Source organism: Tabrizicola thermarum (genome assembly GCF_003574395.1).
In the GTDB taxonomy this organism is placed as follows: Bacteria; Pseudomonadota; Alphaproteobacteria; order Rhodobacterales; family Rhodobacteraceae; genus Tabrizicola; species Tabrizicola thermarum.
Window position 1 is genome coordinate 54,164 of record NZ_QMJY01000080.1, and the last position, 55,689, is coordinate 109,852.

Here is a 55,689-nt window from a genome sequence, read left to right on the forward strand (position 1 = left end):
TTGCAGGATGGCGTCATAGGCCTTCACGGCGGCGGGTTTCTCGATCTTGGACAGGATCGCGGCGCGGCCCTTGGCAAGGCTGCGCGCCTCGATCACATCCTCGGGACGCTGCACGAAGGACAGGGCGAGCCAGTCCACGCCCAGTTCGCAGACGAATTCGAGGTCGGAACGGTCCTTTTCGGACAGGGCGGCGAGCGGCAGGACCACGTCGGGCACGTTCACGCCCTTGCGGTTGGAGATGGTGCCGCCGACCTCGACGGTGCAATCGGCGAAGTCCTTGCCGCAGGCGTTCACGCGCAGGCGGATCTTGCCGTCGTTGACCAGAAGCGTCGCGCCGGGTTCCAGCGCGGCGAAGATCTCCGGGTGCGGCAGGTTCACGCGATGCGCGTCGCCGGGCGTGGTGGAGAGGTCCATGCGGAAGGCGGCGCCTTCGATCAGCTCTTCCTGGCCATTGGCAAAGACGCCGACGCGCAGTTTCGGCCCCTGGAGGTCGGCGAGGATGCCGATCGGGCGGCCGAGGTCCTTTTCGACCTGGCGGATGATCTCGTGCCGCTTCCTGATGTCCTCGTGGGCGCCGTGGCTCATGTTCAGGCGGAACACGTCGGCCCCGGCCTCGAACAGCGCGCGGATCATCTCGTAGGTCGAGGAAGCGGGGCCGAGCGTGGCCACAATCTTCACGTTGCGGTGACGGCGCATCGCCATCCTCCTGCTGATAAATTCCGGTTCATGTGGGCCGCGTGCCTTATGGCGCAATCGGCTGCGCCCCGCAACGCCTTACCGACGCCCTTCGCTGCGTTTCAGTTGCTCATCGCTGGCCTTGCGCGAAGAACGACCGTAAGGGAGGGATGAGCACCGCGCGAGGATGACCTTGGCCTTTCAGATCGACGGAGAACATCGCCCCGGGCGCTGGCTGGTGACCTGCGACCATGCCTCGAACCGGGTGCCGGATTGGGTGAACGGCGGCGATCTGGGGATACCGGCGGCGGAGATGGCCCGCCACATCGCCTGGGATGTGGGTGCGGCGGGCGTGGCGCGGGAGCTGGGCCGCCTGCTGGACAGCCCGGTGATCCTGTCGGACTTCAGCCGCCTGGTGATCGATCCGAACCGGGGCGAGGACGACCCGACGCTGGTGATGAAGCTGTATGACGGGACGATCATCCCGGCGAACCGGCACATCACGGCGGCGGGCGTGGAAGAGCGGCTGGACCGGCTTTATCGCCCCTATCACGCGGCTTATGCGCGTCTGGCGGCGAAGCGACCGGACCGGGTGATCGTGGCGGTGCATTCCTTTACCCCCTGTCTGCGCGGGCGCGCGCCCCGGCCCTGGCATGTGGGGGTGCTGTATTCGCATCTGGACGAGCGGCTTTCGAAACCGCTGATCGCGCGGCTGAAGGCCGAGACCGACCTGTGCATCGGCGACAACGAGCCATACTCGGGCCACCTGCCGGGCGATGCGATCGACCGTCATGCCTTGCGTCTGGGGCGGCACAACACTCTTATAGAGATCAGGAACGATCTGATCGGGACGGCCGAGCAGCAGGCCCATTGGGCGGGGCGGCTGGCGGGGATCCTGACCGAAGTGCTGGAGGGTCTGTAGATGGACGACGCGACGCGGACGGAACTGGAGGCGGCGGCCTTTCGCGCGCTGGTGCATCACCTGATGGTCAAGCGGCCCGATGTGCAGAACATCGACCTGATGAACCTGGGCGGCTTCTGCCGCAACTGCCTGAGCCGCTGGTATCAGGAGGCGGCGAACGCACGCGGAATCGAGATGACGAAGGACGAGGCGCGGGAAGTGGTCTACGGGATGCCCTATGCCGACTGGGTCGCGCAGCACCAGACCGAGGCCGATGCGGGCAAGAAGGCGGCTTTCGACAAGGCCTTCGAGCAGAATGTGGGCAGGAAAGACTGATCCGAAGGATGTGATCCGCAGTTCGGCGTTTTTCCGCTATTTTCGCGGGATGCTGCTGCCGGTCCGTCACGACTATTCCCGCGCCGAGCGTCTGAGCGATGCCGTCGTCCACCTTCTGGGCATCGGCGCGGCGCTGGTTGCAGTTCCGGTCCTGATCGCCCTGGCGGTGATCCTGCGCGGCGATGCGGCGGCGGTCGCCTCGACCGTGATCTACGGGCTGGCGCTTGTGGCGACGCTGGTCTTTTCGGCGCTGTTCCACCTGAGCCGGCAGCCGAGGCTGCGGCGCATCTTCCGCAGCCTGGACCATACCGCCACGCTCTGTCTGATCGCGGGGACCTACACGCCCTTCGTCCTGCTGTCGGGGGCCGAGGTGAAGGGATTGCTGGTCGCGCTTTGGGTCGCTGCCCTGCTGGGAGCCGCCCTGCGCGCCCTGGCGCCCGACCGGCTGAGGCTGGCGGCTGTCGCGCTTTCGCTGGCCATGGGCTGGGCGGCGCTGTTCGGCGGGGGCGAGCTTCTGGCCGCGCTTTCGACCCCGGTGCTGGTTCTGATCACGCTGGGCGGGGTGCTGTATTCGGTGGGCGTGGCCTTCTGCCTGTGGCATCGGCTGCCGTTCCACTACACGATCTGGCATCTCTGCGTGCTTGCGGCGAGCGCGGTGTTCTATGCCGCCGTGACCCTGCAACTAGTGCAATCGGCGGCAGACCTGCCGTAGGTCCGGGCCCCGCGGTCAAACCCGCCAGTCACATCAGCGGAAATGCAACAGACGGGGTCCCAAGCCTCTCATGGGGAAGGATTTTTTGTGGACCTGAGGCGCGCGCCCGGCTATCGTCCGGTCAAACGGGGCGCTCAGACCCCGCGATCGAGGCAGTAATGGCGTTTCCTGAGCGGTTTTCGAACCTGCCGGACTATGCGTTTCCGCGTCTGCGGGGGCTTCTGGACGCGCATCCTCCGGGGGGCGAGCCCATCGCCATGACCATCGGCGAGCCGCGCCATGCGATGCCGGAGTTCGTCGGGCCGATCCTTGCGGCGAACCTGTCGGGCTTCGGTGTCTATCCGCCGAACGACGGCACGCCCGAGCTGCTGGCGGCGATCCGTGGCTGGATCGGACGGCGCTATGGGGTGGATATGGCCGAGGACCGGCTGATGGTGCTGAACGGCACGCGGGAAGGGTTGTTCAACGCGGCCATCGCACTGTGCCCGGAAGCGAAGAACGGCCAGAGGCCGGTCGTCCTGATGCCGAACCCGTTCTATCAGGTCTATGCCGTGGCCGCTCTGACCGTGGGGGCCGACCCGGTCTATGTGCCCGCCACCGCCGCCACCGGGTTTCTGCCGGACTATGGCGGCCTGCCGAAGGATGTGCTGGACCGCGTGGCGCTGGCCTATATCTGTTCGCCCGCGAACCCTCAGGGCGCGGTGGCGTCGCGGGACTATCTGGCGGACCTGCTGACCCTGGCCGAAAAGCACGATTTCCGGGTGCTGGCCGACGAGTGCTATTCGGAAATCTGGCGCGAGACGCCGCCGCCCGGCCTGTTGCAGGTCGCCGAGGCTCAGGGCGCGGACCCCGAGCGGGTGGCGGTGTTCCATTCGCTGTCGAAACGGTCGAACCTGCCCGGCCTGCGGTCGGGTTTCGTGGCCGCAGGGCCGGAGTGCATGAACCGCATCCGCAAGCTGCGGTCCTTTGCGGGCGCCCCGCTGCCCCTGCCCTTGCAGCGCGTGGCCGAGGCGGCCTGGGCGGACGAAGCGCATGTCGAGGCAAGCCGCGCGCTGTATCAGGCGAAGTTCCGCGATGCGGATGCGATCTTCGCCGGGGTGCAAGGCTATCAGGCACCGGAGGGCGGGTTCTTCCTGTGGCTGCCGGTCGAGGATGGCGAGCAGGCGGCGCTGAAGCTGTGGCGCGAGACGGGGGTGCGGGTTCTGCCCGGCGCTTACCTCTCGCGCGAGGTCGGGGGCGAGAACCCCGGCAAGGGTTATATCCGGGTGGCCCTTGTGGCCCCTCAGGAAGAAACGCAGCGCGGGCTGACAGGCTTGCGCGACTGCATCTATGGGTGAGTGAGGGACGAATGGCTTCGTATCAGGCACGGCAGCGCGATCCGCTTCTGGACCAGGGCACGCAGGCGATGCTGGAACGCCGGGGGCGCGAGCTTCTGGGGCTGATCCTCCTGCTGGTGGGCCTGGGGTTCACGCTGATGCTGTGGAGCTATTCGCCCGAGGATCCGGGCTGGATGGTGGCGACCGAGGAACCGGCGCAGAACCTGCTGGGCCGGTTCGGGGCGGCCATGGCCTCGACGCTGATCATCCTGATCGGCAAGGGGGCCTGGACGATCCCGATGATCTTCACGGCCTGGGGCGTGCGCTTCATGATCCATCGCGGCGGCGAGCGGGCGATCGGCCGGGTGGTCTTTGCGGTGATCGCGGTGGCCTTTGCGGCGGTCCATTGCGCGACGCTGGTTCCGGGGCATGACTGGACGCATACCTTCGGGCTGGGCGGCTTGTTCGGGGACACGGTGACCGGGTCGCTGCTGGGCATCCTGCCGGGATCGGCCGGATTCGGGCTGAAGGTCCTGTCGCTGCTGACCTTTGTCGGTCTGGCCGCGATGATGCTGTTCGTGTGCGGCTTTGACCTGGACGAGTTGAAGGCGATCCAGCGCTTCCTGCTTCTGGGGTCGGTCATGGCCTATGCGACGCTGCGCCAGGGGCTGGGTGCCGGAGCGCGCGGGGCGCTGCAGGGCGCGGCCGCCTTGCAGGACCGGGCGCGGAGCCGGGCCGAAGCGCGCGCTGCCGTGCATCGCCATGAGCCGCCGGTCGCCTTGCGCGGGGATCCGGCCGCGACGCGGCGCGGTGTTCCGCCGGTGACGGCGGATATGGCGCCCAAGCCGCTGCGGGCGAACAGCGCGCGGGCGGTGCCGGGGTCGCTGCGGCCCGAGCCGCGTCACGCCGAGCCGCGTCATGCCGAAGCAGACCCTGCCCCGGTGAAGGAGAAGCCGGGTCTCCTTGAACGTCTGCGCCGCAAGGCCCAGCCCGAGCCGGAGCCGGAGCTGATCGAGCGCGAGCCCTCCTGGAACCCCGCCATGCCGCAGGACGAGCGGATCAAGGCGCGGATTTCCGACGTGATCCGCAGCCGGGTGATGCGCAGCCCCGATTTCCCGGTGGCCCCGCCGCCGTTGCCGCCTGCGGCCCGGATCGAGCCTCCGGTGATGCGGCCGAAGGGTCCGGTGGTGCTGATGGCCGACACCCGCCCCCTGCCCCGTTCGGTCCCGCCGGTGGCGGCTGCGGCGGCTGCGGCGCATGGGGCGCAGGACCGGGCCTCGGGCGAGGACCTGCCGAAGAATGTCTTTGCCGAGGACGATGCCTGGGACCGCCTGCCCGAGGACTATGCCCCCGAGGACAGGGATCCGATGGACGGACTGGATGAGCTGGAGGACGAACTGCCTCCACCCCGTCCGATGGCCTATGCCCAGGATCGCAAGGCGGTGGTGCAACATGCGGTGAAGAAGCCCGCTCCGTCGCGGCAGGCGATGGCGGAGAGCCAGCCAGCACTGCGGTTCGACGATGCGGCGCAGGCCTATGAACTGCCGCCGCTGAGCCTGCTGTCGGCCCCGAGCAAGGTGCAGGGGATGCAGCTTTCGGACGAGGCGCTGGAAGAAAACGCACGGATGCTGGAATCGGTGCTGGACGACTATGGCGTGAAGGGCGAGATCACTGCGGTGCGCCCGGGGCCGGTCGTGACGATGTATGAGCTGGAGCCTGCTCCGGGCCTGAAGGCAAGCCGCGTCATCGGGCTGGCAGACGACATCGCGCGGTCCATGTCGGCGCTGTCGGCGCGTGTCTCGACGGTGCCGGGGCGCAGCGTGATCGGGATCGAACTGCCGAACGCCCACCGCGAGAAGGTGGTCCTGCGCGAGATCCTGTCGTCGCGCGACTTCGGCGACAGCCAGATGCGGCTGCCGCTGGCACTGGGCAAGGACATCGGCGGCGAACCGGTGGTGGCGAACCTGGCCAAGATGCCTCACCTTCTGATCGCCGGGACCACCGGGTCGGGGAAATCGGTGGCGATCAACACGATGATCCTGTCGCTTCTCTACAAGCTGACGCCCGAGGAATGCCGGCTGATCATGATCGACCCGAAGATGCTGGAACTGTCGGTCTATGACGGCATCCCGCATCTGCTGTCCCCCGTCGTCACGGACCCGAAGAAGGCGGTCGTCGCCCTGAAATGGGTCGTGGGCGAGATGGAGGAACGTTACCGCAAGATGTCCAAGATGGGCGTGCGCAACATCGAGGGCTACAACGGCCGGGTGCGCGAGGCACTTGCCAAGGGCGAGATGTTCAAGCGCACGATCCAGACCGGGTTCGACGAGGAAACCGGCGATCCGGTCTTCGAGACGGAAGAATTCGCGCCGCAGCCCTTCCCCTATATCGTCGTCATCGTGGACGAGATGGCCGACCTGATGATGGTGGCGGGCAAGGAGATCGAGGCCTGCATCCAGCGTCTGGCGCAGATGGCGCGGGCCTCCGGTATCCACCTCATCATGGCGACGCAGCGGCCTTCGGTCGATGTCATCACCGGCACGATCAAGGCGAACTTCCCGACGCGGATTTCCTTCCAGGTCACGTCGAAGATCGACAGCCGCACGATCCTTGGCGAACAGGGGGCGGAGCAGCTGCTGGGCGCGGGCGACATGCTTTACATGGGTAACGGGGCGAAGATCACCCGTATCCACGGGCCGTTCGTCAGCGACGAGGAAGTGGAAGAGATCGTCAACCACCTGAAGAGCTTCGGCCCGCCGGTCTACATGTCGGGCGTGGTCGAAGGGCCGGAGGACGAGGTGGCCTCGGACATCGACATGGTGCTGGGCCTCGGCTCGGGCGAGGCATCGGACGACGCGCTGTATGATCAGGCCGTGGCGATCGTGGCGCGGGACCGGAAGTGTTCCACCAGCTACATCCAGCGGAAACTGGGCATCGGCTACAACAAGGCCGCGCGTCTGGTCGAGCAGATGGAGGATCAGGGCGTGGTCACCCGCGCCAACCACGTCGGCAAGCGCGAGATTCTGGTCGAAGAACGGTAAAACTTTGACCGGACCCTACGCCAACCCCGGCAAAACCCGCCGGGGTTGAGGTATTTGTGGCATTTCAGACATCAATTCGCCTCAATCCCGCCCGAATCGCACCACAACCTGAAGTTGTATAAACGGCCTGATCTTCGCCGGGGAAACCGCTTCGCTCCCGAGGGTCACGTCAAGCTTCTTGTGGGGAAGGGGGCTTGTTGAAACATCATGGCATTCGATACGTCTGAAACGCTGGCCCAGACAGAATTCGGAGACGAGCTGCTGCCGGGCACGACGCTTTTCCATGGCACCTACCGGATTACCCGCTTCATCAATTCGGGCGGCTTCGGGATCACCTATCTTGCGACCGACAGTCTGGGTCGGGATGTGGTGGTCAAGGAGTGCTTTTCGTCGACCTTCTGCCGCCGGTCGCAGACCCGGGTCCGGGCAAGATCCTCGGGCACGCGCGACCATATGGGGAAGATCGTCAAGAGTTTTTTGAACGAGGCGCGAAGCCTGGCCAGGTTGAAGCATCCCAACATCGTCGGCGTCCATCAGGTCTTCGAGGAGAACGACACCGCCTATATGGCGATGGACTATATCCGCGGCCATGACCTGCTGGAAATCATCGAGGAAAACCGCACCGAGCTGACGCCGGACATGATCGTGCGCATGACGGGCAAGCTGATCTCGGCGGTGGGCTATATCCACGACAATCAGCTGCTGCATTGCGACATCTCGCCGGACAACATCTTTGTCACGCCTGCGGGCGAGCCGATCCTCATCGACTTTGGTGCTGCGCGGCGGACGGCGGCGGGGGCGGTCGAGAAATACTCGGGCCTCAGCGTGGTGAAGGACGGCTACTCGCCGCACGAGCTGTATACGGTGGGCGGCAACAGCGGGCGGTGGAGCGACATCTACGCGCTGGCGGCGTCGCTGTATCATGCGATTGCGGGCGTGGCACCGCCGAACTGCCAGAGCCGGCTGGCGGCGATGGCGGAAAAGCGGCCCGACCCGTGCAAACCCCTGGCGGGATCGGTCGTGGGCTATCCGGCGGGGTTCCTCGAGACGATCGACCGGGCGATGGCCGTGATGCCTGCCGCGCGGTTCCAGACGGCGGGCGACTGGTTGAAGGCGCTGCCGCAGGCCGAAAGCCGGGCGGATCGCAAGGTCGTGCTGGTGCGGCGGGTGGTGCCTGCGCCGGTCGAGGGTGCGGCAAAGACCCAGGTCAAGGCGATGGCGCTGGCCGAGGGTCAGCCGATCGCGGTGACAAGGCCGGTCGCGGCACCTCCTGCCCCGCAACCTCTGTTGCGACCCCGGCGACCGACAACCCGGGTAGCGGCGGTCGATCTGTCCGGGCTGCGGCGGATCAGCGGGTTCAGCGGCGGGTGCCTGGTGGACAGTCTTTCAGGCCAGGTTCTGGCGCGCGAGGTCGGGACGGGCGATGTCGAGGCGACCATCCGCTCGACGCTGGCGATTGCGCGGGCCAATCTGCAAGCGGTGGCAGAGCTTGGCGCGCATCAGGACGTCGAGGACATCCAGATCGCCCTGGGGCAGCGGTTTCATCTTCTGCGCCCCCTGGACGGCGACCCGCGCTATCTGGTCTGCGTCACGCTGGAGCGGGAAGCCGCGAACCTGGGGCTGGCGCGCATCCAGTTGCGTCGGGTGGCGCAGTCGATCCGGCTCTGACCCCCGGGGCCTTCGCCATCGGCCCTGCGCCTTGCGCGGGGTGACGGCTGGTCTGCGGCATCAGGTCTGGGCGTTGTCGGAGGGGACAGGGCTGGCCTCTGCCGAGGGGATCGGCGCCGGGGTTCCTTGGCATGACAATCAGGCCGCCCGGCGAGCGGAGGGGCGCTCAGTAGTCCAGCTGGCCCTTCCTGGACGCCTGAATGACGGTGTCGATGACCTGCGCCAGAAGGACGCTGCCGACCAGCGAAAACAGCGCAAGCTCGATGTAGGTGATCCGCAGCGATTGTCCGACGATGATGACCAGAGGATGCGACAGATACAGCAAGAGCGACACCCGCGCGCACCAGTCCGAAAGCGGCGTGGCGGGCATGTGGTTCGACAGGAAGAGAAGCGCAAGCCCGGTGCCGACAAGGATCGTGATGTTGTCCGGCGAGGGCTGGCCAAGAAACAGGATCAGCGTGCCGAGAAACAGCGTGGTGACTGCAAGTCTCCAACCCCAGGAGAAATAGGCGATCCCGACCAGGACGGGGATCGTTCCAAACACCCACTGGCCGAAGGGGACGGTCTGAGGGTACCCGTTCAGGACGATCAGCGTTGCCACCAGAAGGGCCGCCCCAAGCGAGGCCAGCGGATGCCGAAGCCAGGGCGACACCAGAGCCGCCAGAAAGGCGAAAGGCAGAAGCCACAGGTGGATCCATGTGCCGGACAGGATCATGGTCCAGCGCCACCACTCGAACGGGGGCAATTGGCTTTTGAGCGCGAGCGCGGTGTGCAGCATGGCAAAGACCAGCGACCAGGTCAGAAACGGCAGCAACAGCCGCTTGGCCTGGACCAGCACGCCGGAGTTCGACGGCATCGCCAGCAGGACAAGGTAGAACGGCAGCGCGGTATAGGCCACCCGGAACCCCGGCGCCTGCGTGTCGAACCAGACAAGACCGAGCGCGGCCAGAAACCGTCCGTAGTCGATCAGTCCGTTCCGCCCCGTGTCCACGTCCGCCTTCCCCCAGGCATGGCCCCCCAAGGCTGCAGTCTGCGGGCAAAAGGCCCGGCGATCCAGTTTTTTGGCCGCCGATTCAGGCTATTCTTGCGATTTCTGGTGCCCTGGGGTGCCTTCGACCCCTGAACTGTCCGCGTCGCCTTAGGCGGGTTGCAATGCCTTGTCGGTCTGGGGTTGTGCCGACCGTCTTGCGCGCAAGTAGCGGGAGTATCCAAGGTCAGCCGTGGCGATCTCGGTCTTGCGGCCCGACAGGATGTCCGCCAGCACACGGCCCGACCCTGCCGCCATCGTCCAACCCAGGGTGCCGTGTCCGGTGTTCAGATAGAGGTTCGCAATCGGCGACCGGCCCACGATCGGCGTCCCGTCGGGCGTCATCGGACGCAGGCCGCTCCAGAAGCTGGCCCGGCCTTGGTCGCCCGCTCCGCCGAACAGGTCCTCGACCGAATGGGTCAGCGTCGCCTGGCGCCTGGGCGAAAGGCTGTGGTCGAAACCGGCGATCTCGGCCATGCCGCCGACCCGGATACGGTCGCCCAGCCGGGTGATCGCGATCTTGAAGGTTTCGTCCATCACCGTCGACACCGGCGCGCGGGCTTCGTCCACGACAGGAACGGTGATCGAATAGCCCTTGACCGGATAGACCGGCAGCTTGATCCCGAATTCCTTCACCAGACCGGGGGAGTAGGACCCAAGCGCCACGACAAAGGCATCTGCCGTGACCCGGCCATGCGAGGTATGGACCGCGCTGATGCGGTCGCCCTCGGCCTCAAGCCGGTCGATGCTGACGCCATAGCGGAAGGTGACCCCCTGCGCTTCGGCCAGACGCGCCAGGTTCCGGGTGAACTTGAAGCAGTCGCCCGTCTCGTCACCCGGCAGTCGCAGCCCCCCGGCGATCTTGCTGCGCGCGGCTGCCAGACCGGGTTCGACGGCAACGCAGGCATCGGCATCCAGCACCTCGAACGGCACGCCATCCGCTTTCAGGACGGCGATATCCTTTTCCGCCGCCGCAACCTGCTTTTCGGTGCGGAACAGCTGCAACGTGCCCTGCGTCCGTTCATCGTAGGAAATCCCGGTATCGGCCCGCAGCTGGATCAGGCAATCGCGGGAGTATTCCGCCAGCCGGACCATGCGCGACTTGTTCACCGCATAGGCCTCGGCGGTGCAGTTCATCAGCATCCGCGCCATCCAGCTGATCTTGGCCCAGTCGGGTCTGGGCTGCACGATCAGGGGCGCATGTTCCATGAACAGCCACTTCAGCGCCTTCACCGGAATGCCAGGGGCCGCCCAGGGCGAGGCATAGCCGGGGCTGATCTCGCCCGCGTTGGCGAACGAGGTCTCCAGCGCCGGCGCGGGCTGGCGGTCGATGACCGTCACCTCGTGCCCGGCTTGCGCCAGATACCAGGCAGAGGTGACACCGATCACACCTGCGCCAAGAACCACGACCTTCATGCCCGCCTCCGTCGCCACCATGTTTGGATGAAGATATCGCGGCCTCTGCGGGATTTTCTGGTGAAATCAGCGCAATGAAGGATAATGAGTGAAATATCCTTCTGGTAATGCGCCTTTTTATCGAATCTTCTGTTGCAACCCCCCGACCCGGCGCACGAAACCGTCGTCACACCCGATCACGGCCATGGCAATTCCCGGCGAGCCGCCGCCGACCGGGGGTGCAAGCCACGATTGCAGCAGCTATATGGGGGGAATGAACCGTCGTCTTGCCCTTCTGGCCCCGCTCGCCTTCCTGCTTCCGCTTCCGGCCATGGCCGAGAAGATTCCGCTTCGCACGATCTCTGACTACCTGAACAGCCTGACCACGGTCGAAGCCGACTTCACCCAGGTGAACTCCGACGGCACGATCTCGACCGGGAAGATCTTCATCAAGCGCCCCGGTCGCGTCCGGTTCGAATACGCGCCGCCGGACCGCAGCCTGGTCATTGCCGGGGGCCAGCAGGTCGCGATCTTCGATGCGAAGTCGAACCAGCCGCCCGAGCAGTATCCGCTGAAACGCACGCCCTTGAACCTTATCCTGGCCGCGAACGTCGACCTTGCGCGCGCGAAGATGGTCGTCGGTCACACCGAGGACGGAACCTCGACCCGGGTTCGGGCGCAGGACCCCGAGCACCCCGAGTATGGCTCGATCGAACTGGTGTTCACCGCCAACCCGGTAGAGCTGCGGCAATGGGTCATCACGGACGACCTTGGAGCGCAGACGACCGTGATCCTGGGCGAGATGAAGAAGGGCGTGCAGTTGGGCGCACGGCTTTTCGACATCAGCGCCGAAACCTCGGCGCGCCGCAACTGACCCGCTGCACCGCGACTTAGCGGCAGTAGGCCAGTTGATCGCGATACATCGCCGACCGCGATCCCACCCGTGCGGCCACTTCGACCAGCCAGGGCTTGTTCAGGTAGGACTGGTTGGCGTATCCGGTGCGGCCCTCGTGATAGGCAAGATACTGCGCCTCGGCGTTGTCCCTGGAAATCCCCAGTGTGCGGGCGGATTCGTCCATGTACCAGCCCATGAAATCGGTCGCGTCCCCGATGTCGTCGCGCCTGGCCCGACGGTTTCCGGCGCTGTTCTGGTACTCCTCCCAGGTTGAATTCAGCGCCTGGCTGTAGCCGTAGGCCGTGCTTTGCCGCCCCATCGGGATCACGCCCAGCGCAAAGGTGTGCGGCGTCCGCGCATTGCCGACGAATTTCGACTCCTGGTAGATCGTGGCCATCTGGACGTGGATCGGGATGCCCCAGCGGCGCTCGGTCCGCTCCATCGCCCGCCGGTATTGCGGGCGCTCGCGCAGGATCGCGCATGCATCGTCCAACTGCCTCGGCGCCGAGTAGTTGCCACCTCCCCCGCAAGAGGCAAGGCAAAGGACCACCAGCGACGCACGGAGAAACCTGCTCATTTGCCCCTCGTGCACTTTTCTTTTGCTGCGAGTTTAGACTATTCGCTGCCGGGATGAAATGGGGAAGGCCCGGCGAGCACATCAGAAACGCGCGAGGAGACGGGAGGTTAGCAGACTGTCGGGGCATCGCCCACAGACTGTTTCCCTGCCGACGGCGCGGCAAAGTGGACAGTATGTGCGCAAGGGCGTAAAGAAATTCCGGGGGACTGACGTCGATGCAGACCACGCACGCCAAGTACCATATCGGTCAGGTGCTTCGTCATCGAAAGCACCCCTTTCGTGGTGTCGTCTTCGACGTGGACGCGATGTTTTCCAACACCGAGGAATGGTACGACAACATCCCCGAAGACAGCCGCCCCTCGAAGGACCAGCCGTTCTATCACCTGCTCGCCGAAAACGGCCAAAGCTACTATGTGGCCTATGTGTCCGAGCAGAACCTTGTGCCCGACGAAACCGGCGAGCCTGTCGATCACCCCGATCTTGGCGACCTGTTCGGCGATTTCGAGGACGGGCGCTATCCGTTGACCTTCCAGCTCAACTGACGCTTACCAGTTGTTCATGCTTTGCCCCGTATCTTGCTGCAACGGCAAGAAAGGGAATGCGCCATGCAACTGCAGACTCAGACAAGACCCAAGGTGATTTCGGTCGTGGTGATGGAAGACCGGATCGACGCCGCAACGGCCATCCAGTTCAAGGAAAAGATGCGTGACGTCACCCGCGACGGCCCGGCCCGTGTGGTACTGGACATGGCGCGGGTCCAGTTTCTCGACTCCTCCGGGCTTGGGGCCATTGTGGCGGTGAAAAAGCTTCTGGGGCCGGATCGGGTGCTGGAACTGTCCGGTCTTACGCCGACTGTCGAAAAGGTGTTTCGCCTGACCCGGATGGACAGTGTCTTCACGATTCACCCCTCGCTTGAGGTCGCCGTTGCCCAAGCTGCAAGTGCCTGACCAGGATCCTCGAACGCCCGGGCTCAGCCTGACGATTCAGGCCGATCCGGTCTCCGTCCGGGGGGCGCTGAAACGGCTGCTGTCGTCTCCGCCGCTCTCTGACCTTGCTGGCACGGATCGCGGCCTGGCCGAGGTTGTTCTTGCCGAGGTGCTGAACAACGTGGCCGAGCATGCCTATGGCGGAACCGGGGGCAGGGTAGAAGTCCGGCTCATGAAGGAACATGGCCTCTTGCGGTGCCTTGTCGTTGATGAAGGTCGTCCGATGCCCGGGGGTCAAATGCCAACAGGCCGGCTTCCCGGCGGGCCCGACCTCGCCCTCGACGACCTGCCGGAGGGTGGGTTCGGCTGGCATCTGATCCGGTCGCTGAGCATGGACCTGACCTATGCCCGCGTCGATGGCAAGAACCGGCTTTCCTTCGCCCTTGTCGCCACAGGGGAGAGCTTGGGCACCCTTTCCCCGCACGACCGCAGTTCCGGTTTCGGGTCCGGCTGACGTCTCGCTTGCCGGGCCGCCTTCGGCAGATCGGTGGGCCATGCGGTGCCGGACACGGGTCGATAAGTTTCAATTCTGCGCATTTGCCACAGTGCGATCACGATGGCGTGACGCTTGCGGCGCGGTCCCGGGGCAAACCCGACCAGCGGCAAAAGCCGCACCCTGGCGCCCGAACCAACGTCCACCTCTCACCGGGCGCCAGGGGTTCTTGCCCCTTGGCTTCCCGCCTTGCCGGCCGTAGCTTGCACGGCAGTTGCTGGATCAGCCGGACACCATCCGGTCGTTCACCGCAACAAGTTGAAGGCAAGGAAAGGCGTGGAGATGGGGCGTTCGGATATCGGGGCCGTTCACACTGCACCGGGCGGCGGGTCGCGCGATCTTCACTTGCCCGGCCGCTCTGCTGTCTATGCCGCGAACGGCCTCTGCGCGACATCGCATCCGATTGCGGCCCAGGTCGCCATCGAAATCCTGAAATCCGGCGGCAATGCCGTCGACGCGGCAATTGCCGGGGCGGTCGTGCTTGGTATTGCAGAGCCACAGATGACCGGGATCGGTGGCGACTGCTTTGCCCTGATAAAGCCGCCCGGCTCGGAAGAGATCATCGCGCTGAACGGCTCGGGGCGCGCTCCGAAGGGCCTGAACGCCGCCGACCTGCGGGCGCGCGGTCTGACGGCGGTGCCGATCCGGGGGATCGAAGCCGTCACCCTGCCCGGAGCGATCGATGCCTTCTGTCGCCTCAACACCGACTATGGGCTGAAGTCGCTCGCCGAAGTGCTGGCCCCGGCCATCCGCTATGCCGAGGAAGGCATCCCCGTCGCGCCGCGGGTGGCGTTCGACTGGGCCGAAGACCTGCCCTGCCTGCAGGGTGCTGCGCGCGACTTCTACTCCTTCGGCGGCAAGGCCCCGACCGTCGGGCAGATCTTCCGCGCACCCGGACAGGCCGAAGTCCTGCGCCGCATCGCGCGGGAAGGCCGGGCCGGATTCTACGAGGGCGAGGTGGCCGCGGACATGATCGCCTCGCTGCGCGCCCTGGGCGGGACACACAGTCTGGACGACCTTGCCGCCACCGCCTGCGACTACACTGTCCCGGTCTCGGGCCCCTACCAGGGGATTGACCTGGTCGAACACCCGCCCAACGGCCAGGGTGCCACCGCCATCCTGCTTCTGAACATCCTCCGGCACTTCGACCTTGCCGCGATGGACCCGTTCGGCGCCCAACGCGCCCATATCGAAGCCGAGGCGACAAAGCTCGCCTACGATGCCCGCAACCGCTTCATCGCCGACCCGGACCACACGACCCGGCTGGACCACATGCTCGCGCCCGAAACGGCTGCGAAACTGGCCGCCCTGATCGACCCCAACCGCGCCATGCCAGCCGCCGCGCCCCTGACCGAGGCGGTGCATCGCGACACGATCTACATCACCGTGGTCGACCGCGACCGGATGGCGGTGTCGCTGATCTACTCGGTCTTCTGGGGCTTCGGCTCCGGCTTCGCCTCGTCGAAGTTCGGCATCAACTTCCAGAACCGGGGCGCCGGCTTTACCCTGACCGAGGGCCACCCGAACGAGGCCGGGCCGGGCAAGCGCCCGATGCACACGATCATTCCCGGAATGATCCGGCAGAACGGTCGCGTCCTCATGCCCTTCGGCGTGATGGGCGGGGCCTATCAGCCCTGCGGTCATGCGCGGTTCGTCAGCAACCTCGTCGATTACGGCATGGACCTTCAGGCCGCGATCGACGCCCCGCGCTGTTTTTCGGGACCCGACGGGATGGAGGTCGAACGCGGCTACTCCGACCGGGTCCGCGCCGACCTGGCCGCGATGGGCCACCATGTGACCATCCCCGACACACCCCTTGGCGGAGCGCAGGCGATCCGCATCGACGGCGACGTGCTGGTCGGCGCCTCGGACCCCAGAAAGGACGGGTGCGCCCTTGGCTACTGACATCGACCGCTCCGCCATCACCGCCGCCATCCGGTCGCTGACCCATGGCGAAACCGACACCGTGGCGCTGATGGCCACTGTCGTCTGCGAGATCCACCACGCGCATCCCTTCGCCGACTGGACCGGCTTCTACCGCGTCACTGCCCCGGAACTCCTGAAGATCGGCCCGTATCAGGGTGGCCATGGCTGCCTGGTGATCCCGTTCTCCCGTGGCGTCTGCGGCGCCGCCGCCCGCACCGGCCAGGTCCAGAACGTCCCCGACGTGGACGCTTTCCCCGGTCACATCGCCTGCTCATCCGCGACGAGATCCGAACTGGTCCTCCCGGTCTGGAACGGCAAGGGAAAGCTGCTCGGCGTCCTCGACCTTGACAGCAACACTCCCGCCGCTTTCACGAAGGCCGACGAAGACTGGCTTGTCCCCCTTCTCTCGGAAGTCTTCCGCGACGCGATCTGACCAATTCGACTGGAATTGTGCTTGCTCTTTTCTCAAATACTCCACGGGAGGTCCGGAGGGTGTGAAACCCTCCGGGGCCGGCCCGAGGCGCAACGACAGGACAGATGATGACCGAAATCACCCTTCTCGACGGTGGCATGGGCCAGGAACTCATTGCCCGCGCGGGCAGCGATCCCGGCCCCCTCTGGGCGACGCGGGTGATGATCGACCACCCCGGTCTGGTCCGCGCGATTCACGAAGACTACTTCGCCGCCGGGGCCAGCCTGGCCACGACCAACACCTACAACATCCTGCATGATCGCCTTGTCCCGCATGGGCTCGACGCGCTCTACCATGCGCTCCATCTCCGGGCCCTGGCCGAGGCGCATGAGGCCCGCGCTACCGCAGGCCGGGGGCTGATCGCCGGGTCGATGGGCCCGCTGGGCGAAAGCTACCGCCCCGACCTGACCCCGCCGGTCGAGGTTTCGGCGGCACTCTATGCCGAAAAGGCCCGGATCATGGCGCCTCATGTCGACGTGATCCTGATCGAGACGATCTCCTCGCTGGACCTTGCCCGAGGCGCCCTGCGCGGCGCCCGAACCACCGACCGCCCGGTCTGGCTGTCGGTCTCGGTCCAGGACCGCGACGGTAGCAGACTTCGCTCTGGCGAGCCTGTCGCGGCGCTCGCCGAGGTGCTCGCCGAAACTCCCGCCGATGCCGTCCTTGCCAACTGCTCGATGCCCGAGGCGATGTCGGCGGCACTGGAGGCCCTGAGGCCCCTCGGCCTCCCTTTCGGCGCCTATGCCAACGGGTTTTCCGAAATCACGCCGCACACTCACGGCACCAGCGCCGCGGAATACTGCGCCCGTCATGACCTTACACCCGAGCGTTATACCGACTTTGCGCTGCACTGGGTCACGCAGGGTGCGACGTTGATCGGGGGCTGTTGCGAAGTCGGCCCAGCCCATATCCGTCATCTGCATGACCGCCTCCTTGCTGAAGGCCACAGGATTGCATAAGCCCTCGCTGATCCCGGATTTCGCCTACGACCCGCCGGATGTGCCGCTTGACATCCTGCACGAGGACGCAGCGATCCTTGTCGTGAACAAGCCAGCGGGCCTTCTGACTGTCCCCGGCAAGCTGGCGAACCGGCAGGATTGCCTGATCTCCCGCCTGCAAGCGGCCCGCTGGGATGCGCTGACGGTGCACCGGCTGGATTGCGACACCTCCGGGGTCATCATCTTTGCCCGCACGAAGCAGGCGCAGGGTTTTCTGGGGCAGGAATTCGAACAGCGCCGCGCGCTGAAGACCTATGTCGCCCGGCTGATGGGCCGTCTGGAGCCGGACAGCGGCACTGTAGACCTGCCACTGGGCAGCGACTGGGACTATCGGCCACGGCAGAAGGTCGATCCCGTCCACGGTCGCCCGGCCGTCACCGACTGGCAGGTGATAGATCGGACGGACCGCGAAACCCGCGTCCGCCTGACCCCGCATACCGGGCGCAGCCACCAGCTTCGCGTTCACATGCTGTCGCTGGGCCACCCGATCCTTGGCGACCAGATCTATGCCCCGGAAACCCTGTCCGACCATTCCCGCCTGATGCTGCACGCCGAGACCCTGTCGCTGCACCATCCCGCGACCGGGCAACGGGTGACATTCTCTGCGCCCACCCCTTTCTGAGCTTTGACCTTCCGTCACAGGTTTGATGCTTGACTGCCGCAGACTGCGTGCGAAACCCGTGTCGCGGCCATCCTGATGCTGATCTTTCCGGGTCAGATCGGGTCGCTGTCAGCCGCCGCGCCTTCATGTCTGGCTCTGGGCATTGTCGAAGGCATCCAGCTTTGCGCGGTCTGGCTGACCTCTGCCGCCCCTAGTTCCTGTCCCAAAGCGCCAGAAGGATCCCCGTGACGCAGAAATACAGCCCGAAGATCCCAAAGGCCGAGACGAGATAAAGCTGGAAAAAGAACAGCGGCCCGCCCAACAGGGACGAGATCAGCGCAATGGCCATGCTTCCCAGGGCCAGAATGCCGCCCGCAAGGGCAGCCAGCAGGACCGAGCCGACAAGCTCGCGCCAGTTGCGGCAGAACAAGAGCGTCAGGAGCCCGTGGGTCAGGACCAGCAGCACCAGGTTGGTCGCAAAGATCGGCGCGAGGGTCGGCTTGCCGGTCTCGATCCGGACCGGATCAAGCAGCGTGACCAGCAGGCAGAAGACGATCAGGAACAGGTGCACGATGATCGCCGGAAATTGCACCGCGTTGCGGAAGCGCGGGAACAGGGCCAGCAGAATCGCCAGCTGGCCGACCGGAAGAGCCAGTTTCAGCAGGGTCGGGTCGATCCGCCCGTCCGGCGCAACCGTATCGGCGGCAGAAAGCGCGTTGCTCAGGTCGGCCAACGTCCCCGACAGCGACAAGGCGACGCCCCCCAGCGCCACGGCACCCAGAAGCAGGGCGAGGACCTGCCACAGAGCCCCTGGTCGGTCAGGCACCTGCGAACCCGCCGCCAAAGTGCCTGACCTATGACGCATGTCGTGTCCATCTGTGGTCAGGATCGGCAGGCGCGTGTCCACATCGCGCACCAGGCGCCAGCACAGGATGAAAGCCAGCGCCACAAGACATTCGTAGACGACAACGGCGATCAGGATGTTCAGCACCGGTGCCGCCCCTCAAGAACTGCTACGAAACCGCTGGGTCTTGTCCCATTGCGTGGTGATGCCAAGCAGCTTGTCCTTCAACAGTTGCAGGACTCCGACGTTACAGGCCAACAGGCTGGTAAAGGACGACACGAACAGGAAGGGCACCGCAGAAAAGGCCCGACGCTGTCCATCGGAAACGCATCCTGCCGCGATCTGGTAGAAGGGCGCGAAATTGCCGATGCCGGTAAACAGGGTCAGTGACATTGTCATGATCGACAGGCTCGCCCAGGTCTCGCCCAGCTGCGCGGGCATCGCCAGGGCGATGACCAGGTTCAACAGCACCAGGCTGGGCACCGTGTAGACCAGCAGCACCAAAGCCGCGTCAAGCCGGGCCATCAGGGGCTGGCGCGTCGCCCCCAGCGTCGCAAGGAAATAGCGGCCAAGGCAGTCGTTGTGTCCGATCGCCCAGCGCTTGACCTGGCGATAGCGGACCTGCCAGGTCTCGGGGCTTTCCTCATAGCATTCGGCATCCGCCACATAGGCCACCTTCATGCCCGCGATGAACAGGCGATAGGTCAGGTCGGTGTCCTCGGCCAGCGAGACGGTGTTCCAGCCGCCCACAGCCTCCAGCGCGGACCGCCGCACCGCACCCGTCGTACCGCCGAACTGCGGCAAGAGCGACATCCGGTGCCGCACCTCCTGGTCGACGACATAGCCTCCGCGCCGCTCCAGATCCAGAAGTTTGGTCAGCATGTTGGCGTTGGCGTTGTACGGCACGACCCGACCCATTGTCGCGCCCACCAGCGGATCGGCGAAGGGCGCGACCAGGCGCCGGATGATGTGCGGAGGAGGAAGGTAATCGGCGTCGAAGAAGACCAGGACTTCGGACGTCGAGCTGTTGATCGCATCCAGAAGCGCCGCCGGTTTGCCCGGCGCGGCATCTTGGGGCCGGTGGATGACCCGGACACAGGGGTGGCGGGCGGCAAAGTCATCCGCGATGGCCCCTGTCCCATCCCGCGATCGGTCGTCGATCACGATGATTTCGTATCTGTCAGCCGGGTAGTCCATCCGCGTCAGGCAGTCGAGGCAACCACGGATCACCCGCTCTTCGTTGTGGGCCGGAACGATCACCGTCACCCTTGGCAGCTCTGCGTCGGGAACCGGCCGAGACTCGGCCCCGCGCCGTCCGAAATGGAACAGCAGGGTCACTGCCACCTGACGGAGCAGAACCAGCAAGGCAAGAAAGGTCGTCGTGACGTTCCAGGCAACCAGAAAGACGATTGCCGCTGCCGTCATAGGCCGAATTTGATGCCGATGGATGCGCCAGTCAGATCGTACAGATCGGTGTTGACGAATTCACCCCGCAGGATGACCTCGGCGTTGTCCGAGAGCCGATAGGACAGGAAGGGCTTGAACGCGGTGTAATCGTTGTTCACCGGCGCAAGCGGGGTAAGGTCGTAGGAGATCTGGCCAAAACCGATTTCCGCCCCGATGTTCAGCCCCCCTTTCGTGATCAGCGTCGCCACAGCTGCGACGTCATAGCCGGTGTCAGCTGCCCCGCTGGGCTCGGTCACCGCCGCACGAAGCTGGGCCACGATGTAGGATCCATTGGACATTTCAGGGAAATACCTGACCACCTCGCCACGCAGACTGGTCGCGCTGATGTCGCCTTCGTATTTCACCCGGCTGATCTCGAAGTCGAGGATCGTGCTGGGACCCGAGTTGTAGCGATAGCCCAACGCATATTTCCAGTCCGGCGCTGCGCCGAGATCCGAGTTGGAATGTTCGATCGAAAAGCGCAGGCGGCCCGGACCGGCAGAGACTTCTGCGCCGATACCGACCGAGGTCACGTTCTCTTCGCGGTCCTGTGCGCTGATATCCAGCAGGATCGCGGTGCCCGAGCTCATGACAAAGCGCGAATTCAGCCCGATGTAGTCGCGGTCGGAATAGCCGTTGGTCACATCGATCGTGCCGTAGGTCAGCTGGACAAATCCCTTGTCCTGGGCGCTGGCGGCAAATCCGATGGGCAGCAATGCGCCAACCAGAAGGGCTTGCCTGATGGATGTGCTCATCTTCTTCTCCCGACGGAAGCGTATCTGTTGCCGCCAACCGATAGCCCATTCGCGTTTCGCGAGAAAGCCATATCGCGCAAGGCGACTGCTGCCATGGGGCACATATGGCTTTCCTGCACCAAGTCGCCCAACTAAGGCAAGCGTTGGAAATCCTTGACGCTTTTGCCGCTTGAAAAGAGACTGGGGCCAATGGGTTAAAGGGCCGTCAAAACCAGCAAGGCATCCCGGCAGGAAAGCGTCCTTTGCCTGGCAGCATTCACCTTGGGCGTGTGCTCATCGGTCGTTCAGACCAGCAGGCCGCCATCGCTGTCATCGCCGGCCTCTTCCAGAAGGCGGTCGAAATCGGGGATCGTGACGTGCCGGTTGCCTTCCAGGCTGATGACGCCGTCGCGCTTCAGCGCGCTGATCTGGCGGCTGACGGTTTCCAGGGTCAGTCCCAGATAGTCGGCCATTTCCTCGCGGGTCAGCGGCAAATCGACCGTCAGCGCCCCCGAGGACCGGCGCAGGTGCAAGGCCGCATCGCGGCGCGCGATGATCGAGATCAGCGAGGCAATCTTCTCGCGTGCAGTCTTGCGCCCAAGCAGCAGCATCCATTCCCGCGCCGCGTCCAGTTCGTCCAGCGTCATCTCAAGCAATCGCTGGGCCACATGCGGGGTCGTCGCCATCATCTCTTCGAAGGGCTTCTTGCGAAAGCAGCACATGACAAGGTCGGTTGTCGCCGTCACGTCGAAAGCCGCCGTGGACCGCCCCGGACGACCGACGAAATCCGACGGCAGCAGAAGACCCACCATCTGGCGCCGCCCGTCCTCCATCGTCTGCGTCAGCGTGGCGATCCCGCTGACCACGGAACCGACGAATTCCATACGGTCCCCCGACCAGATGATGGTCTGACCGGCCTGAAAGCTGCGGTAGTACTTGATCTGCTCCAGCCGGGCCAGCTCATCGGACTCGCAGCGCGCGCAGACCGCGCGGTGGCGAATCGGGCACTCTCCGCATTGAACGTGGATGGAATGCTCAATCACTCTGGCCGCCTTACGTTGATCTGCATCAAGGAGCCCTCTCCCTCGCGCTTCTAGCATAGTCGGATGAGCCACGACCCGCAACTCGCCCGCCTCGGTCTGTTCGACGCTCGTGTACCGCGGTACACGTCCTACCCGACGGCGCCTCATTTCGGGCCAGAGGTGGGACCAGGCACATTCGTCAACTGGATCGAGGCGATCCCGGACAATAGCGAAATCTCGCTGTATATCCACGTCCCCTTCTGCCGCCGCCTGTGCTGGTTCTGCGCCTGTCGCACGCAAGGCACCACCTCGGACGAGCCGGTGCGCGCCTATGTGGAAACCCTGAAAGCCGAGCTTGCGCTTTTGCGCGCCCACTTGCCACGGGGCGTTTCGCTCAGCCGGTTGCATTGGGGCGGTGGCACGCCGACGCTTCTGTCGGGCGATCTTATCCGCGACCTGTCCGATACGGTCTTTTCGGTGGCCCCGATGGCAGCCGGAGGCGAGTTTTCGGTCGAGATCGACCCGAACGAAATCGACGATTCCCGGCTTGACGCGCTTGCCGCTGCCGGAATGAATCGGGCCTCGATCGGTGTGCAGGATTTCGATCCGTTGATCCAGAAGGCCATCGGGCGGGAACAGGGCTATGAACTGACCCGCGACGTGGCGTCCCGGATCCGCGACCGCGGCGTCGCCAGCCTGAACGCCGACATCCTGTATGGCCTCCCGTTCCAGACCGGACCGCGTATCGCCGATTCGGTGCAGAAGCTTCTGACCCTCTCGCCCGACCGAGTCGCGCTGTACGGCTACGCCCATGTCCCGTGGATGAGCAGACGCCAGCAGATGATCCCGTCGGACGCGATGCCAACCCCGGAGGAACGGCTGTCCCTGTTCGAAACCGCGCGGCAGCTGTTCCTTTGGGATGGCTATGTCGAGGTTGGCATCGACCATTTCGCCCGCCCCGAAGACGGCATGGCGCGCGCACTTCAGACCGGCACCCTGCGCCGGAATTTCCAGGGCTACACCGACGATCCCGCCCCCGTCCTGATCGGGCTGGGCGCCTCGTCGATCAGCCGGTTCCCGCAAGGCTTTGCGCAGAATGCCTCGGGCACGGCAGAGCATACCAAGGCCATCCGCGCCGGTTCCTTCTCGACCCACAAGGGCCATGTCTTCCGGGGCGAGGACCTGCTGCGCGCCAGGATCATCGAGGCGCTGATGTGCGACTTCCGGGTGTCGCGCAGCGAGCTTTTGCAGCGGTTCGACGTCAGCCCCGACCGGATCGAAACCCTGTTCCAGGCCGCCGTGGCCGAGTTCGGCGACATGGTCCGGGTGACCGAGGATGGCCTGCGCATCCCCGACCGCGCCCGCCCCCTGACGCGGATGATCGCGCGCGCCTTCGATGCCTACGACCATTCCAAGGCCAAGCACTCGTCGGCGGTGTAGCACGCCGCTTCGGCCAGCGATCTGCGCCGCTCAGCTTCGTGCAAGCCGGGTCAGGAGGTCCACCTGTCTGGGCAGGCAGACCGACCGCAGGTCATACTTCGCGCGCGCCATCCGCCGGGCGGCTTCTCTCATCCCGTCATGGGCCTCGGGTCGCGCCAGCGCGTCGGTCAGCGCTGCGGACCAGGCCGAGACATCGAAGAACGGGACCAGACGTCCGTTGACGCCGTCCGTTATCATTTCCGCTACCGGCGGGGTGTCCGAACCCACGACCAGCGTCCCGGCGGCCAGGGCCTCGACCATCGACCAGGACAACACGAAGGGATAGGTCAGATAGGCGTGGACGCGGGCCACATGCATCAGGTCGACCAGACGATCATAGGGCAGCCGCCCGGTGAAATGGACGCGCGACAGGTCCAGCCGATCCCTCACCTCGTTCAGGATGACGTCCTTCCACGACCCGCCTTCCCGGGGCGCCTGTCCATAGCTGACCTCGTTGCCTCCCACGATCACGACCTGCGCTTCGGGCCTGGCCGCCAGAACATCCGGCAAGGCGCGCATGAAGACATGATAGCCGCGATAGGGCTCCAGGTTGCGGTTGACGAAGGTCAGAACCTCGTCCCCCCGCCGCAGGATCCGGCCGTTCGGCAGCACGAAGCTGGCCAGAGGGTTCGGGGCAAGCCGGTCGCAATCGACCCCGTCGAAGATCACCTCAAGCAGTCTGCGCAGCGCCGGGGGGTGCGTGCCGGCCTGCCACTCGGTCGGGCAGACCCCGCCATCGGAGTGGACCAGGGCCTGCGCCATGTAGGCAGAGCGGGACTGGGCGATCATCACCTGATCAAAGCCCCGAGCCTGAAACTCGGGGTCAAAGCCGGTATCTGCTCCCAGACCCCGATAGTAGAACTCGGCAAAGACCAGAAGTTTCGCCTCGGGCCAGACCTCTTTCAGAAACAGCGTCTCGCCCCAGCCCGAATGGCCGTAGATCACGTCCGGCACATAGCCTTCCTGGCGCAGTTTCCGCGCAAAGCGGGCCACCACGACGCCCCGGTCGCTCATCACCGTGAAGTTGCGGCCCAGCCGCGTGGCCTTGGGGTCCACCTCCTGCGGTTTGTAGCTGTAACGCAGGGTGGGGATGTCCGTGGTCTTGTCGTTGGTCGCGTCGGTGAGTGCCCGCACATCGTGCCCGCGGCGCTGCATCTCGGGCGCCAGGTGCAGGAACTGGGCCGGAAAGTTCTGGTGGACGAAAAGCAGCTTCAAGCATCAGGCTCCGAAGGCGGCGGCCATCAGGGCTTTGGTATAGGGGGTTTTCGGATTGGTAAACACGGCTTCGCAGTCGCCGGATTCGACCACATCGCCCGACTGCATCACCATGACCTTGTGTGCCATGGCTCGGATCACCCGCAAGTCGTGGCTGATGAAGATGTAGGCGAGGCCCCATTTCCGCTGCAACTCGCGCAGGAGATCGGCGATCTGGACCTGAACCGTCATGTCCAGGGCACTGGTCGGTTCGTCCAGCACCACCAGTTTCGGCCGCAGGATCATTGCCCGGGCAATGGCGATGCGCTGGCGCTGGCCACCGCTGAATTCGTGCGGGTAGCGCTGCATCGTGGCCGGGTCGAGACCGACCTCGGCCATGATCCCCGCGACCATCTCGGTGCGGTTGTGGCCGGGATCGACGCCGTGGACACCCAGACCCTCGGCAATGATCTCCTCCACCGTCATCCGGGGAGAGAGGCTTCCGTAGGGGTCCTGGAACACCACCTGCATCTCGCGACGCAGACTGCGCAACTCGGCGCGGCCCAGGCTTTGCAGGTCGCGGCCCAGGAAGGTGACTGTCCCGGTCGAAGGAATCAGCCGCAGGATCGCCAGAGCCAGCGTGGTCTTGCCCGAACCGCTTTCGCCGACGATCCCCAACGTCTCGCCCGCGCGGACTGACAGGGTCGCGTCGTTCACTGCCTTCACATGGCCCACGGTCTTGCGCAGAAGGCCCTTCTGGATCGGGAACCAGATGCGCAGCGCATCGGTCCGCACCACCTCGGCGGCCCCTGCCGGCACCGGAGGCGGGCCGCCCTTCTGCTCGGCGGCCAGCAGCTTTTGCGTGTAGGGATGCTGCGGATTGGCGAAGATCTCGGCCGTGCTGCCCTGTTCGACGATCTCGCCGCCCTGCATCACGCAAACCCGGTCGGCGATGCGGCGGACGATGCCCAGGTCATGGGTGATGAACAGAAGGCTCAGCCCCTCGGCCCGTTTCAGGTCGGCCAGAAGGTCAAGGATCTGCGCCTGGATCGTCACGTCCAGCGCCGTGGTGGGCTCGTCGGCCACCAGAAGCTCCGGCCCGTTGGCCAAGGCCATCGCGATCATCACCCGCTGCCGCTGCCCGCCCGACAGCTGGTGCGGATAGGCACCAAGGCGGCTTTCCGCGTCGCGGATGCCGACCTTGCCCAGCAACTCGACGATCCGGGCGCGGGCCTTGTCGCCGGACAGGCCCTGGTGCAGGGCAAGGCTTTCGGCCAGCTGCTTTTCGATGGTGTGCAAGGGGTTCAGGCTCGTCATCGGCTCCTGGAAGATGAAGCTGATGTCGTTGCCCCGCACCTTGCGCAACTCGCGTTCGCTGGCGCCGACCATCTGCGTGCCGTTGTAGGTGACCGATCCCGCAACTTCGGCATTGTCGGACAACAGGCCCACCGTGGACAGCGCCGTGACCGACTTGCCCGAGCCGCTTTCCCCGACCAGCGCCACCGTCTCGCCCTTGTCGACGGTAAACGACACGCCCCGCACCGCCTCGATCCGGCGCCCCTCCTGGCGGAAGGTGACACTCAGGTCCCTGACCTCAAGCACGCTCATCTGAAGGTCTTCCGCGGGTCGAAGGCATCGCGGACGCCCTCGAAGATGAAGACCAGAAGCGACAGCATGATCGCGAAGGTGAAGAAGGCGATGAAGGCCAGATGCGGGGCCTGGAGGTTCTGCTGCGCCTGCCGGGTCAACTGGCCCAGCGAGGGCAGATCCGCGGGCAGGCCGAAGCCGAGGTAATCCAGGCTTGCCAGCGTCCCGATCGCCCCGGTGACGGCAAAGGGCAGCAGCGTCAGCGTCGCAACCATGGCATTGGGCAGAACGTGGCGGAACATGATCTGCCAATCGGCCACGCCCAGCGCCCTGGCGGCGCGGACATATTCGAAGTTCCGCGCCCGCAGGAACTCGGCCCGGACGACACCGACAAGCCCGGTCCAGCCGAACAGCACCATGAGAAACACCAGAAGCCAGAAGCTTTTCGACCAGACTGCGGTCAGGATGATGATCACGTAAAGCGTGGGAACCGAGGACCACAGCTCGATGAAGCGCTGGAAGAGAAGGTCGGTCAGACCGCCGAAATAGCCCTGCACCGCGCCCGCCGCGATGCCGATGACCGAGCTGAGCAGCGTCACGATCAGCGCGAAGGTGACCGACAGCCGGAAGCCGTAGATGATCCGCGCCAGCACGTCGCGGCTGGTGTCGTCGGTCCCCAGCCAGTTCATCGCCGAGGGCTTGCCCGGCGCGACCCCTCCGGTATCGACGATGGTGTTGTAGCTGAAGGGGATCAGCGGCCAGAGCATCCAGCCTTTCTGCACCGGCTGTCCCGAGGCCGTGCCCGAGGCGTTGACCTCGGCCTTGATGCCCTCGGGGTCGTCCCAGCAGTCCTGCGACCCGCCCGACACGATCAGGCATTGCACTTCGGGCGTGGTGTAGTCTGCCTCGGTGCGCAGGTCGCCCCCGAAGGCCACCTCGGGGTAGAACTTGAAGACCGGGGTGTAATAGCTGCCCTGATACTGCACCAGGATCGGCCGGTCATTGGCGATCAGTTCCGCAAACAGCGAGATGCCGTAAAGGACCAGAAAGATCCACAGCGACCAATAAGCCCGCCGGTTCGCCTTGAAGTTCCGCCAGCGCCGCTGATTTAGGGCCGAAAGCGCCATCATCCGCGCCTTTCGAAGTCGATGCGGGGATCGACGAAGACATACATGAGGTCGGAAAGGATACCGACGACCAGGCCGATCAGCCCGAAGGCGAACAGCGTGCCGAAGATCACCGGATAGTCACGCTCCACCGCCGAGCGGAAACCAAGCTGGCCCAGCCCGTCCAGCGAGAAGATCACCTCGATCAGCAGGCTCGACCCGAAGAACACCGCCAGAAACAACCCCGGAAACCCGGCGATCACGATCAGCATCGCGTTGCGGAACACATGGCCGTAGAGCACGCGGCTTTCCGAAAGGCCCTTTGCCCGCGCGGTCAGGACGTACTGCTTCTTGATCTCGTCCAGAAAGCTGTTCTTTGTCAGCAGAGTCAGGACGGCAAAGGACGAGATCAGCTGCGCCGTCACCGGCAGGGTGATGTGCCAGAGGTAGTCGACGATCTTCCCCCACAGTGACAGCTCGGCCCAGTTGTCGCTGGTCAGCCCGCGCAGCGGGAACCACTGGTAATAGCTTCCCCCCGCAAATACCACCATCAGCAGGATCGCGAACAGGAACCCGGGGATCGCATAGGCCGCGATGATGATGCCGCTTGTCCAGGTGTCAAAGCTCGACCCGTCGTGAACCGCCTTGCGGATGCCCAGCGGGATCGACACCAGATAGGCGATCAGCGTGGACCAGAGCCCCAGCGTGATCGACACCGGCATCTTCTCGATGACCAGATCGACGACCGAGATCGACCGGAAATAGCTCTCACCGAAGTCGAGGGTCAGATAGTTGCCCATCATGATGAAAAACCGCTCGACCGCCGGGATCTGCTCTTTCCGGCATTCCGGTGCGGTGACCGACGGCTTGCCGGTATAGCCCTCATCGCAGACGATCCGGGCAAAGCCGAACTGGACTTCCAGCTTGGCGATGAACTCGGGCGGCAGGCCACGGGCGCCGACATAGCCGTCGTCCTCCTGAACCCCGCCCCCCTCGCTGCCGCCAAGATTCTGGATGGAATCGCCCTCGCCCTCCAGCCGCGCGATGACCTGCTGAACCGGCCCGCCGGGGACGAACTGGGTCAGCGCGAAGTTGATGACCATCACGCCGAACAGCGTGGGGATCACCAGCAGCAACCGGCGGAGGATGTAGGCGCCCAAAATCCCTGCCCGTTCTTCGTTACTTCAACACGCCCTTGGCCTTCAGCGCGTCGGCTTTTTCGGCGTTGTACCACCAGATCGACAGTTCGCCCAGCCCATAGGGGGGCAGGGTCTCGGGATGTTCGTACATGTTGTAGTAGGCGACCCAGTTGTCCTTCTTGTAGTAGCGCGGCACGATCACCCATTGCGACCGCAGGACGCGGTCCAGCGCCTTGATCGTGGTATGCAGCGCCTCGCGGCTGTCCGCTGCCTCGACCAGGTCCAGGATCCTGTCCACCGCCGGGTCGGCATAGCCCATCCGGTTGCGGCTGGAATTGTCCTTGGAAACCGAGCCCCAGGCCTGTTTCAGCACCCCGCCCGGCTCTAGCCCGCCATTGACCACCGTGGTCGGCAGCGCATCGAAGTCGAAGTTCGGCGGGCTGGCACGTTCCTGCAGCTGGGGGTCGTCGATGATCTCGAAACTGGCATCCACGCCCAGGGCGCGCAGGTTCTCGACATAGGCGTTCATCACCGGCAGCAGATCGGTGCGCGAATGGACCATCGCCATCCTCAGCGTCTTGCCGTCCTTGCGGCGCAGGCCATCGCTGCCGACGGTCCAGCCCGCCTCGTCCAGCAGGGCCGAGGCCGCGCGCAGGTTCTTGCGGTCCAGCGCCCGATCTTCCGACGACACCGAGGCCATCTTGGCCTCGTCCGTCAGGATGCTTGCGGGCAAGAGCCCCTCATCCACCAGCGGTTTCAAGATGGCGACTTCGCCCGGCGTCGGCACCCCGGTCGCGGCCATTTCAGAGTTCTCCCAGATCGAATTGATCCGGGCCAGAAGCCCGTAGAACAGCGCCTTGTTCGACCATTCGAAGTTGAACACAGCCCCAGCGCCTGACGCACTCGCGGGTCCTGGAACTGCGGGCGACGCAGGTTGAAGATGATCGACTGCCCGCCCGCGATGTTGCCCGACGGGATCACGGCCTTGACCACATCCCCCGCCGCGACCGCGGGGAAGTCGTAGCCCGTCGCCCAACGCTTGGAATCGCCTTCCGGCCGGAAGGTATAGACGCCAGCCTTGAACGCCTCCATCGCGGCATTGTCATCGCCGAAATACTCGATGCGGATGCGGTCGAAATTGTTCTGGCCGACGTTCAGCGGATGCTTTTCGCCCCAGTAATCAGGATCGCGCTTGTAGATGACCTGCTGGCCGGGCTTGAAACTTTCCAGAACGTAGGGCCCGGTGCCCAGGAAAGGCTCCAGACTGGATTTCTCCAGGTCCCGGTTGTTCTCCTCGTAGTCCTTCTTGGAAAAGATCGGCTCGCTTCCGGCCTGCGCGGGCATGTCGCGGAACGGCGTCCCCGGTGCGAAGGTGAACTTGATCCGGTAGGGGTCAAGCACCTCGACCGACTGGAACTTGCCCCCGGCCACGGCGCGATATTCCGGGATGCCCTTTTCCATGAACAGGTTGTGGCTGAACAGCACATCCTCGGCCGTCATCGGCGAGCCGTCGGAAAACTTGACGTCCTTGCGCAGATTGAAGATCACCCAGGACCGGTCCTCGGGGTATTCCATCGTCTCGCACAGAAGGCAGTAGGCCGCACTGACGTCGTCCAAGGTGCCGCTCAGGATGGATTCGTAGAAGATCGAGGACAGCGCGGCCGAAGTTCCGGCAATCGCATAGGGATTGAACGAATCGAACGACCCCGGCGCCCACTGGCTCATCTCGCCCCCCTTGGGCGCGTCAGGATTGACGTAAGGCAGGTGGGTGAAGTCGGCAGGCAGCGCCAGGTCGCCGAAGGTGGAGATCCCGTGCGACTTTATCACCGTCTCGGCGCGGGCCGGAACCGCAAGAGCCGCCAGCGCAAGCATCAGAGACCCCGCCGCGACAAGTGGTCCCAACCCGGACTTCGCCGCCATCGCCCCTGCTGCACTCTGCTTGCCTGATCGCATCCGTCAGCCTCCCCTGCGTTCCGTCGGACTTATTCATTTATGCTAAATCAGGCTTTGTCGAGCCAACAAGCCGCGATTGCACCGCTCGATTTCGTGAGCGCAAAGCAGAAAGCCGCCCCGAAGGACGGCTTTGCTTTGCGATCGTGCATTCTGTCAGGGGTTGGCTGCCAGATAGGCGATGACATTGGCCCGGTCTTCCGGCTTGGGCAGGCCGGCAAAGGCCATCTTGGTGCCCGGGATCGCTTTCTTCGGGTTCTCCAAGAAGGCGAAGATGGCCTCGGGCGTCCAGGGCTCGGCCGATTTGGCTGCCATGGCTTCGGAATAGGCGAAGCCCGGCACGGCGCCATGGTTGCGGCCGACGACACCGTTCAGATGCGGGCCGACGCCGTTCGACCCGTCCAGCTTGTGGCAGGACCCGCATTTCTTGAAGACGGCCTCACCGGCAGCCGCATCGCCCGCAGCCAGCAGCGCCGCGACATCGACCGTCTCGCCTTCGCCCTCGGCAGGCGCGGCCTCTTCCCCGGTGTCGATGGTGTAGGCCTGGGTCAGCTCACCCTCGGCATGTTCGCCGCCGTGACCCTTGCCGCCAACGGTGTAAAGCCCGTCACCCGCCCAGTTGACCAGCATCAGGACCAGAAGCGAGCCGCAGACCGCGCCCACCGCCTTGGTCATCGTCATCGTGTCGAACATGGGTGTCACCTATTCCGGGGTCTCGTTCGGGGGGTATCTATCCGCTTCCCCCATCCGGTTTCAAGGTGTAGACGCGCGACCAAACGCCCCGTGGGGCCACATTTCGACAGGGGGTCGGTCTCAGATGGTCGGTCGCATCGCGTTTCAGGGTGAACTCGGCGCCTATTCGCATCAGGCCTGCCAGCAATCCCGCCCGGATTTCGAACCCGTCCCCAGCACCACCTTCGAAGAGGTCGTGGACAAGGTTGCCCGTGGCGAGGTCGATCTCGGCATGCTGGCAGTCGAGAATTCGACCTATGGCCGGGTCGCCGATGTCCATTCCCTTCTGCCGCGCTCGGGCCTGCACATCATCGACGAAGCCTTCGTCCGCGTGCATGTGAACCTTCTTGGCGTGCCGGGTGCAAGGCTCGAGGAGGTGCAGGAAGCCCATGGCCATGTGGTCATCCTGCCGCAATGCGCGGGCTTCCTGAAAAAGCACGGCATCCGGGGCAAGGTCAGCTCCGACAACGCCCGCGCCGCCCGCGAAGTGGCCGAGGCCGGGGACAAGACCAGGGCCGCACTGGCCAGCGAGCTTGCCGCCTCGATCTACGGGCTTGATGTGCTGGCCCGGCATATCGAGGATCAGGCCAACAACACCACGCGCTTTCTGGTGATGTCGCGCACCCCCGATCTGACCCGGCGCGGCACGGGCAGGATGATTACCACCTTCACCTTCCGCGTCCGCAACATCCCGGCTGCGCTTTACAAGGCATTGGGCGGCTTTGCGACCAACGGCGTCAACATGACCAAGCTGGAAAGCTACATGGTCGGCGGCACCTTCACCGCGACCGAGTTCTACGCCGACATCGAGGGCCACCCCGACGACCCCAACGTCGCACTGGCGCTGGAGGAGCTGCGCTATTTCACCTCGGAACACCGGATCCTTGGCGTCTACCCCGCCGACCGCGAGCGTGGCTGACCCTCAGACCTGCCGGTCGTAACGGTCCTTGATCCGCGCGCCCAGCCGGACCAGTCCCTTCTCGAACCGGGCCTGCACCCGGCCCTTGGCCAGCCGCATCGTGTTGATGAACAGCCGCGCGGCCAGTGTCTTCGGCTTGACCTCCAGATCCACCCGCAACCGGCTGCGGCGCGGCGACAGGACCATCACCTCCAGCCAGGTCGTCCCCTCGATCGTCGGGCTGTCCAGACCCAGCACAAGCCGCTGATCCGGCGTCAGGTCCCCGATCCGCACCTGAACCTTGCGCGGTTTGCCGCGGAAATGGCCCCGAATCCGCCATTCCGCCCCCACGCCCATGGCCGGAGTTCCCGCCGGACGTTCGACTTCCACTCCGTTGCGGATCGCCTCGCGTTCCCAGGCGGGATGGTCGATCAGGGTTGCGAAGACTGCGGCCGCTGGCACTTCCAGATCGGTCTTGGCCGTCAGTTTCATCTGCGCTCCACTGGAAATGCCCCGGTCCGGTCATCCGCATATCAGGAAGATCGGGTCAATCAAGCCGATCCGCAAGCCAGTTGCGCAGAATGAAGTTCGCAATCGCGCCCTTGCGGCTGGGCCGGATTGCCGGATGCCGCCCGGCAAAGACCTGCACAAGCTCTTCCCGGCTGACCCACAACGCCGCGTCCAGCTCTTCGGGATCGACGCGGATCTCGCTTGTGGTGGCTTCGGTCCGCGTGCCGATCATCAGCGAGGCGGGGAACGGCCAGGGCTGGCTGGCCAGATAACCAACCGGCCCGCACAGCACGCCCGTTTCCTCCTGCACCTCGCGGCGCACGGCCGCCTCGATGGTTTCTCCCGGCTCGACAAAGCCTGCCAGCAGGGAAAACATCCCTTCGGGCCAGCCGGGACTGCGGCCCAAAAGCACCGAATTGCCCCGTGTCACCAGCATGATGACCACCGGGTCGGTCCGCGGGAAATGCTGCGCGCCACAGGCCGGGCAGAGCCTTTGCCAGCCGGCCTGCGCCATGTCCGACCTTGCACCGCAGGTCGAACAGAACCCGTGGCTCTTGTGCCACTGGACCAGGGCCTTTGCCGTGACCACCAGTTCGGCCTCGCGCGCGCTCAGCCCGGTCATCAGGCCGCGCAGTTCGGCAAAGCCCGCGTCAGGGTCCATCGCCGGGTGGCGCTGCACCGTCTGGTCGAAGAAACCCGCCTCGGGCGCCTCCGCCCCGGCCTCGGGGGACCAGTCCGACAGATCGACGGCAAAGCAGGGCGTTCCCGCATCCATACCCAGAAAGATCGGCGGCCCGGCCAGCGCCAGCACCGGGTGGCCGGCAGGAACCCAGGCCAGACGGTCACCACGGACCAGAGGCTTGCCGCGCCAGATCGGCACCACCCTGCCCCGGCGCAGCGCATCTTCCAATGCCACCGCATCCCGCCGCAGGGCCGCATGTCTGTCCAGACCGGACCCTCCGAATGTCACCGTTTCCGCAATGCGCATCTGACCTGGTTTCCCCGGCTGTCCGATCCTTTCGCGACAGCCTGGCTTCCATCTCTCCGGCCGCAAGGGAAAGCAAGCGGCGATCGCTCAACCTCCGCGCGAATAACGACAATTTGCCACAACATTGACACAACCAATACGGTAGATGGATCGCGCAAGGCGTGTGTTGATGGCAGGGTGTGGCTTCCGAGTGACCGGGTTGCAGCAAAGAAACTGGAAGGTTCATGTTCCAAGTTCCCTTCGTATCGGTCGCTCCGTCTTCTGGCAGGCTCTCGCCAGAGATTGACCAGAAGTCACCGGAAACGCCGCCGGATGCCGGACTGCTGCGACACCTCGCTCCGCGCGCCTCGCTGCGGCTGATCGCAACCAGCGACCTTCACGCCAGCCTGATGCCCTACGACTATTGCGCCAACCGGCCGAACTCCGGCATGGGCCTGAGTGCGGTGTCGCAGCAGATCGCCGAGGCACGGGGCGAAGCGCAGAACTGCCTTCTGTTCGACAACGGCGACTTCCTGCAAGGCAGCCCGATCGCCGACTTTGCCGCCAGTGCACGGCGCCGCCGGGCGCATCCGGTCATCACGGCCTTCAACACCCTGGGCTATGATGCCGTCACCCTTGGCAATCACGAATTCGACTACGGCCTTCGCTTTCTGGCGCAGGTGCTGAAAGGCGCGCGGTTTCCGGTGGTGTCCGCCAATGTCGCCACCCGGCTTGGCAAGAGCCCCGCGCGCGACGATACGCTGGTGCCGCCCTTTGCGATCCTGCGCCGTCAGATCATCGACCGTTCGGGCAAGGCACATCTGATCCGCGTGGGCGTGATCGGCTTTGCCCCGCCCCAGATCGCGGAATGGGACCGCGACACCCCCGGCGGAGGGGTCCTCACCCGCGACATCCTCGCCTCGGCCCGCGCCTGGCTGCCTCGTCTGCGCGCCCGGGGCGCCGACATCATCGTTGCCCTGGCCCACAGCGGAATCGGCGCGGTGGACCCGGAGTACGGGACGGAAAATGCCGCCACCGCCCTTGCCGCCCTGCCCGAGATCGACGCCGTTGTCGCAGGCCACAGCCACCAGGTTTTCCCGGGGCCCGACATTCCGGCCTCGGCCGCCATCGACCCCGTGGCAGGACGGCTGGCTGGCAAACCGGCGGTGATGCCGGGCCATTCGGCCAGCCACCTCGGGATCATCGACCTTGAACTGGAACGCTGCACCTCGGGCTCGCGCCGCTGGCGCGTTGTCGGCGGCTCGACCCGCGTTGGCCTGCGCAGCGCGGCACCGGCCCCCGCGACGCCCGCGCTGCATCAGGCGCTCGCCCCTGACCACCGTGCCGTTCTGGCCTGGTCCCGACGGCATCTGGGGGAAACCAGGGTTCCGCTGCATACGCATTTCGCAACCGTCGCCCCGTCCGCGGCGCTGGATCTGATCGCCGAGGCGAAGGTCGATCACGTCCGCCGGGCCCTGTCCGAAACGATCTGGCATCAGGTCCCGCTTCTGTCGTCCGCCACCCCGTTCCGCAGCGGCGGGCGCGGCGGTCCGCTGAACTACACCGACATCGAGGCCGGGCCCCTGCGGATGCGCAACCTGTCGGACCTCTACCCCTTCCCCAACACGATCGTCACCCTTCTGCTCAGCGGAGCACAGATCGCCAGCTGGCTCGAACGTGCCGCAACCGTCTTCAACCGGATCGAGCCCGGCGACAGCCATGTCCCGCTGTTCGACGCGACGGTCCCCGGCTTTGTCTTCGAGACCATTCCCCAGCTCAGCTATGCGATCGACCTCAGCCAGCCCGCCCGGTTCGACGCCCAGGGTCGGCTGGTCAACCCCCAGGCACGGCGGATCGTCGGCCTGTCCCACGACGGCCGGCCGGTCCGGGACGAAGATCGCTTCCTGCTGGTGACCAACACGCACCGGGCGGGGCGGGCGCGTCTGCAGGACCCGGGGGCCGACCTGAAGGTCGTGTTCACTGACGGGGCCAGGGTGCAATCGGTGATCGCCGCCTACCTGCAGCGGCAGGGGTCGATCGCAGGCGACGTCCGGCGCAACTGGCACTTCCTGCCGATGCCCGGCACCAGCGCGACCATCGCCACCGGCGAACGGTCGGCCGCCCATCTTGGCGACATCGCCTCCTTCCGTCCCATGGCACTGGGGCAGGGCTGCGACGGCTTTGCCCACTACCGGCTGCACCTCTGATCGGCTATGGCTCCGCCATCTGCGCGCCCCGGAGGCCCCTTCCCGTGACGATGACCTACGACGCCATTCTCTTCGACCTCGACGGCACGCTGATCGACACCGAAAGCATCGCCCTGACCACTGGCATGGCCGCCTTCGCCGCACACGGCCATGCGGTCGATCACGCCTTCATGCATGCGCTGGTCGGCAAGGACGAACCGACCGCCGCCCGCATCATCCGCGCGGCCCTGCCCGGCATCGACCTTGCCGCAGTGAACCGGCACTGGCGCAGGGGCTTCGAGGAGGGGGTGAATGCGGGGCTCGACCTGAAACCCGGCGCGCGCGACCTCTTGCCTGCGCTGGCCGCACCTCTGGCCATCGTCACCTCGACCGGCCGCGAAGGCGCGCACCGCAAGCTCGGCATTGCCGGCATCGCCGACGCCTTCACCCATGTCGTCACGCTGGACGACGTCCGCGCGCCGAAACCCGACCCCGAACCCTACCTCCTCGCCGCGACCCTGTTCGGCGTGTCCCCGTCCCGCTGCCTGGTGTTCGAGGACAGCGAAACCGGGGCCGAGGCCGCCCACCGTGCCGGCTGCATCGTGGTTCAGGTGCCCGACATCGTCCCGAGCGAAGGCCGCTGGGCGCACCACCTTGCCCCCGACCTTCTGACCGGGGCGCGCATGGCCGGGCTCCTCTGACCTCAGCCCGCGCGGGCAAAGGCACCGGAGCGCAGCTTCTTCCCCAGGTCTTTGGTCCACAGCGCCACGCCACCGATGAAATCGTCGGTCGTCGCCAGCGCCAGTTCCGGCATGTCCTCTTCCAGGAACAGCCGCGAGCCGATGTACCGCTTTTTCGGGTTCGCGTCATGCCATGCAATCGCCCCGCCCGGCGCCAGGATCGCGCGCGCAAGGTCGGTATCCTGCCGAACCCCGTCGCGCGAATGATCGCCGTCGATGAACACCAGGTCCATCCGGCCATGATCGCGCACAAAGGCCTCGGGGTCGATCTTGTGGGAATCGCCGATCAGCTGGGTATAGCGATCCCGGTTCCCGGCACTGACCAGGGCGCCGACGTCCTCGACGCTCAACTCGTCATTGTTGAACTTCCGCCCCGGCTGGTCGTTGACGAAGGCGATGGAGATCACCTGCACATCGGGCAACAGCTGCAGGATCATCTCGGACGAAGCCCCGCGTTAGGTGCCGATCTCGAACACCCGCTTGGGCCTGTACTGCAGCACCGCCGCCGCCAGCGAGTCGACATCGATCCGGTGCATCATCCCTTGCGAGATTTCCAGCGTCCGCTCCAGCACTTGCCGCACCACGTCGCGCTTGGCGGGATCGACATTCAACAGCGAAACCCAGTCGGCGTGGCGTTGCAGCAAGGCGCATCTCTCCGTCCAGATCGGGACAGGGTCTATCCAGCTTTCCCCGGTCTCACAACAGCGTCAGGCCTTGCGCGAATGCAATTCGCATAGGCACGCGATCGGCTCGCCGTGGTTCCGCTCAATCTGGGCATCCGGGGCAAGACTGTCCATCGCGCGGGCAAGGTCGATGTCCAGCTGCGTCAGCCCCTTGGCCGAATGCGTGGTCAGCGTCACGTCGACGACGTTGTAGCGGTTGGTCCAGTCCGGGTGGTGGTTCGCCTTCTCCGCAATCAGCGCCGCCCGGGACATGAAGCCCCAGGCCTCGACGAAATTCCCGAACTTCCACACCTTTCTTATCGCATCCTTGCCCGGAACGGCGGCCCAGCCGGTTTCGGCCAAAGGGGCCAGCTGCGTCTTGCGGTCGGTTTCAGGCAGGATGGGCGGCATGGTGGCCTCTTTCGGTCAGGGGGCAAACGGTTGCGGGCCCGGCGGCAAGCCGGGAAGCCAGAGCCTCAGCCTACTCCCGCCCCTCGCATTTGCGGAAGGGGCCATAGGCGGTCAGCACCTCGATCTCTTCCCCCACTGCGCGACGTTCCGACTGCAGATAACGGTCCACCGCCGCGCGGAAGCTGCGGTCGGCGATCCAGTGGATCGAATGGGTCTCGACCGGCAGATAGCCCCGCGCCAGCTTGTGCTCGCCCTGCGCGCCCGCCTCGACCCGGCTTAGCCCGTGGCGGATGGCCCAGTCGATGGCCTGATAGTAGCACAGTTCGAAATGCAGGCAGGGATGGTCCTCGACGCAGCCCCAATAGCGGCCATACAGCGTGTCGCGCCCGATGAAGTTCAGCGCCCCCGCCACCGGCCTTTCGCCGTTGAAGGCCAGGACCAGCAGGATGTCGTTCCGCATCGTCTGGTGAAATTCGGTAAAGGCCTTGCGGGTCAGGTAGGGCGTGCCCCATTTGCGACTGCCGGTGTCCTGGTAGAAGGTCCAGAACGCATCCCAATGCTGCGGCTCGATCTCGTCCCCGGTCAGCGCGCGGATCGTCAGCCCCCGCCCCTGCGCCGTCTCGCGCTCCTTGCGGATCATCTTGCGCTTGCGGCTGGAAAGGTCGGCCAGAAAGTCTTCAAAGCCGCCGTAGCCCCGGTTCTCCCAGTGGAACTGCTGCGTCACCCGGTGCAGCGTCCCCTCGACACCCGCCAGCGCCTCGGCCTCCTCGGCCGTGCAGAAGGTGGCGTGCAAGCTGGACAGCCGGTTCTGCGCGGTGATGCCGATGGCCGCCTGCCACAGCGTCTCGCGGTGCTCTGCCGCCCCCAGGAACCGCCGCCCGGTCGCCGGGGTGAACGGCACGGCAATTTGGAGCTTCGGATAATAGCGCCCCCCTGCCCGCTCCAGCGCGTCAGCCCAGCCGTGGTCGAAGATGTATTCGCCCTGACTGTGCGATTTCACATAAAGCGGCACCGCCGCGACCAGCCTGCCGCCCTCGCGCAAGACCAGAGGCCGCGCCTGCCAGCCGCTTCCCGCCCCGGTCGAGCCGGAGCGTTCCAGCGCCGACAGGAAGCGGTGCGTCGTGAAGGGATCGACCGGGCGCCCCAGGGCCTGCTCCGGCGCGGCGACGGAGTCCCAGTCGCCGGCGGGAATGTCGGACAGGCTTTCGTGCAGGGTCAGGTCGGCCATTCGCACCCTCCGGATCGGGGGAAAGGTGGCGGGCGATGCCGGAAGGTCAAGCCGGAATGGCCGCCAGATAGCCCTCGAATGTCACATTGTCGGCAATCTCCCTTGCCCGTGCCTCGTCGGCGGCAGAGCGGATCGTCCAGCACAGGATCTTCGCGCCCTGCGCCTTCAGGTCCGCCACCCGAGGACGGGCAAGATCGCGCGCCTCGTGGCTGATGAAGCTGGACCCGGTGGCGTCATAGTCGGGGATCTGGCGCAGCCGGTCGCAGACCTCCCCGGGCAGGGGCGCCCAGTCTTCGGGGTCGTAGGCCGAGGTGGTGATCCCGCGCGGCAGGTGCGGGGCAAGGCGGGCCATCCGGGCGACCGAATGGGGATTGAAGGACATCAGCGCGACGTCACCCCGGTATTCGGCCAGCGCCTCCGCTGTCGCGGCCTCCAGCCGGCCATCGGTCGGACCCATCACCAGCGTCTGGTCCTTGATCTCGATCAGCAGGGGCACGCGGCCAGCGATCAGGGTCAGGACCTCGGGCAGGGTCGGGATCCTGTCGGTCGATCCCCGCAAGGCGATGCGACCCAGCTCTGCCGCCGTGCGGGCGTTGACCGGGCCGGTCTCCTTTGTCAGGCGGTCGAGGTCTTCGTCGTGGAAGACAATCGCCACGCCGTCGCGGGACAGCTGGACGTCGATCTCGACGGCATAGCCTGCCTGCACCGCCGCGCGGATCGCCGCTGGGGAGTTCTCGATGACGCCCTTCGCCCGGTCATGCAGGGCGCGGTGGGCGATGGGCAGGCGCAGGAGGCTGTCGGGCAGCGGAACGCGGGTCATTTGAGCGCGAAGATCGCCTCGATCTCCACAGCCACGCCCAGCGGCAGCGAGGCGGCCGAGACGGCGGAGCGGGCGTGACGTCCCGCATCACCCAGCACGGCGACGAGGAAGTCGGACGCGCCGTTGATGACCTTGGGCTGGTCGATGAAATCGGGGGTGGAATTGACGAACCCCACCAGCTTCACCGCCCGGTCCAGCCGGTCCCAGTCGCCCTGAACCGCCTTCTTCAGCTGGGCGAGCAGCGAGATCGCGCAGCGCTTCGCGGCCTCGGCGCCCTGTTCGAAGGACAGGTCCTCGCCGAGCTTGCCCTTGATGAGACCGGCCTCGTTCTGGCTGATCTGGCCCGAGATGTGGACGAGGTTGCCGACCTGCACGAAGGGGACATAGTTCGCCGCCGGGGCGGGGGCGTCGGGGAGGGTGATGCCAAGCTCGGCCAGGCGGGTTTCGATCGGGTGCATGGGGTCCTCCGGGATGCTTTGGCGGCAGGGTATCGCGGGGGGCAGAGGCCGGCAAGGGCAGGGCTGACCGCGCGCGGCCAGTGTCACGGAACTTTCAAATTCAAGGAGTTGGCTGCGGGCATTTACGAACGGGTAACCCTTCGCGGCGGCGGGCGGCTTTCAGAATGAGCGCGTTCCGCGCAAGCCCTTGTCTCGCCTCTGGCCGTTCCGGCCAACCGGCTCGGGCGTCGGGGGCGCTTCGCCCCCGAACCCCCGGAGGATATCTGGGGACGGGAAAGGGCAGGAGAAGAAGCCCCCCACCCCGGTCCTTACGCCCAGGGGCGCAGCGTGGCGGCCTTTGCCTCGAAAGCGTCGATGGCCGCGGCCTTTTCCAGCGTCAGGCCGATGTCGTCGAGCCCGTTCAGCAGGCAATGCTTCTTGAACGGATCGACCTCGAAGGCGAAGGTCCTGCCGTCCGAGGCGGTGACGGTCTGGCTTTCAAGGTCCACCGTGATCCGCGCGTTGGCCCCTTTGCGGGCGTCGTCCATCAGGTAATCCACCGCATCCTGCGGCAGGACCACCGGCAGGATGCCGTTCTTGAAGCAGTTGTTGTAGAAGATGTCGGCGAAGCTGGTGGAAATCACGCAGCGAATGCCGAAGTCCAGAAGCGCCCAGGGCGCGTGTTCACGGCTTGAGCCGCAGCCGAAGTTGTCTCCCGCAACCAGGATCTGCGCGCTGCGATAAGCGGGCTGGTTCAGCACGAAATCGGGGATCTCCTGCCCGTCGGGGGTATAGCGCATCTCGTCGAACAGGTTCTTGCCAAGACCCGAACGCTGGATCGTCTTCAGGAACTGCTTGGGGATGATCATGTCGGTGTCGATGTTGACCAGCGGCATCGGGGCCGCAACGCCGGTGAGGGTGGTGAACTTGTCCATGGCTATCGTCCTTCTTCGCCCGCGAGGGGCACGGGTTGCGGGATCGGTCCCTTCGGGTCCAGAACCCATTCGTAGATTTCGCCGATCTGGCGGGCCTTGCGGTCCCAGGTGAAATGCGTCTCGACCCGGGCCAGGGCGGCGGCGGCGAGGGCGGGGATCGTTTCGGGCGCGGCGACAAGGCGGGCAAGCGCCGTGCGGAAGCCTGCGATGACCGCGGCGCGGCTGCCCATCGGGACCTTGATGCCGGTGCCTTCGGTGACAAGCTCGCCCGGTCCGGCATAGTCGGCGATCACCGGGACCACGCCCAGCGCCATCGCCTCGAGCACCACGCCGCCGCCGAATTCGCGGACGGACGGGAAGGTGAGGAGTTGCGACTGCGAGAGGAGGGCCTGCACATCCTTGTGCTCTATCCAGCCGTGCAGGGTGACGGCCCGGGTCAGGCCCTTCGCGGCGATCATGTCTTTCAGGACCGGCATGAGCGGGCCGTCGCCGAGGATTTCGAGCAGCATGGTGCCGTCGCGCAGGAAGGGCTCGGCGGCCTCGATCAGCATGTCGGGGCCCTTGTAGGGCACCAGACGGCCGACGAAGGCGCAGCGGAGCGGCAGCGTGCCGGGCTGGGCGGCGCGCAGGGAAAAGCGGGCGGGGTCGATCCCGTTTTCCGGGATGAGGGTTAGGCGGTCGCGGGCCTGCGCAAACTCGGACGCGGTGTGGCGCGAGCCCGCGATGATGGCCGCCGTGGCGCGGATCATGCGGCTACGGGCGGGCGACAGGCGGTAGGCGCCCCGGACGTAGGACAGCCATTCCCGCTCGCGGCGGCGTTCGGCGTCGAAGCCTTTGGGCCAGGGCACGCCGCCGTTGAGGGGGCCCATCACGAAGGGCACGCCCGCCCTGGCGCAACGGGCGGCGATCAGGCTGTTCGCGGTGGGGGTCAGCGGCGTGACGCGGTGGACGATGTCATATTCCCTCGCCATGATGCGGGGGCCGAACTGTTGCCAGAGCTTCCGCTCGAAATAGGGGTAGGCGAGTTTTGACGACAGGGCCGTGACCATGGTCCAGCCCTTGCCCTTGCCCATGCGCAGGACCTCGGCCAGTTTCCAGATCGGGCGGGCGACGGCCTCGCTGTCGATCGCGGTGAAATCCTGGCCCTCGATCAGGCCGGCGCGGAGGAAGGCCTCGCGGTTGCGGATCTGCGTGACGATATGCACGTCGTGATGCGCGCGCAGCGCCGTGGCGATGGACCAGCCGACCAGCGGGACCGAGACCCATTCGGGGTTCGCGGCCTCGGCAATGACCAGCACCCGCCGCCGGGGGGCGACGGGTTGGTCATCCCTGGTGGGCTGGTCGGGCATCGGTCAGACCGTCTCGCCCATCAGTTCCCGCACGTCGGTGAGATGCCCGGTGATCGCCGCCGCTGCCGCCATGGCGGGGGACATCAGGTGGGTCCGGCCGCCGCGGCCCTGGCGGCCCTCGAAGTTGCGGTTCGAGGTCGCCGCGCAGCGTTCGCCGGGCTGAAGCTGGTCGGGGTTCATCGCAAGGCACATCGAGCAGCCCGCAAGCCGCCATTCGAAGCCCGCGTCGATGAAGATCTGGGCCAGACCCTCTTCCTCGGCCTGGGCGCGGACCAACCCCGAGCCGGGGACGACCATCGCGCGTTTCACCTTGATCTTGCGGCCCTTCAGGATTTCGGCCGCCGCCCGCAGGTCCTCGATCCGGCCGTTGGTGCAGGAGCCGATGAACACCGTGTCGATGGCGATATCGGTCAGCTTCATGCCCGGTTTCAGGCCCATGTAGTCCAGGCTGCGGCGCGCGGCCTCGACCTTGCCGCCGGTGAAGCTTTCCGGGTCGGGGACGGTGCCGGTGATCGGCAGCACGTCCTCGGGCGAGGTGCCCCAGGTCACGACGGGGGCGATGTCCTCGCCGCGGATCGTCACCACCTTGTCGAAATGTGCGCCTTCGTCGGTGTAAAGCGTCTTCCAGTAGGCCAGCGCGGCCTCCCATTTCGCACCCTTGGGCGCGTGGGGGCGGCCCTTGACGTATTCGAAGGTCTTTTCGTCCGGCGCGATCAGGCCCGCGCGGGCGCCGCCCTCGATCGCCATGTTGCAGACGGTCATGCGGCCTTCCATCGACAGCTCGCGGATCGCCTGGCCGCAGTATTCGATGACATAGCCGGTGCCGCCCGCCGTGCCGGTGGCGCCGATGACCGAAAGCGTGATGTCCTTGGCCGTGACGCCGGGGCGGAGGCTCCCGGTGATCTCGACCTTCATGTTCTTCGACTTCTTCTGGATCAGCGTCTGCGTGGCCAGCACATGTTCCACCTCGGACGTGCCGATCCCGTGGGCCAGCGCGCCGAAGGCCCCATGCGTCGCGGTATGGCTGTCGCCGCAGACCACGGTCATGCCCGGCAGGGTCCAGCCCTGTTCGGGGCCGACGATATGCACGATGCCCTGGCGGACGTCGGTCACAGGGTAGTAGTGGATGCCGAAATCGCGGGCGTTCCTGTCCAGCGCCGCCACCTGGATGCGGCTTTCCTCGGGCATCTGGTCGGGGTTCTCGCGGCCTTGCGTTGTCGGCACGTTGTGGTCCGGCACGGCGATGGTCTTTTCCGGTGCGCGCACCTTGCGGCCGGCCATGCGCAGTCCCTCGAAGGCCTGGGGGCTGGTCACTTCGTGGACGAGGTGGCGGTCGATGTAGAGGAGGCAGGTGCCGTCCTCGGCCTGATGGACGACGTGGTCGTCCCAGATCTTGTCATAGAGCGTACGCGGAGCGGTCATGGCTCTCACCTGTTCTTGGGATGGCTTCGGGATCGGCAAGGGGGCGCGCGGGCGCGGAAGGCAAGGCGTCAGGCGCGGGCGAGGATGGTGCGGGTCATGCCGAAGAAGCGGGCCGGAAGCCGCGCATGATCGGTAATGTTGAAATAGATGAACCCGGACATGGGGGCGATATACGCTCGAAATGCCGGTCAGGCAAGCTAGGTCCCCTGTGAAAGCAGGGGTTTCAAGATGCTGAAACGGATCATTCTGGCGCTGGGGGTGGCGATGGCGACGGGCGCAGGGGCCGAGACGACGCACAAGGGCTACGAGATGCCGCCCTATACGGTGGACTGGCAGGACGGCACGCGAGAGATTCGCAGCTATGGCCCCCACCTTCTGGCCGAGGTGAAGGTCTCGGGCAGCCGGTCGGGGGCGATCCAGAAGGGGTTCCGTGTGCTGGCGGGCTACATCTTCGGGGGCAATGCCTCGAGCGAGAAGATCGCGATGACCGTGCCCGTGGCCCAGACGCCGGAGCCCGGGGGCGAGACCTGGACCGTCAGCTTCATGATGCCCGCCCGCTACACGACCGACACCCTGCCCGCCCCGCGCAGCGAGGCGATCCGCTTCGTCAAGGCCGGGCCGTCGCGGCAGCTGGTGGAACGGTTCTCGGGCATCCCCGGCACCGACACCCTCGCCGACCGGGCCGAGGCGCTGCGGGCCTGGGCAAAGCGGCAGGGCCACGAAATCCTCGCCGGGCCGCATTACTATTTCTACGACGCGCCGATGACCCTGCCATGGAAACGGCGCAACGAGGTTGCGTTCACGATCCGCTGACCGGGGACCGCATCATCCGGTCGATGAAGGGTTCGGGGCTGTCCACCTCATTCAACTGGCCACGTTCGATCCACCAGAACCTTGTGCCCACAGCGCGGATCAGGCTGCGGTCGTGGGTGACAAGCAGGGTGGCGGCGGATTTCGCCGTCAACTCATCCTCCAAGGCCTCCTGGCCTTCGATATCCAGATGGTTGGTCGGCTCATCCAGCAGGAAGACGTTCGGCCGGGTCAGCCGAAGCACCAGTAGCTGCAACCGCGCCTTCTGCCCGCCCGACAGCGCGCGGATCGGGGCGGCCTGCAGCGGCAGGGCGATGCCCGCCCCCGCCAGTGCGCTGCGGGCAGGCTGATCGCCCAGGTCGAACCGGCGGGTAATCAGACCATGCGGCGTGGCATCGGGGGCAAGACTGGTCAAAGCCTGATCCGCGATCCCGGCCACCACGGTCGGGGCAGCACCCACGGGACCATCCCGCCCGGCAAGTGCATCCTCGACAAGCGCCATGAACCGCGACTTTCCGGCGCCGTTCGCGCCCATAAGCACAACGCGGTCTCCGGGTGCAATCCAAAGCTGCGGGCAACGGAAAAGGGCCCGGCCGCCCGGTGCCGTCACCGTGCAGGGCGCAATCGAGATCAGCGCGCGGGCACGGGCTTCGCTGGCGTCCAGCCGGATGTCCCCCGCGCTGCGCGGCTTGAAGGCAGGGGTCGCCGCGGCCTCGATCTTCGCGGCGCGGTCGGTCAGCTGCTTCGTCTTGGTGACCAGCAGATCGGACCCCGAATTGATGCCGATGTTCTTCAGCCTGGCCGCCTGCCTGCGCAACTGCCGGGCCGCGCGAAGGTCAAGGTCATGCTGACGGCTGGTCGCGGCGTCGGCCTTGTCCAGCGCGGCAAGGGCACGACTGTAGGGCAGCGCAAAAGTCTGCGACTGGCGATCGCGCAGGAACAGGGTCCGGGTGCAGATGTCATCCAGAAAGGCCCGGTCATGCGAGACCACCATCAGCGCCGTCGCACGCGGCAAGGCCGCAATCCAGCGTTGCAGAAGACCGATGCGGGACAGGTCAAGGTGGTTTGTCGGCTCGTCCAGAAGAAGAAGGTCAGGCTCTGCCACCCAGACCCGCGCCAGAAGGACAAGGCGCTGCCAGCCGCCCGACAGGTCCGCCATGCGCCGCTCACGCAGGTCCTGCGGGATCTCCAGATCGTCAAGGGCGATGTCCGCGCGCCAGTCCTCGCCCTCGGCCACGGCTTCGCGGACGGCCTCGCGGACCGTCAGGGGGGCAAGGTCGGTCGGCATGTCTTGCGTCAGGATGCCAGTGACCAACCCGCGCCTGCGGGTGATGTCGCCCGAGGTCAGCTCAACCCGGCCCGCCACGGCTTGCAGAAGCGTGGATTTCCCCCGCCCGTTCGGGGCGACGATGCCCAGCCGGTCGCCGGGGCGAAGGGTCAGGTCAAGCTGGGAAAACAGCGGTGCGCCAAGCGTGATGCCAGCGGCTTTGAGGGTGAGAAGGGACATTGGGCTCTCCGGTCCGTAAAAGGCAGACAAGCTGCCGTTCGGGCAGATCGGAGAAGCGATGTGGCCCCGATCAGCCCCGCACGTTCAGATGCGGGGCAGGGACAGGCCCGGTCGTATGGTGGTGGTTGGCGCGAAGGATCACGCGGAAGCTCCATATTCCTTCCGGCGAGTTTGCGGGCAAGCCGGGCAGAGGTCAAGCGCGCAGCCTGCCGCCCGGGGCCTGCGTTGTGCCCCTTTCGTCCGACCGGCTTGGGTGATAGCCAGCCAGAAGATGACGGCCAGCATTCCCGACCCCAGACCCGCCGATCCCCCCGCGACCGGGGCGGCAAGGCATGCCGTGACCCACAGGGCCGTGCAGAACACCCGCCTTGGCATCTGGCTGATGATCGCCACCACGCTGGTCTTTGCCGCGCAGGACGGCATCTCGCGGCATCTGGGATCGGCCTATCCCGTGACCATGGTGGTCATGGTCCGCTTCTGGTTCTTCGCGCTGTTCGTCATGGCGCTGGCCGCGCGATCCGAGGGCGGGCTGCGCGCCGCCGTCCGGTCGCATTTCCCCTGGGTGCAGTTGGCCCGAGGTCTGATCCTGGTCGCCGAGATTGCGGTGATGGTCCTGGCCTTCGTCAAGCTGGGCCTGATCGAGGCCCATGCGGTCTTTGCCTGTTATCCGCTGCTGGTCGCGGCGCTGTCGGGGCCGATCCTGGGCGAAAAGGTCGGCTGGCGGCGCTGGACGGCGATCCTGGTGGGTGCCGCGGGCGTGCTCATCATCCTGCAACCGGGCTTCGGCGTCTTTTCGCCCTGGTCGCTGGTGGCGCTGCTGGCGGCGGCCATGTTCGCCGTCTATGGCCTTCTGACCCGCTATGTCGCGCGGAAGGACAGCGCGAGCGTCAGCTTCTTCTGGACGGGGGTCGTGGCCGCCGTCGCCGTGACACCCTTCGGCCTGATGCACTGGACGTGGATGACGCCTGCCGACTGGGGCTGGATGGCGGTGCTGTGCTGCACGGCAGTGCTGGGGCACTGGCTGCTGATCAAGGCCTTCGCGGTGGCCGAGGCCTCGGCGATCCAGCCCTTCGCCTATCTGCAACTGGTCTGGGCCAGCGCGATCGGGCTGGTCCTGTTCGGCGAGTCGCTGCGCATCAACGTGGCCATCGGTGCCGGGATCGTTGTGGCGGCGGGGGTCTTCACCCTGTGGCGTCAGCGGCTGCGCGAGAAGGCGGCCCTGCGCGCGGCGTGACGGTTGCCGTGCCCCGGTTGCCCGCGTAAAAGCCTTGCAAGACAGAAGGAGACCTCCGATGCCCGCCCCGAAACCCGTCGTCCTGTGCATCCTTGACGGCTGGGGCATCGGCCCGAACCCCGAGACCAGCGCCCCCGCCCAGGCGCAGGTGCCGACCTTCAACCACCTCTGGGCCACCTGCCCCCATGCCACGCTGACCACCTTCGGCCCCGATGTCGGCCTGCCCACGGGGCAGATGGGCAACTCCGAGGTCGGCCATACCAACATCGGCGCGGGGCGCGTCGTGGCGATGGACCTGGGTGCGATTGATCTGGCTGTCGAGGACGGCAGTTTCGCCAGGAACCCGGCGATCCTGGACTTTGCCGCCAGGGTGAAGGTGGCCGGAGGCGTGGCGCATCTGATGGGCGTCATCTCGGACGGCGGGGTGCATGGCCATGTGAATCATGTCCTTGCCGCCTGCCGGGCGATTGTCGCGCTGGGGGTGCCGGTGGCGCTTCATGCCGTCACCGACGGGCGCGACGTGGCGCCGTCCTCGGCGCTGGGCTACATGGAGGCGCTGGTCAAGCGCCTTCCCTATGGCGCCAGCATCGCCACGGTCACGGGGCGCTACTGGGCGATGGACCGCGACAACCGCTGGGAGCGGGTGGCCCGCGCCTATGAGGCGATGGTGCATGCCAGGGGCGAACATGCCCCCGACCCGCTGTCCGCCGTGTCGAACAGCTATGGCAAGGGCGAGACGGACGAATTCCTCGCCCCCACCGTCATCGACGGCTACCACGGCGCGAAGGACGGCGACGGGCTCTTCTGCCTGAACTTCCGCGCCGACCGCGCGCGCGAGATCCTGTCGGCCATCGGCGATCCCGGTTTCACGGCCTTCGACACCGGCACCCGCCCGAAATGGTCGGCGCTGCTGGGGATGGTGGAATATTCCGACCAGCACAACGCCTTCATGGCCACGGCCTTCCCCAAGCGCATCCTTGTCAACACGCTGGGCGAATGGGTTTCGAACCACGGCCTGACCCAGTTCCGCCTGGCGGAAACCGAGAAATACCCCCACGTCACCTTCTTCCTGAACGGTGGCCGCGAACAGCCCTATCCCGGCGAGGACCGCGCCATGCCGCCCTCGCCCAAGGTCGCCACCTACGACCTGCAACCCGAGATGAGCGCCGATCAGGTCTCGGATCGGCTGGTGGAGGCGATCGACAAGGGCTACGACCTGATCGTGGTCAACTACGCCAACCCCGACATGGTGGGCCATACCGGCAGCCTTCCGGCAGCGATCAAGGCCTGCGAGGCGGTGGACCGCGGTCTTGGCCGGGCGTTGGCGGCCCTGCAAGCCAGGGGCGGGGCAATGATCGTCACGGCGGATCACGGCAACTGCGAGGTGATGGTCGATCCCGTCACCGGGGGCCCGCACACCGCGCATACGACGAACCCGGTTCCGGTGATCCTGGTCGGCGGCCCGCCGGGGGCAACGCTGCGCTCCGGGCGGCTCGCCGACCTTGCGCCCACGATTCTGCACCTGATGGGCCTGCCCCAGCCACCCGAGATGACCGGCCAGACCCTGATCGCATGATCCGCGCCGCCGCCCTTCTCTGCCTGCTGGCCGTGCCGCTTGCGGCCGAGACCGTGGCCGAACAGGCGGCGAAGGCTTCGGCCGACCTGCAAGAGGCGGTGGCCGCTCTGGACCGCGCGACCGAGGCGCGCGACCGCGTCGCGGCCCTGTCGCAGACCATCCGCGCCTACGAGGCCGGGCTTGGCGCGCTGCGCAGCGCCCTGCGGGAAGCCGCCCTGCGCGAGGCCACCCTGACCCGCGCCCTCGATGCCAAGCGCGACAGGATCGGGCGGCTTCTGGGCGTGCTGGCGACGATGGAGGCAAACCCCGGCCCGCTGCTTCTGCTGCACCCCGACGGGGCGCTTGGCACGGCACGGTCCGGCATGATCCTGGCCGATGTGACCCCCGCGCTTCAGGCCGAGGCGCAGGTGCTGAAGGGAGAACTTCAGGAACTCTCCGACCTCCGCGCGCTGCAACTGTCGGCGGGCGAGGTGCTGGAGCAGGGTCTGTCTGCCGCGCAGAAGGCGCGCACGGAACTGTCGCAGGCGATCTCGGACCGGACCGACCTGCCGCGCCGGTTCACCGAGGACCCGGAGGTGCTGAAGGGCCTGCTGGACAGCGCCGACACGCTGGACGCCTTTGCCGCGGGCCTGTCGCCCGACAGCTCGGCGGGCACCACCTTTGCCGCCGCGAAGGGCCACCTGCCGCTGCCGGTGCTTGGCACCGTCCTGCGCCGCCCGGGCGAGGCCGATACTGCGGGCGTCCGCCGTCCGGGCGTCACCCTTGCCACCCAGGCCCGTGCCCTCGTCACCGCGCCCTGGCCCGCGACGATCCGCTTTCGCGGGCCGCTTCTGGACTACGGAAATGTGATGATCTTGGAGCCGGGAGACGGCTATCTTCTGGTGCTTGCGGGGATGGAAACCCTGTATGGCGAGGTGGGAGAAGTCGTGGCCGCCGAGGCCCCCCTTGGCCTGATGGGTGGGCCCGCAACCGCCACGGCGGAATTTGTGGCGCTGGCCTCGGATGGCTCTGGTGGGCGTGACACGGAAACGCTTTATATGGAACTCAGACAGGGTGCAGAGCCCGTGGACCCGATGCCGTGGTTCGCCGGCCTTGCCCGAACAGGAGACTGACGAGCATGAAGAAGCATGTGATGGCCGCCCTTGCCGGAACCGTGGCCGGGGTCATTGCGACGACCCAGATCGCCGGTCCGCTGGTCGCACAGGAATCGGTGGCGGACTCCTCGCTTTATGAACAGCTCGACCTGTTCGGCGACATCTTCGAACGTGTCCGCAGCCAGTATGTCGAGGAAGTCCCGACCGAAAAGCTGGTGACGGCGGCGATCAACGGCATGCTCACCTCGCTTGATCCGCATTCCAGCTATCTGTCGGCCAAGGACTTCGAGGACATGCAGGTCCAGACCCGGGGCGAATTCGGCGGCCTGGGCATCGAGGTGACGCAGGAAGACGGCTTCATCAAGGTCATCTCGCCGATGGACGGCACCCCCGCCGACAAGGCCGGGATCCTGGCGGGCGACTACATCACCCATGTCAGCGGCGAGCCGGTGTCGGGACTGATGCTGGATGAGGCCGTCGAAAAGATGCGCGGGCCCGTCGGGTCGGAAATCATCATCACCGTGGTCCGGCAGGGCACGCCCGAACCGTTCGACGTCTCGATCATCCGCGACACGATCAAGCTGACCGCCGCGAAGGGCCGCGTCGTCGGCAAGACCGTGGTTCTGCGGATCACCACCTTCAACGACCAGACCACCAGCGGCATGACCGAGGCTCTCAAGAAGGGCCTGGAAGAACTGGGCGGGCTGGAGAACCTTGACGGCGTTGTCATCGACCTGCGCAACAACCCCGGCGGTCTTCTGAACGAGGCGATCAGCGTCTCGGACGCCTTCCTCGACAAGGGCGAGATCGTGTCCACCCGCGGCCGGGCCAAGGGCAGCGGCGAGCGCTACAATGCCAAGCCCGGCGACCTGATCGAAGGCAAGCCGATCGTCCTTCTCATCAACGGCGGCTCGGCCTCGGCCTCGGAAATCGTTGCGGGGGCGCTTCAGGACCACCGCCGCGCCATCGTCGTCGGCACCAAGAGCTTCGGCAAGGGTTCGGTCCAGACGCTGATCCCCCTGCGCGGCGACGGGGCGATGCGCCTGACCACCGCGCGCTACTACACGCCCTCGGGCCGGTCGATCCAGGCGCTGGGGATCTCTCCCGACATCGTGGTGCAGCAGCCCGTGCGTCCGCCCGTCGATCCGAACGCCCCGGTCGAAGAGAAAAGCGCCGCCTCCCGCGAACGCTCCGAGGCCGATCTGCGCGGCGCGATCACGAACGATTCGATGACGGAAGAGGAGAAGCGGCTGTATCAGGAAGAACTCGCCCGCGCCGAGGAATCGGCCAAGCTGCGGGATGAGGATTACCAGCTGGCCTATGCCGTCGACATCATCAAGGGTCTGGCCGCCATCGCCAAGGAAGAACCGTAAGGCGATGGTCGACGCCGAAAGCCTGCCCTACCGGCCCTGCGTGGGCGTCGTGATGATCGACGCCCGCGGTCTGGTCTTTGCAGGCCAGCGGATCGACAGCCCCCCCGGTGCCGCCCCGGCCTGGCAGATGCCGCAGGGGGGTATCGACGACGGCGAAAAGCCGCGCGAGGCCGCCTATCGCGAGCTGTGGGAGGAAACCGGCGTCACGCGCGACAAGGTGGAGTTCGTCGCCAAGACCCATGGCTGGGTGACCTATGACCTGCCGCCCGAGCTTCTGGGCAAGGTCTGGGGCGGCAAGTACCGGGGCCAGCGGCAGAAATGGTTCCTGTTCCGCTTCAAGGGCCAGGACAGCGACATAAGGATCTCCACCGAGCACCCGGAGTTTTCCGCCTGGCGCTGGATCACGGCCGACGAGCTGGTGGACTCCATCGTCCCCTTCAAGCGCGCGGTCTATGAGGAAGTCATCCGCAGCTTCCGCGCCTATCTGGCCTGACGCCTGCCCCTGCGGCTTCGGCCCCGGGTCGTTGCGGGGAAGGCCGAAGGCAGCCGACGCGCGATCCGTGACGGCCGGCCTACCGGATTGTCGCGGAGAATCCGCGCCGAAGGGAAATCCGCCCCGCCCCATGCCGCAGCGCAGAACCGTTGCCCGTCTGCGGCGTTCGCTTCGCGATTTCGGCCTTATCTGCGCAGGATCCCCTGCATCCGCTTGATATGGCCCCCCCGGTCGGGCTACGGACCCGCGCAACTGGCGGTCGTGTCGCCGCGCTGAAAGGTTGCCCACATGCAGTTGTCGAACCACGCCCCGATCCCCGAGCTTTACGTCTCTTACGACAGCGCCCAGAAACTGAAGGCCGAGGCCGGGAACCTGCCCTCCTGGGACCTGACCCCGCGCCAGATCTGCGACCTGGAGCTGCTGATGAACGGCGGGTTTCACCCGCTGAAGGGGTTCATGAGCGAGGCGGATTACGACAACGTGGTGCAGAACATGCGCCTTGCCGACGGCACGCTGTTCCCGATCCCGATCACGCTGGACGTGTCGGAAGCCTTTGCCGAAAAGGTCGGACCCGGCCAGGACATCGCCCTGCGGGATCAGGAGGGCGTGATCCTTGCCATCCTGTCGATCTCGGACAAATGGGTGCCGAACAAGGCGCTGGAGGCGGAGAAGGTCTTCGGCGCCGATGACCTTGCCCATCCGGCGGTCAACTACCTGCACAACCAGGCGGGCCCGGTCTACCTCGGCGGCCCGGTCATCGGCATCCAGCCGCCGGTGCATTACGACTTCAAGGCCCGCCGCGACACGCCGAACGAACTTCGCGCGCTGTTCCGCAAGCTCGGCTGGCGCAAGATCGTCGCCTTCCAGACCCGCAACCCTCTTCACCGCGCGCATCAGGAACTCACCTTCCGCGCCGCGCGCGAGGCCGAGGCGAACCTGCTGATCCACCCCGTCGTCGGCATGACCAAACCGGGCGACGTGGACCATTTCACCCGCGTGCGCTGCTATGAGGCGGTGCTGGACAAGTATCCGGCACAGACCACGGCGCTGTCGCTCCTCAACCTCGCCATGCGCATGGCCGGCCCGCGCGAGGCGGTCTGGCACGGCATCATCCGTCGCAACCACGGCTGCACCCACATGATCGTCGGCCGCGACCATGCCGGTCCGGGCAAGAACTCCCAAGGCAAGGATTTCTACGACCCCTACGCCGCGCAGGAACTGTTCCGTGCCCATCAGGCGGAAATCGGCATCGAGATGGTCGATTTCAAGCACATGGTCTATGTGCAGGAAAAGGCGCAGTACTACCCCGCGAACGAGATCCCGGAAGGCTCGACCGTCCTCGATATCTCCGGCACCGAACTCCGCCGGCGGTTGCGCGAGGGGCTGGAGATCCCGGAATGGTTCTCCTTCCCCGAGGTGGTGGCCGAACTGCGCAAGACCTCGCCTGCCCGGTCGAAACAGGGCTTCACCGTGTTCTTCACCGGCCTTTCCGGCAGCGGCAAGTCCACCATCGCCAACGCGCTGATGGTCAAGCTGATGGAGATGGGCGGGCGTCCCGTGACGCTGCTGGACGGCGACGTGGTGCGGAAACACCTGTCCTCGGAACTGGGGTTCAGTAAGGAACACCGCGACATCAACATCAAGCGCATCGGCTACGTGGCCAGCGAGATCACCAAGAACGGCGGCATCGCGATCTGCGCCCCCATCGCGCCCTATACCGCGACCCGCCGGGCGGTGCGCGAGATGATCGAGGCCTACGGCGCCTTCGTCGAGGTGCATGTGGCGACCCGGCTCGAGGAATGCGAACGCCGCGACCGCAAGGGGCTGTACAAGCTGGCGCGCGAAGGCAAGATCAAGGAATTCACCGGGATCTCCGACCCCTACGAGGCACCCGAAAACCCGGAACTCCGCGTGGACACCGAGAATGTCGATGTCGACCACTGCGCGCATCAGGTGCTGTTGAAGCTGGAGCAGATGGGCCTGATCCGGGCCTGAGACCCCGCCCCGGCCCTGCGCCGGGGTCTCCCTTCGGCACATGAGGTCCCACCGGATCGAGTCCGTGGCAGGCAGGGTCAAGCCCGGGTCGGGATCATTCCGCCTTCATCATCCGGCGCAGCAGGCCGTCTTTCAGCACATACTGGTGATACAGCGCCAGGCCCGCGTGACCCAGGACGACCAGCATCAGGACATTCGCGGCCAGGGCGTGGACTTCGCCCACCTCCAGCCCCAGGAAGAACACGCTTGCCCCGCCCAGCGGCACGGCGACCATCAACAGATAGATCAGGCGGTGCCCCCAGTCCGCCGCCTTGACCCCAAGGCTGCCCGGAGCGCCGGGGGCCGCCGGAGCCCCGCGCGACAGGCGCACCAGAATACGGATCACGACAAGGGCCAGGATCGAAAGGCCAAGCGCGACATGCGGCACAAAGCCCGCAACCCCGCCCTTCTCGACCACCTTCATCGCCTCCCCGGCACCCTCGCCCGTGAACCAGGCGACGACGATCAGAACGGCGATCAGCCAATGCAGGGCGATCTGCAGACGGGAATAACTCTGGGGTTCAGACATGGGGCCTCTCCGGTTTCTGGCGGCATCAACGCAGGGATCGGGAAAATCCGTCGATGCCAATCTGCGAGCACTTCATATTTTCGCCGCAGATTGTTGCCATTCCAACACCGGACAACGCTTGAGACCCGTCAATGCCTGATCTCCTTGCCCAAATCCTGCGCGACAGCTGGTCTGCCGGGCTTGACGTGTTCCGGGGCCTCGTGCCCACGGGCCTGTTCTTTCTGGCGCTGGGTGCCCTGGTCAAGCGCAGCGCAATCCTTTCCGACATGCGCCGCGCCGCGTCCGAGACCGGCCTGAACCTGCAAATCCTTGTCTTCAACCTGGTCGTCGTCGGTCCGCTGATCGTCGTCCTGTCGCAGGCGCTGGTCTGGCTGTTCCGCACGCAGGGCTGGGCGCTGATCGACCCGTCGGTCTGGGTCGGGCTCCCCGCGCTTCCCGTCATGTTGCTAGGCATCTTCATTGGCGATTTCACCGGCTACTGGCGGCACCGGCTGGAGCATACCCGCCTGCTCTGGCCCAGCCATGCGGTCCATCATTCGGATACGGAAATGACCTGGCTGACGCTGGAGCGGTTCCATCCGATCAACCGGATCACGAGCTTCGTGATCGACACGGCGGTTCTGCTGGTCCTTGGCCTGCCGACCGAGGCGGTGATCGCCAACAATCTGGTGCGCCACTACTACGGCTATCTGATCCATGCCGACCTGCCCTGGACCTACGGGCCGTTGGGATGGATCTTCGTCTCGCCCGCGATGCACCGCTGGCATCATGCCGCCGATCCGGCCGCCTTCGACACCAATTACGCGACGGTGTTTTCGATCTTCGACCGGGCTTTCGGGACCTTCCGTGTTCCGGGACCCTGCACGGCGCCCCTGGGGGTGACCGACCGCATGGCCCCGACGCTGGCGGGCCAGATCGGCTATGCCTTCAGCCCGCGCGCCTATCGGCGCCGCAAGGCCACAGCCCCGGGTCCGCGGTCGGGACAGCAAGTGGCTGGCGAATAGGTCAGTGCACGCTGACCGGCGTGTAGTCGTGCTCGCGCGCCAGATGGAACGCAAGCCTGCGGTCGGCGACCAGGGCAAGCTGGCGGCCGTCCGCGCCGTGGACCGACCAGATCACCTTCAGCCCGTCCATCTGCTCGCGCACCTCGTCCGGCAGGTCCGCCACCGGGATCTCGCGGACATAGACGATGCGATCCGCGCCCTGCGGCAATCCTTTGTAT

54 protein-coding genes and 1 pseudogene (2 of these 55 only partly in view) are annotated in these 55,689 nt (G+C 66.1%); 26 read left to right on the forward strand and 29 right to left on the reverse strand.

Features of this window, described 5'->3' with window-relative positions; all coding sequences use genetic code 11:
* Positions 1–696, reverse strand: the start of a protein-coding gene (gene pyk / locus D5084_RS13850; protein ID WP_128516091.1) for a pyruvate kinase. 750 nt of this gene lie to the left of the window's left edge; 696 of the gene's 1,446 nt are visible here — the first part of the coding sequence; it begins with the start codon at positions 694–696; its stop codon lies off the left edge, out of view.
* Positions 697–862: 166 nt separating this feature from the next.
* On the opposite strand from pyk, the gene D5084_RS13855 reads away from it, so the two are divergent.
* The 6 genes from D5084_RS13855 to D5084_RS13880 all read left to right on the forward strand — a co-directional run bounded on the left by D5084_RS13855 (position 863) and on the right by D5084_RS13880 (position 8,649).
* Positions 863–1,597, forward strand: coding sequence for an N-formylglutamate amidohydrolase (locus D5084_RS13855; RefSeq protein ID WP_128516092.1), 735 nt, complete (start codon positions 863–865; stop codon positions 1,595–1,597).
* The gene (locus D5084_RS13860; protein ID WP_128516093.1) at positions 1,598–1,912 is read left to right on the forward strand and encodes a DUF1244 domain-containing protein; all 315 of its coding nucleotides are present in this window, start codon (positions 1,598–1,600) and stop codon (positions 1,910–1,912) included.
* On the forward strand, positions 1,893–2,624 hold the full coding sequence (gene trhA / locus D5084_RS13865; RefSeq protein ID WP_354001226.1) for a PAQR family membrane homeostasis protein TrhA: 732 nt from the start codon (positions 1,893–1,895) through the stop codon (positions 2,622–2,624). The genes D5084_RS13860 and trhA overlap by 20 nt, the downstream gene beginning before the upstream one ends.
* Before the next feature lie 158 nt (positions 2,625–2,782).
* Positions 2,783–3,961 (forward strand): aminotransferase class I/II-fold pyridoxal phosphate-dependent enzyme, encoded by a 1,179-nt coding sequence (locus D5084_RS13870; RefSeq protein WP_128516094.1) that lies wholly within the window; start codon positions 2,783–2,785, stop codon positions 3,959–3,961.
* Between the two features lie 11 nt (positions 3,962–3,972).
* Positions 3,973–6,981 (forward strand): DNA translocase FtsK, encoded by a 3,009-nt coding sequence (locus D5084_RS13875; RefSeq protein WP_128516095.1) that lies wholly within the window; start codon positions 3,973–3,975, stop codon positions 6,979–6,981.
* A 207-nt stretch (positions 6,982–7,188) separates the two neighbouring features.
* Entirely contained in the window at positions 7,189–8,649 is a 1,461-nt protein-coding gene (locus D5084_RS13880) for a serine/threonine-protein kinase (RefSeq protein ID WP_128516096.1), read from the forward strand.
* Between the two features lie 166 nt (positions 8,650–8,815).
* On the opposite strand, the gene D5084_RS13885 is transcribed toward D5084_RS13880, so the two are convergent.
* Entirely contained in the window at positions 8,816–9,670 is an 855-nt protein-coding gene (locus D5084_RS13885) for a hypothetical protein (protein ID WP_128516097.1), read from the reverse strand.
* A 117-nt stretch (positions 9,671–9,787) separates the two neighbouring features.
* Positions 9,788–11,092 (reverse strand): D-amino acid dehydrogenase, encoded by a 1,305-nt coding sequence (locus tag D5084_RS13890; RefSeq protein WP_128516098.1) that lies wholly within the window; start codon positions 11,090–11,092, stop codon positions 9,788–9,790.
* A gap of 244 nt (positions 11,093–11,336) precedes the next feature.
* On the opposite strand from D5084_RS13890, the gene D5084_RS13895 reads away from it, so the two are divergent.
* Positions 11,337–11,945: a LolA family protein gene (locus D5084_RS13895; protein ID WP_435532678.1), complete on the forward strand. Its 609-nt coding sequence runs from the start codon at positions 11,337–11,339 to the stop codon at positions 11,943–11,945.
* Between the two features lie 16 nt (positions 11,946–11,961).
* Here the strand turns inward: D5084_RS13895 and D5084_RS13900 are convergent, their stop codons facing one another.
* Positions 11,962–12,543 (reverse strand): transglycosylase SLT domain-containing protein, encoded by a 582-nt coding sequence (locus tag D5084_RS13900; RefSeq protein ID WP_128516100.1) that lies wholly within the window; start codon positions 12,541–12,543, stop codon positions 11,962–11,964.
* 215 nt (positions 12,544–12,758) lie between these two features.
* Here D5084_RS13900 and hspQ point away from each other — a divergent pair, with 215 nt between their 5' ends.
* The 7 genes from hspQ to D5084_RS13935 all read left to right on the forward strand — a co-directional run bounded on the left by hspQ (position 12,759) and on the right by D5084_RS13935 (position 18,040).
* The gene (gene hspQ, locus D5084_RS13905; protein ID WP_128516101.1) at positions 12,759–13,085 is read left to right on the forward strand and encodes a heat shock protein HspQ; all 327 of its coding nucleotides are present in this window, start codon (positions 12,759–12,761) and stop codon (positions 13,083–13,085) included.
* Positions 13,086–13,148: 63 nt separating this feature from the next.
* Entirely contained in the window at positions 13,149–13,490 is a 342-nt protein-coding gene (locus D5084_RS13910) for an STAS domain-containing protein (RefSeq protein ID WP_128516102.1), read from the forward strand.
* Entirely contained in the window at positions 13,483–13,983 is a 501-nt protein-coding gene (locus tag D5084_RS13915; RefSeq protein WP_128516103.1) for an ATP-binding protein, read from the forward strand. The genes D5084_RS13910 and D5084_RS13915 overlap by 8 nt, the downstream gene beginning before the upstream one ends.
* 321 nt (positions 13,984–14,304) lie before the next feature.
* On the forward strand, positions 14,305–15,927 hold the full coding sequence (locus tag D5084_RS13920) for a gamma-glutamyltransferase family protein (protein WP_128516104.1): 1,623 nt from the start codon (positions 14,305–14,307) through the stop codon (positions 15,925–15,927).
* Positions 15,917–16,381, forward strand: a complete 465-nt coding sequence (locus tag D5084_RS13925) for a GAF domain-containing protein (RefSeq protein WP_238382656.1) — start codon at positions 15,917–15,919, stop codon at positions 16,379–16,381. Before D5084_RS13920 ends, D5084_RS13925 begins: the two co-directional genes overlap by 11 nt.
* A 107-nt stretch (positions 16,382–16,488) precedes the next feature.
* Positions 16,489–17,379 carry a homocysteine S-methyltransferase family protein gene (locus D5084_RS13930; RefSeq protein ID WP_128516105.1) on the forward strand — a complete coding sequence of 297 codons (891 nt, stop codon included), beginning with the start codon at positions 16,489–16,491 and terminating at the stop codon, positions 17,377–17,379.
* Positions 17,372–18,040, forward strand: coding sequence for an RluA family pseudouridine synthase (locus D5084_RS13935; RefSeq protein ID WP_238382657.1), 669 nt, complete (start codon positions 17,372–17,374; stop codon positions 18,038–18,040). The genes D5084_RS13930 and D5084_RS13935 overlap by 8 nt, the downstream gene beginning before the upstream one ends.
* Before the next feature lie 190 nt (positions 18,041–18,230).
* On the opposite strand, the gene D5084_RS13940 is transcribed toward D5084_RS13935, so the two are convergent.
* The 4 genes from D5084_RS13940 to fnrL all read right to left on the reverse strand — a co-directional run bounded on the left by D5084_RS13940 (position 18,231) and on the right by fnrL (position 22,086).
* Positions 18,231–19,010 carry a hypothetical protein gene (locus D5084_RS13940; RefSeq protein WP_128516107.1) on the reverse strand — a complete coding sequence of 260 codons (780 nt, stop codon included), beginning with the start codon at positions 19,008–19,010 and terminating at the stop codon, positions 18,231–18,233.
* A 12-nt stretch (positions 19,011–19,022) separates the two neighbouring features.
* Entirely contained in the window at positions 19,023–20,288 is a 1,266-nt protein-coding gene (locus D5084_RS13945) for a glycosyltransferase family 2 protein (RefSeq protein ID WP_128516108.1), read from the reverse strand.
* On the reverse strand, positions 20,285–21,064 hold the full coding sequence (locus D5084_RS13950) for a hypothetical protein (protein WP_128516109.1): 780 nt from the start codon (positions 21,062–21,064) through the stop codon (positions 20,285–20,287). Before D5084_RS13950 ends, D5084_RS13945 begins: the two co-directional genes overlap by 4 nt.
* Before the next feature lie 284 nt (positions 21,065–21,348).
* On the reverse strand, positions 21,349–22,086 hold the full coding sequence (gene fnrL / locus D5084_RS13955; RefSeq protein WP_238382658.1) for a transcriptional regulator FnrL: 738 nt from the start codon (positions 22,084–22,086) through the stop codon (positions 21,349–21,351).
* 63 nt (positions 22,087–22,149) lie between these two features.
* On the opposite strand from fnrL, the gene hemN reads away from it, so the two are divergent.
* The gene (gene hemN / locus D5084_RS13960) at positions 22,150–23,505 is read left to right on the forward strand and encodes an oxygen-independent coproporphyrinogen III oxidase (RefSeq protein ID WP_128516110.1); all 1,356 of its coding nucleotides are present in this window, start codon (positions 22,150–22,152) and stop codon (positions 23,503–23,505) included.
* 30 nt (positions 23,506–23,535) lie between these two features.
* Here hemN and D5084_RS13965 read toward each other — a convergent pair whose 3' ends face one another.
* From D5084_RS13965 to D5084_RS13990, 7 genes are all read right to left on the reverse strand, one after another.
* Positions 23,536–24,759 carry a glycosyltransferase gene (locus D5084_RS13965; protein WP_128516111.1) on the reverse strand — a complete coding sequence of 408 codons (1,224 nt, stop codon included), beginning with the start codon at positions 24,757–24,759 and terminating at the stop codon, positions 23,536–23,538.
* Positions 24,760–24,762: 3 nt separating this feature from the next.
* Entirely contained in the window at positions 24,763–26,346 is a 1,584-nt protein-coding gene (locus D5084_RS13970; protein ID WP_128516112.1) for an ABC transporter ATP-binding protein, read from the reverse strand.
* Positions 26,343–27,452: an ABC transporter permease gene (locus D5084_RS13975; RefSeq protein WP_128516113.1), complete on the reverse strand. Its 1,110-nt coding sequence runs from the start codon at positions 27,450–27,452 to the stop codon at positions 26,343–26,345. The genes D5084_RS13970 and D5084_RS13975 overlap by 4 nt, the downstream gene beginning before the upstream one ends.
* Positions 27,452–28,591, reverse strand: a complete 1,140-nt coding sequence (locus D5084_RS13980; protein WP_128516114.1) for a microcin C ABC transporter permease YejB — start codon at positions 28,589–28,591, stop codon at positions 27,452–27,454. The genes D5084_RS13975 and D5084_RS13980 overlap by 1 nt, the downstream gene beginning before the upstream one ends.
* Before the next feature lie 19 nt (positions 28,592–28,610).
* On the reverse strand, positions 28,611–29,423 hold the full coding sequence (locus tag D5084_RS18885; protein ID WP_274378900.1) for an ABC transporter substrate-binding protein: 813 nt from the start codon (positions 29,421–29,423) through the stop codon (positions 28,611–28,613).
* Positions 29,327–30,523: an extracellular solute-binding protein gene (locus D5084_RS18890; protein ID WP_274378899.1), complete on the reverse strand. Its 1,197-nt coding sequence runs from the start codon at positions 30,521–30,523 to the stop codon at positions 29,327–29,329. Before D5084_RS18890 ends, D5084_RS18885 begins: the two co-directional genes overlap by 97 nt.
* Before the next feature lie 153 nt (positions 30,524–30,676).
* Positions 30,677–31,213, reverse strand: a complete 537-nt coding sequence (locus D5084_RS13990) for a c-type cytochrome (protein ID WP_128516115.1) — start codon at positions 31,211–31,213, stop codon at positions 30,677–30,679.
* A 124-nt stretch (positions 31,214–31,337) separates the two neighbouring features.
* Between D5084_RS13990 and D5084_RS13995 the strand changes: the two genes are divergently transcribed.
* Complete coding sequence (locus D5084_RS13995) at positions 31,338–32,171, forward strand: prephenate dehydratase (protein WP_128516116.1); 834 nt, start codon at positions 31,338–31,340, stop codon at positions 32,169–32,171.
* Between the two features lie 3 nt (positions 32,172–32,174).
* Here D5084_RS13995 and D5084_RS14000 read toward each other — a convergent pair whose 3' ends face one another.
* Both D5084_RS14000 and nudC read right to left on the reverse strand, forming a co-directional pair.
* Complete coding sequence (locus tag D5084_RS14000) at positions 32,175–32,642, reverse strand: SRPBCC family protein (RefSeq protein WP_128516117.1); 468 nt, start codon at positions 32,640–32,642, stop codon at positions 32,175–32,177.
* Positions 32,643–32,697: 55 nt separating this feature from the next.
* Positions 32,698–33,648 carry an NAD(+) diphosphatase gene (nudC, locus tag D5084_RS14005; protein WP_128516118.1) on the reverse strand — a complete coding sequence of 317 codons (951 nt, stop codon included), beginning with the start codon at positions 33,646–33,648 and terminating at the stop codon, positions 32,698–32,700.
* Between the two features lie 224 nt (positions 33,649–33,872).
* Between nudC and D5084_RS14010 the strand changes: the two genes are divergently transcribed.
* Complete coding sequence (locus tag D5084_RS14010; protein WP_128516119.1) at positions 33,873–35,834, forward strand: bifunctional 2',3'-cyclic-nucleotide 2'-phosphodiesterase/3'-nucleotidase; 1,962 nt, start codon at positions 33,873–33,875, stop codon at positions 35,832–35,834.
* A 50-nt stretch (positions 35,835–35,884) separates the two neighbouring features.
* Positions 35,885–36,514, forward strand: a complete 630-nt coding sequence (locus D5084_RS14015; protein WP_238382662.1) for an HAD family hydrolase — start codon at positions 35,885–35,887, stop codon at positions 36,512–36,514.
* Positions 36,515–36,516: 2 nt separating this feature from the next.
* On the opposite strand, the pseudogene D5084_RS14020 reads toward D5084_RS14015, so the two are convergent.
* The 9 genes and pseudogenes from D5084_RS14020 to leuC form a co-directional block, all read right to left on the reverse strand.
* Positions 36,517–36,993: pseudogene (locus D5084_RS14020) on the reverse strand (class I SAM-dependent methyltransferase); the annotation flags it as partial.
* 15 nt (positions 36,994–37,008) lie between these two features.
* On the reverse strand, positions 37,009–37,197 hold the full coding sequence (locus D5084_RS14025) for a hypothetical protein (RefSeq protein WP_128516122.1): 189 nt from the start codon (positions 37,195–37,197) through the stop codon (positions 37,009–37,011).
* Positions 37,198–37,260: 63 nt separating this feature from the next.
* A complete protein-coding gene (locus D5084_RS14030) occupies positions 37,261–37,626 on the reverse strand; it encodes a 4a-hydroxytetrahydrobiopterin dehydratase (RefSeq protein ID WP_128516123.1) in 366 nt (121 codons plus the stop codon).
* A gap of 70 nt (positions 37,627–37,696) precedes the next feature.
* Positions 37,697–38,854, reverse strand: coding sequence for a GNAT family N-acetyltransferase (locus D5084_RS14035; RefSeq protein WP_128516124.1), 1,158 nt, complete (start codon positions 38,852–38,854; stop codon positions 37,697–37,699).
* A 46-nt stretch (positions 38,855–38,900) separates the two neighbouring features.
* A complete protein-coding gene (locus D5084_RS14040) occupies positions 38,901–39,674 on the reverse strand; it encodes a glycerophosphodiester phosphodiesterase family protein (RefSeq protein ID WP_128516125.1) in 774 nt (257 codons plus the stop codon).
* Positions 39,671–40,132, reverse strand: coding sequence for a RidA family protein (locus tag D5084_RS14045; protein ID WP_128516126.1), 462 nt, complete (start codon positions 40,130–40,132; stop codon positions 39,671–39,673). The genes D5084_RS14040 and D5084_RS14045 overlap by 4 nt, the downstream gene beginning before the upstream one ends.
* Positions 40,133–40,440: 308 nt before the next feature.
* Positions 40,441–41,046: a 3-isopropylmalate dehydratase small subunit gene (gene leuD / locus D5084_RS14050; RefSeq protein ID WP_128516127.1), complete on the reverse strand. Its 606-nt coding sequence runs from the start codon at positions 41,044–41,046 to the stop codon at positions 40,441–40,443.
* Between the two features lie 2 nt (positions 41,047–41,048).
* A complete protein-coding gene (locus D5084_RS14055) occupies positions 41,049–42,395 on the reverse strand; it encodes a glycosyltransferase family 4 protein (RefSeq protein ID WP_128516128.1) in 1,347 nt (448 codons plus the stop codon).
* Positions 42,396–42,398: 3 nt separating this feature from the next.
* Positions 42,399–43,817 (reverse strand): 3-isopropylmalate dehydratase large subunit, encoded by a 1,419-nt coding sequence (gene leuC, locus D5084_RS14060; RefSeq protein ID WP_128516129.1) that lies wholly within the window; start codon positions 43,815–43,817, stop codon positions 42,399–42,401.
* A 228-nt stretch (positions 43,818–44,045) separates the two neighbouring features.
* Between leuC and D5084_RS14065 the strand changes: the two genes are divergently transcribed.
* Positions 44,046–44,630, forward strand: a complete 585-nt coding sequence (locus D5084_RS14065; protein ID WP_128516130.1) for an SOUL family heme-binding protein — start codon at positions 44,046–44,048, stop codon at positions 44,628–44,630.
* Here the strand turns inward: D5084_RS14065 and D5084_RS14070 are convergent.
* Complete coding sequence (locus tag D5084_RS14070) at positions 44,617–46,134, reverse strand: ATP-binding cassette domain-containing protein (RefSeq protein ID WP_128516131.1); 1,518 nt, start codon at positions 46,132–46,134, stop codon at positions 44,617–44,619. The genes D5084_RS14065 and D5084_RS14070 overlap by 14 nt on opposite strands.
* 271 nt (positions 46,135–46,405) lie before the next feature.
* Here D5084_RS14070 and D5084_RS14075 point away from each other — a divergent pair, with 271 nt between their 5' ends.
* From D5084_RS14075 to D5084_RS14100, 6 genes are all read left to right on the forward strand, one after another.
* On the forward strand, positions 46,406–47,368 hold the full coding sequence (locus D5084_RS14075) for a DMT family transporter (RefSeq protein WP_128516132.1): 963 nt from the start codon (positions 46,406–46,408) through the stop codon (positions 47,366–47,368).
* A gap of 58 nt (positions 47,369–47,426) precedes the next feature.
* Positions 47,427–48,944 carry a 2,3-bisphosphoglycerate-independent phosphoglycerate mutase gene (gene gpmI / locus D5084_RS14080; protein WP_128516133.1) on the forward strand — a complete coding sequence of 506 codons (1,518 nt, stop codon included), beginning with the start codon at positions 47,427–47,429 and terminating at the stop codon, positions 48,942–48,944.
* The gene (locus D5084_RS14085) at positions 48,941–50,056 is read left to right on the forward strand and encodes a murein hydrolase activator EnvC family protein (RefSeq protein WP_128516134.1); all 1,116 of its coding nucleotides are present in this window, start codon (positions 48,941–48,943) and stop codon (positions 50,054–50,056) included. The genes gpmI and D5084_RS14085 overlap by 4 nt, the downstream gene beginning before the upstream one ends.
* A gap of 5 nt (positions 50,057–50,061) precedes the next feature.
* A complete protein-coding gene (locus tag D5084_RS14090; protein ID WP_128516135.1) occupies positions 50,062–51,411 on the forward strand; it encodes a S41 family peptidase in 1,350 nt (449 codons plus the stop codon).
* Between the two features lie 4 nt (positions 51,412–51,415).
* A complete protein-coding gene (locus D5084_RS14095) occupies positions 51,416–51,904 on the forward strand; it encodes an RNA pyrophosphohydrolase (protein WP_128516136.1) in 489 nt (162 codons plus the stop codon).
* A gap of 288 nt (positions 51,905–52,192) precedes the next feature.
* Positions 52,193–53,899, forward strand: coding sequence for a bifunctional sulfate adenylyltransferase/adenylylsulfate kinase (locus D5084_RS14100; protein ID WP_128516137.1), 1,707 nt, complete (start codon positions 52,193–52,195; stop codon positions 53,897–53,899).
* A gap of 94 nt (positions 53,900–53,993) precedes the next feature.
* Here the strand turns inward: D5084_RS14100 and D5084_RS14105 are convergent, their stop codons facing one another.
* Entirely contained in the window at positions 53,994–54,467 is a 474-nt protein-coding gene (locus D5084_RS14105) for a cytochrome b (RefSeq protein ID WP_128516138.1), read from the reverse strand.
* 131 nt (positions 54,468–54,598) lie between these two features.
* On the opposite strand from D5084_RS14105, the gene D5084_RS14110 reads away from it, so the two are divergent.
* Positions 54,599–55,471: a sterol desaturase family protein gene (locus D5084_RS14110; RefSeq protein WP_202910070.1), complete on the forward strand. Its 873-nt coding sequence runs from the start codon at positions 54,599–54,601 to the stop codon at positions 55,469–55,471.
* Position 55,472: 1 nt separating this feature from the next.
* Here the strand turns inward: D5084_RS14110 and D5084_RS14115 are convergent, their stop codons facing one another.
* On the reverse strand, positions 55,473–55,689 hold the 3' portion of the coding sequence (locus D5084_RS14115; RefSeq protein WP_128516139.1) for a DUF1150 family protein. 11 nt of this gene lie beyond the right edge of the window; only the last 217 of its 228 coding nucleotides appear in the window; the start codon falls outside the window, past its right edge; it ends in the stop codon at positions 55,473–55,475.

Bases quoted from the DNA above. Each gene is read 5' to 3' on its own strand.
- D5084_RS13870 (WP_128516094.1), top strand. From the start codon at position 2,783: ATGGCGTTTCCTGAGCGGTTTTCGAACCTGCCGGACTATGCGTTTCCG.
- D5084_RS13860 (WP_128516093.1), top strand. From the start codon at position 1,598: ATGGACGACGCGACGCGGACGGAACTGGAGGCGGCGGCCTTTCGCGCG.
- D5084_RS14045 (WP_128516126.1), bottom strand. From the start codon at position 40,132: ATGCACCCGATCGAAACCCGCCTGGCCGAGCTTGGCATCACCCTCCCC.
- D5084_RS14085 (WP_128516134.1), top strand. From the start codon at position 48,941: ATGATCCGCGCCGCCGCCCTTCTCTGCCTGCTGGCCGTGCCGCTTGCG.
- D5084_RS13995 (WP_128516116.1), top strand. From the start codon at position 31,338: ATGGTCGGTCGCATCGCGTTTCAGGGTGAACTCGGCGCCTATTCGCAT.
- D5084_RS13890 (WP_128516098.1), bottom strand. From the start codon at position 11,092: ATGAAGGTCGTGGTTCTTGGCGCAGGTGTGATCGGTGTCACCTCTGCC.
- D5084_RS14000 (WP_128516117.1), bottom strand. From the start codon at position 32,642: ATGAAACTGACGGCCAAGACCGATCTGGAAGTGCCAGCGGCCGCAGTC.
- leuC (WP_128516129.1), bottom strand. From the start codon at position 43,817: ATGACCGCTCCGCGTACGCTCTATGACAAGATCTGGGACGACCACGTC.
- gpmI (WP_128516133.1), top strand. From the start codon at position 47,427: ATGCCCGCCCCGAAACCCGTCGTCCTGTGCATCCTTGACGGCTGGGGC.
- nudC (WP_128516118.1), bottom strand. From the start codon at position 33,648: ATGCGCATTGCGGAAACGGTGACATTCGGAGGGTCCGGTCTGGACAGA.
- D5084_RS13855 (WP_128516092.1), top strand. From the start codon at position 863: ATGACCTTGGCCTTTCAGATCGACGGAGAACATCGCCCCGGGCGCTGG.
- D5084_RS13970 (WP_128516112.1), bottom strand. From the start codon at position 26,346: ATGAGCGTGCTTGAGGTCAGGGACCTGAGTGTCACCTTCCGCCAGGAG.
- D5084_RS14075 (WP_128516132.1), top strand. From the start codon at position 46,406: ATGACGGCCAGCATTCCCGACCCCAGACCCGCCGATCCCCCCGCGACC.
- D5084_RS13920 (WP_128516104.1), top strand. From the start codon at position 14,305: ATGGGGCGTTCGGATATCGGGGCCGTTCACACTGCACCGGGCGGCGGG.
- D5084_RS14065 (WP_128516130.1), top strand. From the start codon at position 44,046: ATGCTGAAACGGATCATTCTGGCGCTGGGGGTGGCGATGGCGACGGGC.
- trhA (WP_354001226.1), top strand. From the start codon at position 1,893: ATGTGGGCAGGAAAGACTGATCCGAAGGATGTGATCCGCAGTTCGGCG.
- D5084_RS14035 (WP_128516124.1), bottom strand. From the start codon at position 38,854: ATGGCCGACCTGACCCTGCACGAAAGCCTGTCCGACATTCCCGCCGGC.
- leuD (WP_128516127.1), bottom strand. From the start codon at position 41,046: ATGGACAAGTTCACCACCCTCACCGGCGTTGCGGCCCCGATGCCGCTG.
- D5084_RS14015 (WP_238382662.1), top strand. From the start codon at position 35,885: ATGACCTACGACGCCATTCTCTTCGACCTCGACGGCACGCTGATCGAC.
- D5084_RS13900 (WP_128516100.1), bottom strand. From the start codon at position 12,543: ATGAGCAGGTTTCTCCGTGCGTCGCTGGTGGTCCTTTGCCTTGCCTCT.
- D5084_RS14105 (WP_128516138.1), bottom strand. From the start codon at position 54,467: ATGTCTGAACCCCAGAGTTATTCCCGTCTGCAGATCGCCCTGCATTGG.
- D5084_RS13945 (WP_128516108.1), bottom strand. From the start codon at position 20,288: ATGACGGCAGCGGCAATCGTCTTTCTGGTTGCCTGGAACGTCACGACG.
- D5084_RS13910 (WP_128516102.1), top strand. From the start codon at position 13,149: ATGCAACTGCAGACTCAGACAAGACCCAAGGTGATTTCGGTCGTGGTG.
- D5084_RS14100 (WP_128516137.1), top strand. From the start codon at position 52,193: ATGCAGTTGTCGAACCACGCCCCGATCCCCGAGCTTTACGTCTCTTAC.
- D5084_RS13990 (WP_128516115.1), bottom strand. From the start codon at position 31,213: ATGTTCGACACGATGACGATGACCAAGGCGGTGGGCGCGGTCTGCGGC.
- D5084_RS14090 (WP_128516135.1), top strand. From the start codon at position 50,062: ATGAAGAAGCATGTGATGGCCGCCCTTGCCGGAACCGTGGCCGGGGTC.
- D5084_RS13895 (WP_435532678.1), top strand. From the start codon at position 11,337: ATGGGGGGAATGAACCGTCGTCTTGCCCTTCTGGCCCCGCTCGCCTTC.
- D5084_RS14070 (WP_128516131.1), bottom strand. From the start codon at position 46,134: ATGTCCCTTCTCACCCTCAAAGCCGCTGGCATCACGCTTGGCGCACCG.
- D5084_RS18890 (WP_274378899.1), bottom strand. From the start codon at position 30,523: ATGCGATCAGGCAAGCAGAGTGCAGCAGGGGCGATGGCGGCGAAGTCC.
- D5084_RS14055 (WP_128516128.1), bottom strand. From the start codon at position 42,395: ATGCCCGACCAGCCCACCAGGGATGACCAACCCGTCGCCCCCCGGCGG.
- hemN (WP_128516110.1), top strand. From the start codon at position 22,150: ATGAGCCACGACCCGCAACTCGCCCGCCTCGGTCTGTTCGACGCTCGT.
- D5084_RS14110 (WP_202910070.1), top strand. From the start codon at position 54,599: ATGCCTGATCTCCTTGCCCAAATCCTGCGCGACAGCTGGTCTGCCGGG.
- D5084_RS14030 (WP_128516123.1), bottom strand. From the start codon at position 37,626: ATGCCGCCCATCCTGCCTGAAACCGACCGCAAGACGCAGCTGGCCCCT.
- D5084_RS13875 (WP_128516095.1), top strand. From the start codon at position 3,973: ATGGCTTCGTATCAGGCACGGCAGCGCGATCCGCTTCTGGACCAGGGC.
- D5084_RS14010 (WP_128516119.1), top strand. From the start codon at position 33,873: ATGTTCCAAGTTCCCTTCGTATCGGTCGCTCCGTCTTCTGGCAGGCTC.
- D5084_RS14040 (WP_128516125.1), bottom strand. From the start codon at position 39,674: ATGACCCGCGTTCCGCTGCCCGACAGCCTCCTGCGCCTGCCCATCGCC.
- D5084_RS13880 (WP_128516096.1), top strand. From the start codon at position 7,189: ATGGCATTCGATACGTCTGAAACGCTGGCCCAGACAGAATTCGGAGAC.
- D5084_RS13975 (WP_128516113.1), bottom strand. From the start codon at position 27,452: ATGGCGCTTTCGGCCCTAAATCAGCGGCGCTGGCGGAACTTCAAGGCG.
- hspQ (WP_128516101.1), top strand. From the start codon at position 12,759: ATGCAGACCACGCACGCCAAGTACCATATCGGTCAGGTGCTTCGTCAT.
- D5084_RS13950 (WP_128516109.1), bottom strand. From the start codon at position 21,064: ATGAGCACATCCATCAGGCAAGCCCTTCTGGTTGGCGCATTGCTGCCC.
- D5084_RS13930 (WP_128516105.1), top strand. From the start codon at position 16,489: ATGACCGAAATCACCCTTCTCGACGGTGGCATGGGCCAGGAACTCATT.
- D5084_RS14095 (WP_128516136.1), top strand. From the start codon at position 51,416: ATGGTCGACGCCGAAAGCCTGCCCTACCGGCCCTGCGTGGGCGTCGTG.